General features: G+C 46.8%; 49 protein-coding genes, 1 tRNA gene and 1 pseudogene. 17 read left to right on the top strand and 34 right to left on the bottom strand.

Translation table 11 applies throughout. The features are described from left to right. Positions 1-54: 54 nt before the first annotated feature. Both ACF8EG_RS00025 and fabR read right to left on the bottom strand, forming a co-directional pair. Complete coding sequence (locus tag ACF8EG_RS00025) at positions 55-420, bottom strand: YijD family membrane protein (RefSeq protein WP_005460363.1); 366 nt, start codon at positions 418-420, stop codon at positions 55-57. After that, a complete protein-coding gene (gene fabR / locus ACF8EG_RS00030; RefSeq protein WP_005480868.1) occupies positions 420-1,061 on the bottom strand; it encodes an HTH-type transcriptional repressor FabR in 642 nt (213 codons plus the stop codon). Before fabR ends, ACF8EG_RS00025 begins: the two co-directional genes overlap by 1 nt. 262 nt (positions 1,062-1,323) lie before the next feature. Here fabR and sthA point away from each other — a divergent pair, with 262 nt between their 5' ends. Further along, positions 1,324-2,754 carry a Si-specific NAD(P)(+) transhydrogenase gene (sthA, locus tag ACF8EG_RS00035; RefSeq protein ID WP_079858980.1) on the top strand — a complete coding sequence of 477 codons (1,431 nt, stop codon included), beginning with the start codon at positions 1,324-1,326 and terminating at the stop codon, positions 2,752-2,754. Between the two features lie 102 nt (positions 2,755-2,856). Here sthA and dinF read toward each other — a convergent pair whose 3' ends face one another. The 3 genes from dinF to lexA form a co-directional block, all read right to left on the bottom strand. After that, positions 2,857-4,200, bottom strand: coding sequence for an MATE family efflux transporter DinF (gene dinF / locus ACF8EG_RS00040; protein WP_069488170.1), 1,344 nt, complete (start codon positions 4,198-4,200; stop codon positions 2,857-2,859). A gap of 55 nt (positions 4,201-4,255) precedes the next feature. Next, the gene (locus ACF8EG_RS00045; RefSeq protein WP_005480879.1) at positions 4,256-5,050 is read right to left on the bottom strand and encodes a class I SAM-dependent methyltransferase; all 795 of its coding nucleotides are present in this window, start codon (positions 5,048-5,050) and stop codon (positions 4,256-4,258) included. A 193-nt stretch (positions 5,051-5,243) separates the two neighbouring features. Next, on the bottom strand, positions 5,244-5,864 hold the full coding sequence (lexA, locus tag ACF8EG_RS00050; protein ID WP_005480871.1) for a transcriptional repressor LexA: 621 nt from the start codon (positions 5,862-5,864) through the stop codon (positions 5,244-5,246). Between the two features lie 367 nt (positions 5,865-6,231). Between lexA and plsB the strand changes: the two genes are divergently transcribed. Then, entirely contained in the window at positions 6,232-8,658 is a 2,427-nt protein-coding gene (plsB, locus tag ACF8EG_RS00055; RefSeq protein WP_005460370.1) for a glycerol-3-phosphate 1-O-acyltransferase PlsB, read from the top strand. Positions 8,659-8,715: 57 nt separating this feature from the next. Here plsB and ubiA read toward each other — a convergent pair whose 3' ends face one another. Beyond that, complete coding sequence (gene ubiA, locus ACF8EG_RS00060; protein WP_005460372.1) at positions 8,716-9,570, bottom strand: 4-hydroxybenzoate octaprenyltransferase; 855 nt, start codon at positions 9,568-9,570, stop codon at positions 8,716-8,718. After that, positions 9,571-10,110 carry a chorismate lyase gene (locus ACF8EG_RS00065; protein ID WP_021448417.1) on the bottom strand — a complete coding sequence of 180 codons (540 nt, stop codon included), beginning with the start codon at positions 10,108-10,110 and terminating at the stop codon, positions 9,571-9,573. Positions 10,111-10,263: 153 nt separating this feature from the next. Here ACF8EG_RS00065 and ACF8EG_RS00070 point away from each other — a divergent pair, with 153 nt between their 5' ends. Continuing rightward, positions 10,264-10,674 (top strand): flagellar basal body-associated protein FliL, encoded by a 411-nt coding sequence (locus ACF8EG_RS00070; protein WP_005460376.1) that lies wholly within the window; start codon positions 10,264-10,266, stop codon positions 10,672-10,674. 59 nt (positions 10,675-10,733) lie between these two features. On the opposite strand, the gene glpG is transcribed toward ACF8EG_RS00070, so the two are convergent. The 6 genes from glpG to ftsY form a co-directional block, all read right to left on the bottom strand. Continuing rightward, on the bottom strand, positions 10,734-11,576 hold the full coding sequence (gene glpG / locus ACF8EG_RS00075; RefSeq protein ID WP_005496414.1) for a rhomboid family intramembrane serine protease GlpG: 843 nt from the start codon (positions 11,574-11,576) through the stop codon (positions 10,734-10,736). Continuing rightward, complete coding sequence (gene glpE / locus ACF8EG_RS00080) at positions 11,576-11,896, bottom strand: thiosulfate sulfurtransferase GlpE (RefSeq protein WP_005460380.1); 321 nt, start codon at positions 11,894-11,896, stop codon at positions 11,576-11,578. Before glpE ends, glpG begins: the two co-directional genes overlap by 1 nt. Positions 11,897-12,387: 491 nt before the next feature. After that, positions 12,388-13,248, bottom strand: a complete 861-nt coding sequence (gene rpoH / locus ACF8EG_RS00085; RefSeq protein WP_020839826.1) for an RNA polymerase sigma factor RpoH — start codon at positions 13,246-13,248, stop codon at positions 12,388-12,390. Between the two features lie 175 nt (positions 13,249-13,423). Next, positions 13,424-14,392: a permease-like cell division protein FtsX gene (ftsX, locus tag ACF8EG_RS00090; RefSeq protein WP_031781736.1), complete on the bottom strand. Its 969-nt coding sequence runs from the start codon at positions 14,390-14,392 to the stop codon at positions 13,424-13,426. Further along, entirely contained in the window at positions 14,382-15,056 is a 675-nt protein-coding gene (gene ftsE, locus ACF8EG_RS00095; RefSeq protein WP_005481953.1) for a cell division ATP-binding protein FtsE, read from the bottom strand. The genes ftsX and ftsE overlap by 11 nt, the downstream gene beginning before the upstream one ends. 22 nt (positions 15,057-15,078) lie before the next feature. After that, on the bottom strand, positions 15,079-16,296 hold the full coding sequence (ftsY, locus tag ACF8EG_RS00100; RefSeq protein ID WP_069507202.1) for a signal recognition particle-docking protein FtsY: 1,218 nt from the start codon (positions 16,294-16,296) through the stop codon (positions 15,079-15,081). Between the two features lie 223 nt (positions 16,297-16,519). Between ftsY and rsmD the strand changes: the two genes are divergently transcribed. Both rsmD and ACF8EG_RS00110 read left to right on the top strand, forming a co-directional pair. Further along, entirely contained in the window at positions 16,520-17,119 is a 600-nt protein-coding gene (gene rsmD, locus ACF8EG_RS00105; RefSeq protein WP_005455148.1) for a 16S rRNA (guanine(966)-N(2))-methyltransferase RsmD, read from the top strand. Between the two features lie 25 nt (positions 17,120-17,144). After that, entirely contained in the window at positions 17,145-17,411 is a 267-nt protein-coding gene (locus tag ACF8EG_RS00110) for a DUF1145 domain-containing protein (RefSeq protein ID WP_005496405.1), read from the top strand. A 53-nt stretch (positions 17,412-17,464) separates the two neighbouring features. Here ACF8EG_RS00110 and ACF8EG_RS00115 read toward each other — a convergent pair whose 3' ends face one another. From ACF8EG_RS00115 to ACF8EG_RS00125, 3 genes are all read right to left on the bottom strand, one after another. Further along, on the bottom strand, positions 17,465-18,049 hold the full coding sequence (locus ACF8EG_RS00115; RefSeq protein WP_005455144.1) for a YhgN family NAAT transporter: 585 nt from the start codon (positions 18,047-18,049) through the stop codon (positions 17,465-17,467). Between the two features lie 119 nt (positions 18,050-18,168). After that, positions 18,169-18,390, bottom strand: a complete 222-nt coding sequence (locus ACF8EG_RS00120; protein WP_025795794.1) for a YecH family metal-binding protein — start codon at positions 18,388-18,390, stop codon at positions 18,169-18,171. Between the two features lie 69 nt (positions 18,391-18,459). Further along, positions 18,460-19,080, bottom strand: coding sequence for a lysoplasmalogenase (locus ACF8EG_RS00125; protein ID WP_005481960.1), 621 nt, complete (start codon positions 19,078-19,080; stop codon positions 18,460-18,462). 734 nt (positions 19,081-19,814) lie between these two features. Between ACF8EG_RS00125 and ACF8EG_RS00130 the strand changes: the two genes are divergently transcribed. After that, a complete protein-coding gene (locus tag ACF8EG_RS00130; protein ID WP_005458791.1) occupies positions 19,815-19,994 on the top strand; it encodes a hypothetical protein in 180 nt (59 codons plus the stop codon). A gap of 62 nt (positions 19,995-20,056) precedes the next feature. Here the strand turns inward: ACF8EG_RS00130 and ACF8EG_RS00135 are convergent, their stop codons facing one another. Beyond that, positions 20,057-20,425, bottom strand: a complete 369-nt coding sequence (locus tag ACF8EG_RS00135; protein ID WP_005489749.1) for a hypothetical protein — start codon at positions 20,423-20,425, stop codon at positions 20,057-20,059. Positions 20,426-20,666: 241 nt separating this feature from the next. On the opposite strand from ACF8EG_RS00135, the gene ACF8EG_RS00140 reads away from it, so the two are divergent. After that, positions 20,667-20,996, top strand: a complete 330-nt coding sequence (locus ACF8EG_RS00140) for a DUF2500 domain-containing protein (protein WP_206926145.1) — start codon at positions 20,667-20,669, stop codon at positions 20,994-20,996. A 1-nt stretch (position 20,997) separates the two neighbouring features. Here the strand turns inward: ACF8EG_RS00140 and ACF8EG_RS00145 are convergent, their stop codons facing one another. Then, entirely contained in the window at positions 20,998-22,011 is a 1,014-nt protein-coding gene (locus tag ACF8EG_RS00145; protein WP_069507204.1) for an acyltransferase, read from the bottom strand. A 251-nt stretch (positions 22,012-22,262) separates the two neighbouring features. On the opposite strand from ACF8EG_RS00145, the gene ACF8EG_RS00150 reads away from it, so the two are divergent. Continuing rightward, a complete protein-coding gene (locus tag ACF8EG_RS00150; protein ID WP_020839828.1) occupies positions 22,263-22,643 on the top strand; it encodes a cystatin domain-containing protein in 381 nt (126 codons plus the stop codon). Between the two features lie 80 nt (positions 22,644-22,723). On the opposite strand, the gene arsJ is transcribed toward ACF8EG_RS00150, so the two are convergent. From arsJ to rhtB, 6 genes are all read right to left on the bottom strand, one after another. Then, positions 22,724-23,941, bottom strand: a complete 1,218-nt coding sequence (gene arsJ / locus ACF8EG_RS00155) for an organoarsenical effux MFS transporter ArsJ (RefSeq protein ID WP_069507206.1) — start codon at positions 23,939-23,941, stop codon at positions 22,724-22,726. Positions 23,942-24,197: 256 nt separating this feature from the next. Then, positions 24,198-24,692, bottom strand: a complete 495-nt coding sequence (locus ACF8EG_RS00160; protein ID WP_005485516.1) for a cyclin-dependent kinase inhibitor 3 family protein — start codon at positions 24,690-24,692, stop codon at positions 24,198-24,200. Positions 24,693-24,704: 12 nt separating this feature from the next. Then, entirely contained in the window at positions 24,705-25,706 is a 1,002-nt protein-coding gene (locus ACF8EG_RS00165) for an ArsJ-associated glyceraldehyde-3-phosphate dehydrogenase (protein WP_069507208.1), read from the bottom strand. Between the two features lie 42 nt (positions 25,707-25,748). After that, positions 25,749-26,084, bottom strand: coding sequence for a metalloregulator ArsR/SmtB family transcription factor (locus tag ACF8EG_RS00170; RefSeq protein WP_005478993.1), 336 nt, complete (start codon positions 26,082-26,084; stop codon positions 25,749-25,751). Positions 26,085-26,190: 106 nt separating this feature from the next. Then, complete coding sequence (locus ACF8EG_RS00175; protein WP_069507209.1) at positions 26,191-27,414, bottom strand: EAL and HDOD domain-containing protein; 1,224 nt, start codon at positions 27,412-27,414, stop codon at positions 26,191-26,193. Positions 27,415-27,438: 24 nt separating this feature from the next. After that, positions 27,439-28,056, bottom strand: a complete 618-nt coding sequence (gene rhtB / locus ACF8EG_RS00180) for a homoserine/homoserine lactone efflux protein (RefSeq protein WP_005459098.1) — start codon at positions 28,054-28,056, stop codon at positions 27,439-27,441. Between the two features lie 65 nt (positions 28,057-28,121). On the opposite strand from rhtB, the gene ACF8EG_RS00185 reads away from it, so the two are divergent. Together ACF8EG_RS00185 and ACF8EG_RS00190 are read left to right on the top strand one after the other, a co-directional pair. Further along, complete coding sequence (locus ACF8EG_RS00185; RefSeq protein WP_005459120.1) at positions 28,122-29,132, top strand: alpha/beta fold hydrolase; 1,011 nt, start codon at positions 28,122-28,124, stop codon at positions 29,130-29,132. A 245-nt stretch (positions 29,133-29,377) separates the two neighbouring features. Beyond that, complete coding sequence (locus ACF8EG_RS00190; RefSeq protein ID WP_069507212.1) at positions 29,378-30,202, top strand: Cof-type HAD-IIB family hydrolase; 825 nt, start codon at positions 29,378-29,380, stop codon at positions 30,200-30,202. A 51-nt stretch (positions 30,203-30,253) separates the two neighbouring features. Here the strand turns inward: ACF8EG_RS00190 and ACF8EG_RS00195 are convergent, their stop codons facing one another. After that, positions 30,254-30,724 (bottom strand): EVE domain-containing protein, encoded by a 471-nt coding sequence (locus ACF8EG_RS00195; protein WP_031778504.1) that lies wholly within the window; start codon positions 30,722-30,724, stop codon positions 30,254-30,256. Between the two features lie 47 nt (positions 30,725-30,771). On the opposite strand from ACF8EG_RS00195, the gene ACF8EG_RS00200 reads away from it, so the two are divergent. Continuing rightward, on the top strand, positions 30,772-32,322 hold the full coding sequence (locus ACF8EG_RS00200) for a COG3650 family protein (RefSeq protein ID WP_069507213.1): 1,551 nt from the start codon (positions 30,772-30,774) through the stop codon (positions 32,320-32,322). Continuing rightward, on the top strand, positions 32,322-32,936 hold the full coding sequence (locus ACF8EG_RS00205) for a tRNA-uridine aminocarboxypropyltransferase (protein WP_020839833.1): 615 nt from the start codon (positions 32,322-32,324) through the stop codon (positions 32,934-32,936). Before ACF8EG_RS00200 ends, ACF8EG_RS00205 begins: the two co-directional genes overlap by 1 nt. Before the next feature lie 72 nt (positions 32,937-33,008). Here the strand turns inward: ACF8EG_RS00205 and ACF8EG_RS00210 are convergent, their stop codons facing one another. The 7 genes and pseudogenes from ACF8EG_RS00210 to ACF8EG_RS00240 all read right to left on the bottom strand — a co-directional run bounded on the left by ACF8EG_RS00210 (position 33,009) and on the right by ACF8EG_RS00240 (position 40,349). After that, positions 33,009-35,495 carry an EAL domain-containing protein gene (locus ACF8EG_RS00210; protein ID WP_069507215.1) on the bottom strand — a complete coding sequence of 829 codons (2,487 nt, stop codon included), beginning with the start codon at positions 35,493-35,495 and terminating at the stop codon, positions 33,009-33,011. A 139-nt stretch (positions 35,496-35,634) separates the two neighbouring features. Further along, positions 35,635-36,351 carry a 5-amino-6-(5-phospho-D-ribitylamino)uracil phosphatase YigB gene (gene yigB, locus ACF8EG_RS00215; protein ID WP_029833378.1) on the bottom strand — a complete coding sequence of 239 codons (717 nt, stop codon included), beginning with the start codon at positions 36,349-36,351 and terminating at the stop codon, positions 35,635-35,637. A gap of 8 nt (positions 36,352-36,359) precedes the next feature. Next, positions 36,360-37,292 (bottom strand): tyrosine recombinase XerC, encoded by a 933-nt coding sequence (gene xerC, locus ACF8EG_RS00220; protein WP_005459099.1) that lies wholly within the window; start codon positions 37,290-37,292, stop codon positions 36,360-36,362. Continuing rightward, positions 37,258-37,989, bottom strand: a complete 732-nt coding sequence (locus ACF8EG_RS00225; RefSeq protein ID WP_025442364.1) for a DUF484 family protein — start codon at positions 37,987-37,989, stop codon at positions 37,258-37,260. Before ACF8EG_RS00225 ends, xerC begins: the two co-directional genes overlap by 35 nt. Next, complete coding sequence (gene dapF / locus ACF8EG_RS00230; RefSeq protein ID WP_005459097.1) at positions 37,983-38,813, bottom strand: diaminopimelate epimerase; 831 nt, start codon at positions 38,811-38,813, stop codon at positions 37,983-37,985. Before dapF ends, ACF8EG_RS00225 begins: the two co-directional genes overlap by 7 nt. A gap of 10 nt (positions 38,814-38,823) precedes the next feature. Beyond that, positions 38,824-40,077, bottom strand: a complete 1,254-nt coding sequence (lysA, locus tag ACF8EG_RS00235) for a diaminopimelate decarboxylase (RefSeq protein WP_005459130.1) — start codon at positions 40,075-40,077, stop codon at positions 38,824-38,826. A 60-nt stretch (positions 40,078-40,137) separates the two neighbouring features. Further along, positions 40,138-40,349 (bottom strand): annotated as a pseudogene (locus ACF8EG_RS00240) (lipoprotein). Between ACF8EG_RS00240 and cyaY the strand changes: the two are divergent. Next, positions 40,329-40,643 (top strand): iron donor protein CyaY, encoded by a 315-nt coding sequence (cyaY, locus tag ACF8EG_RS00245; RefSeq protein WP_069507217.1) that lies wholly within the window; start codon positions 40,329-40,331, stop codon positions 40,641-40,643. The pseudogene ACF8EG_RS00240 and the gene cyaY overlap by 21 nt on opposite strands. 68 nt (positions 40,644-40,711) lie before the next feature. On the opposite strand, the gene ACF8EG_RS00250 is transcribed toward cyaY, so the two are convergent. Beyond that, positions 40,712-43,240 carry a class I adenylate cyclase gene (locus ACF8EG_RS00250; protein WP_045545917.1) on the bottom strand — a complete coding sequence of 843 codons (2,529 nt, stop codon included), beginning with the start codon at positions 43,238-43,240 and terminating at the stop codon, positions 40,712-40,714. A gap of 347 nt (positions 43,241-43,587) precedes the next feature. Here ACF8EG_RS00250 and hemC point away from each other — a divergent pair, with 347 nt between their 5' ends. From hemC to ACF8EG_RS00270, 4 genes are read left to right on the top strand one after another with little or no spacing between them, the layout of a single operon-like run. Continuing rightward, positions 43,588-44,526, top strand: a complete 939-nt coding sequence (hemC, locus tag ACF8EG_RS00255; protein ID WP_045545918.1) for a hydroxymethylbilane synthase — start codon at positions 43,588-43,590, stop codon at positions 44,524-44,526. Positions 44,527-44,528: 2 nt separating this feature from the next. Next, positions 44,529-45,257: a uroporphyrinogen-III synthase gene (locus ACF8EG_RS00260; RefSeq protein WP_005496371.1), complete on the top strand. Its 729-nt coding sequence runs from the start codon at positions 44,529-44,531 to the stop codon at positions 45,255-45,257. Positions 45,258-45,274: 17 nt separating this feature from the next. Further along, entirely contained in the window at positions 45,275-46,486 is a 1,212-nt protein-coding gene (locus tag ACF8EG_RS00265; protein WP_069507219.1) for a uroporphyrinogen-III C-methyltransferase, read from the top strand. Continuing rightward, positions 46,486-47,667 (top strand): heme biosynthesis protein HemY, encoded by a 1,182-nt coding sequence (locus ACF8EG_RS00270; protein WP_069507221.1) that lies wholly within the window; start codon positions 46,486-46,488, stop codon positions 47,665-47,667. The genes ACF8EG_RS00265 and ACF8EG_RS00270 overlap by 1 nt, the downstream gene beginning before the upstream one ends. 710 nt (positions 47,668-48,377) lie before the next feature. Here ACF8EG_RS00270 and ACF8EG_RS00275 read toward each other — a convergent pair. Beyond that, positions 48,378-48,454, bottom strand: a tRNA-Asp gene (locus ACF8EG_RS00275). Between the last annotated feature and the right edge of the window lie 22 nt (positions 48,455-48,476).

The following is a 48,476-nucleotide window of genomic DNA, read 5'->3' on the forward strand; positions in this document are numbered from 1 at the left end:
AAGACATAAAAAAAGCGAGCTCAATAGCTCGCTTTTTTGTTGGAATTTTTTCAATTATTCAGCAGAAGTTTTCTTTTCCATGAAACCCAGCTTTTTACCAATCCATGCCAATAGGATCATCGACACCATGATTGCGAAGAAATTTGAGCCTGCTTCTGGGTATTGCGCTTTGATAAACGCAGAGTGACCAAAGGCACCAACAAAGAAACACGCTAAGCCCACTAACGGAATATCTTCCGATACCGGGTTGTTTAAGTACTCTTGGTAAAGAGCTTGTACAGCCAGTACGAGTGCAATCAGTGGGAAGATTGAGAAAGACACTTCACTCATGGTCAACCATGACAATAAAGCATCACCACACATACCTGCAACCAGTGCCAAAATCAGCGTTTTCTTTTCAGATTTATTTCCATTCGACATTATTCTATCCCGCCTTTTAATCGGTTACGTTCACGTTCTTTGCGATACCAATAGGCCCCTTTGGCTATCATTCGCAATTGCATGATCAATCGCTCGGCGAGTTCATCGCGCTCACGTCGATCTAAATCTAAAGCTTCAGCACCCGAACTAAAGACCAAAGTCACCGACGCCTCTGCTTGAGTATACGCCTCTTCTCTGGTCATACCGGTGCTCATTAAATACTCGGTTAATTCTGCCGCAAAATGCTGAATTTCTCGAGCGACGGCAGTACGAAATTCAGAAGAAGTGCCAGAGCGCTCACGCAATAATAAGCGGAATACGTTAGGGCTACTTTCAATGAATTCCATAAAGGTTTCAACCGAAGTTCGAATCACACTGCCTTCTTTGACAATACGTTGACGTGCCTGACGCATCAGTTGACGTAATAGTAAACCTCCTTCATCAACCATTGTTAAGCCTAGCTCATCCATGTCTTTGAAGTGACGATAAAAAGAAGTGGGTGCAATTCCTGCCTCTCGGGCAACTTCTCGCAAGCTGAGACTGGAAAAGCTGCGATCCGCACTTAATTGACTAAATGCCGCATCGATCAGCGATCGACGTGTCTTCTCTTTTTGTTGCGCGCGGATTCCCATCGATTTCATTCTTAACTTGCTCTTTTCTGTAGGGTACAAGAGCTTCAATATAACGCAATTCACCCCTACGGAGAAAGATATGTTGCCTCACCCAAGGTAAGCGGCGAGAACGTTACTATTGGCATGCATCTAATTGCAATGTTCTCGAGTCAATTTATAGACATACAACATACCAATTCATCCTTTTGTTCGATTCTGCGTGATCACTTCCACTCTCTCGCAGCCATTACGTGTACGTATAGAGCAAATGAGTTAAAATCGCGCTAAAGCAATGTTAAGCAAATATAACAAGGAAGGCATCATGGCGCATGTTAATCACTATGACGTGATCGTAATTGGTAGTGGCCCTGGCGGAGAAGGGGCTGCAATGGGGTTAACCAAAGCGGGACTAAATGTTGCCATCGTCGAGAAAGAAAGCAGTGTGGGCGGCGGCTGTACGCACTGGGGAACCATTCCATCGAAAGCGCTGCGCCATGCAGTAAGCCGTATCATCGAATTCAATAGCAACCCGCTATTTTGCAGAAACAACACCAGCCTTCATGCAACATTTTCTGACATTTTAGGCCATGCAAAAACGGTCATCGATAAACAAACTCGCCTTCGTCAGGGGTTTTACGACCGCAATGACTGCACGCTGCTGTTCGGTACTGCACGTTTTATCGATACGCACTCTATCGCGGTAATGCAAAATGACGGTACGGAAGAAACCTACTCGGCCGATAAATTTGTCATCGCGACGGGCTCTCGTCCTTACCGACCAAGCGATGTCGACTTCTTGCATGAACGAATCTACGACAGTGACTCTATCCTGAGCCTGAAACACGACCCTCGTCATATCATCATTTATGGTGCAGGCGTTATCGGTTGTGAGTACGCCTCTATCTTCCGCGGACTTGGTGTGAAAACCGACCTAATCAATACCCGGGATCGTTTGTTGGAGTTCTTGGATAACGAAGTGTCTGATGCACTGTCTTACCACTTCTGGAACAGCGGCGTTGTCATTCGTAACGACGAAACCTACGAGAAAATCGAAGGCACAGAAGATGGCGTCATTATTCACCTGCAGTCAGGCAAGAAAATGCGTGCCGATTGTTTGCTGTATGCGAACGGCAGAACCGGTAACACCGACAAACTCAGTTTGGATGTCGTCGGTCTAGAATCGGATTCTCGCGGCCAGCTTAAAGTGAACCGCAACTACCAAACAACGGTTGAGCATATTTACGCAGTGGGTGATGTGATTGGCTACCCTAGCCTTGCGAGCGCAGCCTATGACCAAGGTCGCTTTGTCGCACAAGCGATCACTAAAGGTCAGGCTGAAAACTATCTGATTGAAGACATCCCGACTGGCATCTACACCATTCCGGAAATCAGCTCTGTTGGTAAAACAGAACAAGAACTGACGGCGGCGAAAGTACCTTACGAAGTCGGTCGCTCTTCATTCAAACATCTGGCTCGGGCGCAAATTGCAGGCAAAGATGTTGGCAGTTTGAAGATTTTGTTCCATCGTGAAACCAAGGAAATTCTCGGTATTCACTGCTTTGGTGAACGTGCGGCGGAAATCATCCACATCGGCCAAGCCATCATGGAGCAAAAAGGCCAAGCCAATACGATTGAATACTTCGTGAATACCACCTTCAACTACCCGACCATGGCCGAAGCCTATCGTGTAGCCGCATTGAATGGATTGAACCGATTGTTCTAGTCCCCATTCTACACAGGGATAATGAGTTAAATTAGTATTTGGATTGCCATGATCCAAAAGCCAAAACAGCAGGTTTTCGACCTGCTGTTTTTATTTACGCGATTAGGCGAGGAACGTTCCTTTACGCCATTGATAGAAGAATATCGCTCCGAGACCAATCCCTCGCATCGCCATAAAGCTGGTCATCGCCAACCAAAGCGCATGGTTTTCCCACCCAGCAAAAAGAGAAAAGACCACAAAGAAGCAGCACGTTGCGACAAACATACTGTTCCGCATGTCCTTGCCTTTAGTGGCACCAACAAAAATGCCATCAAATAAGAAACACCACATAGACGCCAACGGCATCACCACCAGCCAAGGTAGATAGATCGCTGCTTGCTGCTGCACAATCTCAATAGAAGTGATCATGGCGATCAAATTCGATCCCGCCAAACCAAATACCGCAGTAAGTCCCAAACAGATGATCAGACTCCAAAAGAATGTCCCTACCAGAGAGGCACTGAGCTGAGCTCGGTCTTTCGCGCCAATCGCTTTCCCCACCATCGCTTCCATCGCGTAGGCAAAACCATCCATACCGTAGGAAATCATCATCAAGAAGCTCATCAACACGGCATTCGCCGCGACAACCTCATCCCCAAAACTCGCGCCTTGAAACGTCATAAAGCTAAACGCGGCTTGCAAGCACAATGAACGCAGAAAGATATCGCGATTGAGTTTCACAAATCGCCCTAGCCCATGTTGAGTGTCAGCAAGTAACTGCTTGGGTAATGGCAGCTGACGTACTTGCCATGCCTTCCACACGCAGACCAAGCCAAACGCCATGCCTGAGTAATCAGCAAGCACGGAGGCAAGCGCCGCACCTTCAACTTTCCAACCCAAGCCCATCACAAACAATAAATCGAGCGCGATGTTAGTGACATTGGTGATGATCACCATCCACATCGGTGCTTTGGAGTTTTGCGTGCCGAGCAACCAGCCCAACAGCACAAAATTCATCAGCGCCGCTGGCGCACTCCATACTCGGATAGAGAAATATTGCATGCCGTAGTGTTTCACTTCGGCACTGGCATCACTCCAACCAAAGATCAAATCAGCAATCGGGTTATGGGCAATAAGGAAGACTAACGCAAACAGCAAAGCCATAAGTGAGCCTTGCATAAACACCAAGGCAAGTTGCTTTCGGTCTTCACCGCCATAGGACTGCGCCGCCAACCCAGTAGTCGACATACGCAAAAAACCAAGCAGCCAGAACGTTACGCTGATCATAGTGCTGCCCAGCGCAACGCCGCCCAAATACCAAGCGTGGTCTAAATGACCAATCACCGCCGCATCGACCAAACCGAGCAATGGAACAGTAATGTTCGACAACACCATCGGGATCGCGAGCGCTAACACCTGACGATGCACTTGAGGATTCGATAAAGGAGAGAAAATAGAGTTTGTCACAGGCACCTCGTTGTTTAGATCGACGAGTGTACCTGAGTGCTTAATGACTAGCCAATTACCACTTGATGTGAACAAGCACTGGCGTGAGACGGTGCTTTAGCATTGGAATTTTATTGAGCCAGCGTTGCCAAGCTTTCCATCGTGAACAGAATCGGTCGAATGGCGAGAACGCTTTCACCCATTGTGCCCACGGCAGCCATCTCAGAACTTGTTCCGCCGGTGCCTCAAATCCGTGGGCATAGTAATCCGAACCAAGCTTTTGCCCCCACTTGCTTTCTGTTAAGTCTCCAGCGAGTACCATACAAACCTCAGCTGAGACAAAATGGCGACCTAAGTTTTGAATAAACCGCGCAACATGTCGCTCAGAGCAATCCAACAATGCCATTTCGCACAGAATCAATACGGGTGATTTATCTGGAATGGTCAGAGATTCGAGCCACGACATGTCTTCCACACTCCCACTGCGATGTTCGTAGCGTTCGTTTTTATGGAATAGACGCTGACGCCAAACTAGATTCTCCGTAACATCCAATTCAATCCAGTGACAGCGGCCGTTATCCAAACGGTAAAAACGGGTATCGAGTCCAGCACCAACATTGATGATCCAAGCGTCCGGATTTTGCTGCAAAAACTGCGTTACCTGTTGGTCGCACAGTTGAGTCAACGTCACGTGTAGCAGCTGCTTTTGCGCGATATCACCACTTAAACAATCAGGTGCCATCTTGCAGCTTAGACAAGCTTTCGCTGCAATGGGGTCATACACCAAACCATTGTCGACCATGCTTTCACGGCTGCGTAATAGCAAAGGCTTCAATAGATGATTAGGAACTTGATGTTTTGACTTAGACATGGGCATTTCCTGCGCCAGTGAGAAAGAGTGGACACTGGAAAGGATGATAATGAATATCAATTACATTATCAAGCACAGAGAGAGCCGACAAGAATATGAGAAATAAACTGCGAGCAGGAAATCAAAGCGGATGAGAAAAAAGTGCTAAGACAAATAGGCAACAGCCCAGAGAAACTGGGCTGTTGCGATAAACTTACATCCAATCGGTATTGCGAATAATACCAACGGCTAAGCCTTCAATAGTCAGATGCTGAGACGTTAAGTCCACTTGAATCGGTGCAAACTCTTCATTCTCTGCATGCAATAAAACGGTTGAACCTTTACGCTCCAAGCGCTTGACGGTCACATCGTCATCAACACGAGCAACGACAACCTGACCATCGCGAACATCTTGTGTTTTGTGCACAGCAAGCAAATCACCGTCCATAATACCGATGTCTTTCATACTTTCGCCATTTACGCGAAGTAAGAAATCCGCTTGCGGCTTGAACATCGCAGGGTCAACTTGGTAGTGCGCTTCTACGTGCTCTTGAGCCAGAATCGGCTCACCCGCAGCGACTTGACCAATCAGAGGCAAGCCCTGTTCGTCATTGGCCGCATCTTCAAGCAGGATTCGGATCCCACGCGATGCGCCCGGAATAATTTCAATGGCTTGCTTACGAGCAAGCGCTTTTAGGTGTTCCTCTGCGGCATTCGCAGAGCGGAAGCCAAGCTCACGCGCAATCTCTGCACGAGTTGGTGGCATTCCAGTGTCATCGATTTTGCTTTTAATCAAATCGAAGACTTGTTGTTGGCGTGGCGTTAACGGCTTCATGTCTCACCTGTCTTTTTATACAGTTAACTGTGAGTATATCCAGTAAATGGTCAAATGGAAACCCAATTGGTTGTTTTTTAATTTATTTGCTGCGCTTTCTGAACTTGCCCACAAACTGTGGCGCAAAACGCGTTTAAAACACCGTACCTGAAGTTAATCAAAGTAAAGCAACAACTTAGGAGTTCGACTAATTTCCACTCAATAAAATTAAAAGGTTTGACCAGTTTCTGGTATCCTTGCTGCGCTTAAAATTTATTGCCTAGGCTTATTTCTATTGCCGTACTCATTTCTTTGCCAAGAAGTTGAACCACGCGGACACAGAACTAAGGTTGGGCCTGTTTGAATACCTATTGAGGCTGTGAACTTTATGTCTTCTGGACAATCATTTTCACGTTCATTACTAAAACTACCTTTATCGGTAATGGTAAAGGGCACCACAATCCCATCGAATCCGATTGACGATCTCAACATCGACCTAACTAAGCCGATTGTGTATGCCTTGCCGTTCCGTTCGAACGTGGATTTGCTGACACTGCAAAAACAAGCCATGAGCCTTGGGCTACCAGACCCGCTCAGTCCGCTGGAAATCAATGGCAAAACGCTTAATCGTTTCGTCTTTATTGCCTCACGTCCAACCGTGATGGGTAATGACAACGACATCCCGACAGATTCTGTTTCTCTATTTACTGAGCTGCTGGAACTGCACAAGCTTGATAGCGAGCTTGATGTGCAAATGATCCCAGCGACCGTACTTTGGGGACGCAAACCAGGTAAAGAAGAGAGCCATCGACCGTACCTGCAACCAATGAATGGGCCACAAAAAGCGAAAGCGGTAATGGCAGCAGGTCGTGACTGTTTGGTGCGCTTTAGCCCGGTGGTTTCACTGCGTTATATGGCGGATTCTCACGGTACAGACAGTGCTATTGCGCATAAATTGGCGCGCGTGGCACGTATCCACTTTTCTCGTCAAAAATTGGCGGCATCAGGTCCAAACCTACCGCAACGCCAAGTGCTATTTGCTCGCCTGTTAAAGTCACCTGCAATTGAACAAGCGATTGAAGACGAGGCAAAAAGCAAAGACATTTCGATTGAGAAAGCGCGCAAAGAAGCCCATGACATCATGGATGAAATCGCAGCCGACTTCTCATACGGTCTGGTGAAGAACGGCGATCGCATCCTGAGCTGGCTGTGGACCAAACTGTATCAAGGCCTGCACATCAACAACGCTTCGACAGTACGTCGCTTGGCGCAAGATGGCCATGAGATCGTTTACGTGCCGTGTCACCGTAGTCACATGGACTACCTACTGCTGTCTTACGTTCTGTACCATGAAGGTATGGTGCCACCGCACATTGCTGCGGGTATCAACCTGAACTTCTTCCCTGCGGGTCCGATTTTCCGTCGTGGTGGTGCGTTCTTTATTCGTCGTAGCTTTAAAGGCAACAAACTGTACTCCACGATTTTCCGTGAGTATCTAGCCGAGCTGTTTGCAAAAGGTTACTCGGTAGAGTACTTCAGCGAAGGTGGTCGCTCACGTACCGGCCGCTTACTGCAAGCGAAAACGGGTATGTTGGCCATGACGATTCAAGCGATGCTGCGTGGTCTAAACCGTCCGGTAACGCTGGTACCGGTTTACATCGGTTACGAGCACGTAATGGAAGTTGGCACTTACGCCAAAGAGCTGCGCGGTAAACGTAAAGAGAAAGAAAACGCAGGTCTTGTTCTGCGCACTCTACGTAAACTGCGTAACTTTGGTTTGGGCTACGTGAACTTCGGTGAGCCAATTCAGCTCAACCAATACCTTAACGAGCACGCGCCAGAGTGGACAAAAGACATCGATAGCATGGGCGGTAGCAAACCACAGTGGATGAACCCTGTGGTCAATGAGCTAGCGAACAAGATGATGACGCACATTAACGATGCGGCAGCGGCAAACGCCTTAACGCTTTGTGCAACAGCATTGTTGGCTTCTCGTCAACGTGCACTGTCTCGTGATTCTCTGATCAATCAGATTGAGTGCTACTTGAAGCTACTGAAGAACAACCCATACTCAAGCACTTCAACCATCCCAACGGAAAGTGCTGAAGAGTTGGTTGATCACGCTATCTCGTTAGATAAGTTTGTGATTGAAACAGACAGCATGGGCGACATCATTTCTCTTGATCGTAGTCAATCGATTCTGATGACTTACTATCGCAACAACATCATTCACTTGTTTGCGCTGCCATCATTGATTGCCCAGATGATTATTCGTCAGCGCAATCTCACCGTGGAGAAAATCCAAGAGAACGTCGCGCAAATCTACCCATTCTTGAAGAAAGAGCTGTTCCTAAGCTACCAAGAGGAAGATTTAAACGACCTTGTGGTGAAAACGTTGAATGAGTTTGCCGAACAGAAAATGATCTGTCTTGATGGCAACAAATTGGAAATCAACCAATCAAACAACCAACCGCTGGTTCTACTTGGTCGCACGATTACTGAGACGCTGCAGCGTTACTCCATCGCCATGAACCTATTGGTTGCGTACCCTGAATTGGGTAAATCGGATCTGGAACAGAAGAGCCAAGACATCGCGCAACGTTTAGGTCGCCTGCACGGTATCAACGCGCCGGAGTTCTTCGACAAAGGTGTGTTTACCGCCATGTTCAATACGCTCAAACAGCAAGAGTACCTCGATAGCGACGGTAACTGCGATAAGAAGAAAACGCAGAAATTTGCCAAGCTACTGTTTACGCTGCTGTACCCAGAAGTGAAGTTGACCATCGAAGAAAGTATCCACCAACTTCAGGCATAACAAACACAAAAAAACAAAAGGCATCCAATTGGATGCCTTTTTTGATCTTCGGATTGATTACCAGAACGCGACTAATAAACCTATCGCTATCACCATGCCAACGTAGTTGTTGTTAAGGAAAGCTCTGAAACACAAATCGCGCTCGCGGTGGCGGATCAAATGCTGCTGATAAACAAACAATGATGCGGCAATCAGCACCGTCCAGTAGTAACTTTGGCCTAATTGATAAAACTGCCCTAGCCCCACCAACATCGCCAACGTCACTAACTGTAACACTCCAATAATTAACTTGTCGTGGCGACCGAACAGAATCGCTGTCGATTTGATACCGATTTTTAAATCGTCATCGCGATCCACCATTGCATACTGAGTGTCGTAGGCAATCGTCCACAATGCATTAATCACAAACACAAACCAAACCATCACTGGTAGCTCACCGGTTTGTGCCGCCCACGCCATAGGAATCGCCCAGCTAAACGCTAATCCCAAAAACAGCTGCGGGATATGCGTGTAACGCTTCATAAAAGGGTAAATAAAGGCTAAGACAAGGCCCGCAAAAGAGAGCTGAATCGTTAAGGGGTTCATGGTCAACACAAGTAAGAATGAGCTCACGGCCAGAACCAAAAATAAGCCAATCGCCTCTTTCGCCGTGACCTTACCCGAAGGCAATGGACGCTGTTTAGTACGCTTCACATGACCATCGACTTTGCGGTCTGCAAAATCGTTAATGACGCAGCCTGCACTACGCATTAAAAATACACCCAACACAAATACAATGAGCACATCCCAACTCGGTATGCCTTGGGCTGCAATGACCAGAGCCCAAACCGTTGGCCACAACAATAATAGTGAACCAATTGGGCGATCCATTCGCATCAGCTGCCAATATGCTTTGGCTTTTTCTGCGGACATTTACCCTCTCTCCTTGGCGTAAATAGGTGAATTCGATAAGAATAACTCAGCGACTAACATAGGTTTGTGATTCATCCACAACCTTGAGCGTCGTGCGAGAAAACGGCCTTGAGGCAAGTGAACCCAACCCATTTGGAGCGAGTCGCGCTCGACATTATCGGCGCTAAAGACGGTGAGCCCTAGTGGGATATCGCCTTGCTGCGCTAAGTCGTATTGCTGATCGACCAACGTAGTACGTGGGATCAAAGTACGACCAACAACCCAAGGGCAGTCGTCTCCACACAGGACGACCTCTCTTAGGAGGCAATCTTGCTCAGACAGTAACTGACTTTCATCCGATTTCAGTGTCTTCGCTGTGACGATATGATTTTGCAGCAGCTCTACCGTCAATTCCTGACAGTGCTGCTTTAAACGACGTGACAAAGACCCTTGTTCTTCCAGCCAATGCTTGGCAAATTCGTTTGGAAATTCAAATTCTTCGGGCTTTTGCCACTCTACTTCCAATAAAGAAGCAAGATAGAGTGATGTTGGCTGATTCATACTAGTATTCAATTGGAGGCTTTATGCGTACAATAAAGCAACAACTTACCGTCTTATTGAAACCGTAAGTTCCGTTATTTGTTATAGACGGTCTATTGTATCAAGACTGAAGCGATTCGAATATCGCGATCCAGAGAAAGAAAAGTTAGAAATATGTACAAACGTTATGTAGCCCAAATTATTTTTGCGTTAACAATCCTGATCTCCGCACCAAGTTGGGCTGAAACGGAAGAGACTGGACCAAAATTAGCGTACTTCACCCTAGAGCCAGATTTAACCACTAACTTTTACACCAAAGGTAAAAAATTAGGCTATGTACAAGTGCGTATCGACATCATGGTGATGAGCCAACAAGACCTAGCGATTGTTGAGCACCATCAACCCTTGATTCGCGATGCGGTCATCGAACTCCTAGGCAAACAAACCGAAGATACGATCAAGTCGCTTTCTGGCCGAGAAGACCTACGCAAAACGTTGGTAAAAGAGCTAAACGAAACCTTACTGCCAGAGACAGGGAAAACCGTCATTGCTGATTTGCTGTTTACCAAATACCTCTATCAGTAAGGAACGCTGCTTTAGATACAAAAAGACCGCTTTCGAGCGGTCTTTTTTTGTTTTTGCTATCACGCTTGTTGTTGGTATTTCTGCTTGCCCGAGTCGAACAGCGCAATCGCCATCCCGGCTAACAAGCCAGCTAAGTGAGCCGTATTGGCAATGGCCATAAACGGTTGCACAAAACCAAGTACCAACCACACCAACATAAAACCAATGATGGATTTCGGCAGCGTTAAACCTAAATGAGGTAAACGGTAACCCAAAACCCACAAATAGCCGAGTAGCGCGTACACAACACCAGATAACCCGCCGAAGTTCGCACCTTCAACATAGAACTGGCCAGCACCAGAGAGTGCCGCAGATACCACAAAGATTTGCAGTAACTTGCCAGAACCAAGTCGACGTTCAATATCGCCACCAAGTTGCCACCACCACAACAAGTTAAAGATGATGTGTGTTACCGAGAAATGCAGCAATGCATGACTCACCCAACGCCACAATTGCCATTGCTGGCCTTCAAACGCGGGAAAGTGCAACAGAGCAAATACCCCATTTCCAAAGCCTAACATCTGCAAACCATAAATCACGGCGCATACGGTCATGATCAATAAGGTCACTGGACCGGCTTTGGCTTTGATCATTCCCATGATGCTTGGGCTAGCGTAATGAAATTGGCTCTTACGAGTATCGGCAACGTCCCAGGAAGCGGCGCTGTATTTGCTAGCGGATGGATTCGCCAAAAATTGCTTCAGTTCGGCCTCTGCCTCAACTTCATGCTGGCTGTCCGTAAGCCAAAGTGCAAATTGTCCTTCACCTTCGGGCATCATCTCAATATCTATCTGACGAGAGGCCATATAATCGATAAAGGCTTGCGCCATGCGTGGATTATTTAACGTTACCAATCTCTTCATTAACTTCTCACTATCGGTAGTTGTGCTCGCTGCCAGGCTTCAAAGCCACCGTCTACACTGTACACCTGTTCGAAACCTTGGTTAACTAAATATTGCGCTGCGCCTTGGCTGCTAATTCCGTGATAACACATCACGAGGATCGGCTGTTCAAACTCTACATCTTCCATAAACGCCACAATCGTATCGTTGGTTAGATGATAAGCCGACTCAGCATGTGCCACGGCAAACGATTGAGGATCACGAATATCTACAAGCTTTGCCTCGCCCTGCTCAAGCAAAGCCTGTGCACCTTGTACATCGATATGCTGAAACTGGTCCATTTACTTTCTCATTCTGTCGTTATGAATATACCCAAATAACCTTGGCACCCGAACTAAAAACTCAGCTGCTCGGTGTATTAAGTCGGAAAAAGTCATTTGGGTATACTGCCGCCATTGTAACCTATCCAGTGGCAAACTTAGACACAAGGATAATCAGGGCTTTTAAAACTGTACACATTCCAACCATTTGTGGATAAAGCTGTGAATTGCGTTGATAAAGTACATTTGGATCTTTTGATCCACAAGATGTAGTGATGATCCTGATCTAGCTGTGTGTATATTTATAACTATCCCCAAGCGACAAAACCGCTATCACCCTTATTTTGTCTGGGTTTCGAACAGTTGATAAATAATTACCTCACAGAGTTATACACAGGCAGCACAGAAAATTTAGATCGCAAACGCTATCTATTTTCGATCGAAAATAAAAAAGCCGAGATCACATGATCTCGGCTTTCTATGAAAAACTTACTTTATATTAGAGGCTGAAGTTAGAACTCACCAACGGCCAATTTCAGCTTCTTCATCGCATTCTTTTCTAACTGACGAATACGCTCTGCAGAAACGCCAAACTCATCAGCCAAGTCTTGCAATGTTGCTTTCTCATCGTCTAACCAACGAGAGCGCACAATGCGTTGGCTACGCTCATCTAGGCTTGCTAGTGCGTGACCAAGACGATTATTGGTGTGCATTTCCCAGTTTGCAGCTTCGATGTTGTCAGCCACGTCCGACGATTTGTCTTCTAGGTACAGCATCGGTGCAGTGTATGAGCTAGTCACACTGTCATCATCGTCAGTTGGCATATCGAACGTTGAATCGACCGCCGCAAGACGTGATTCCATCTCACGAACTTCGGAAGGTTCTACGCCCAACTCACGAGCTACGGTTTCGACTTCGCCATTGTTAAACCAACCTAAGCGTTTTTTCGATTTGCGTAGATTGAAGAACAATTTACGCTGCGCTTTAGTTGTTGCAATTTTAACGATACGCCAGTTACGTAGTACGTACTCATGGATCTCTGCTTTGATCCAGTGAACAGCAAAAGACACCAAACGTACGCCCACTTCTGGGTTAAAACGTTTAACGGCTTTCATTAGACCGATATTGCCCTCTTGTACTAGATCTGCCATTGGCAAACCGTAGCCTGAGTAACCTCGAGCAACGTGAACAACGAATCTTAGGTGTGACAGGATCAGGCCTTTCGCAGCCTCAATCTCACCTTTGTAGTGTAATCGTTCTGCCAGTTCACGCTCTTCGTCTGCTGTCAGCATTGGGTAGCTGTTTACAGAGCGAATATAGCTATCAAGGCTATCTTGCGTGACTAGAGCCATCGGATACGCTTCTTTTGTCATTCAATTCCTCATCAATCTCTGATCTGGAGCATTACATTGCAATTTAGCTTCGATATCTTGAACTCAAAATGAACAAGTTTCAAGAAGGGCGAGCAATTATCCATAAACAATTGGTCTAAACAAGAGGTAAAAATTAGCTTGTGCTAATAAATTCCAAGTATAAGACCTTCATCACTTAAACTGGTTCAATTTCTTTTAAGTGGCGCTGCGCTGAAATGCGCGCGGCAATACAACCTAAAAGGCTACCGGTGATAATCAGCAGCAAAGATTCATCCCAACTTAGGCCAATCAAACGGAATTGGCTGTCGTACAACGCGGCAAGATCTTCTACGGCGCTGTTCATCACAATGGTCACTAACGCCGTAACAAACCAAGCAATGACACCACCTAGTACACCAAACCACATACCTGTGTATAGGTACGGACGCAAAATGAAGCCGTCGGTCGCACCGATAAGCTTCATGGTTTGAATCTCTTCTTTATTCGCCAGTACATTAAAACGTAATGTGTTACCAACGATTAAAAATACCGCACCCAACATCAGGATTGTCAGAGTCACGACAATAATGCCTGCTAGTGTTTTGATGGCATTTAAGCGCGCAAGCCAGTCTTCATCTAGCCTAACATCGGTCACATCTTGTTGTTGACCTACTTCTTTTGCTAGGGCTTGAATGTCTGTTTTGATATCAGATTCTGGCGTAATCACCAACACGCCTGGTAATGCATAACCGCTTAGCAAGCTCAGTGCTTGGTCAAAACCCGCGTACTGGCTTAAATCGGCCAAACCTTGCTGTGGAGAAATATATTCCACTTCTTTTACAAGAGGCCAAGTTTCAATTTGATCTTTGAGAACCATCACACGCGCATCCGGCATGCCTTCCACTAAGTAAGCACTAACTTGCGAGGGAGATGCCACATCTTCGGCAGCGCCTGCCACGTTTTTGCCCAATAGATACAAACAAGCTGGCATGGCAAGTGCCATGGAGATGACCGCTAGAGTCAGAATGTTGCCTAGTGGTCGTTGCCATAAGGCGCTAAAAGAGGATTTTGCTTGTTTTGCATGGACAGAGAAAAAACCATCGGTATTTGCACGCTTGGCACTGCGGCCTTTCCCTTTCTTTTGGGAGTGCTTGTTACCTGCCATAGTCTTCTACCTCACTTAGGAAGCCTTGGTTCAATTCAAAATGACGATATTGTGGGCGAGTGTTTACTAACCCAACATCGTGCGTGGCAAGTAGGATGGTCACGCCCGCACGGTTAAATTCTTCGAATAAACGCAACACACGGTTGGATAATTCTGGGTCAAGGTTACCCGTTGGCTCATCTGCCACTAATAACGTTGGTCGGTTTACCACTGCACGGGCAATACCAACGCGTTGTTGTTCACCACCAGAAAGCTGGCTCGGCAAACAACGGGCTTTATCGAGTAAGCCCGTTTTGTCTAACGCCGCAGAAACGCGACGCTTAATTTCAGTTTCGGAAATCGATTCAATACGCATCGGCAGTGCGACGTTGTCGTACACACTGCGATCCATTAATAGACGGTGGTCTTGAAAGACAATCCCAATATTGCGGCGCAAAAATGGAATGTCTTTGCTTGGAATGCGCGTGATGTCGTGACCATTGAAATGGATTTTGCCATCGGTCGGACGCTCTATTGCACATATCAATTTCAACAAGGTACTTTTACCGGCGCCGGAGTGCCCGCCTAAAAACGCCATTTCTCCGCGCCTCAGGTGAAAATCGACTTTTTGTAGTGCTTGTCGACCACCTCGGTAAGCTTTACTCACTTGTTGAAATTTGATCACCGTTGATTTCCTCTAACTTCAATTACTCTTCACGGCTAAACAAAGCGTCGATAAACTCTTGAGTTTCAAAAGGACGCAAGTCTTCAATGCCTTCGCCAACACCAATGTAGCGAATTGGAATACCAAACTGATCAGCGATAGCGAAAATAACGCCGCCCTTCGCTGTACCATCCAGCTTAGTCAATGTAATCCCGGTTAGAGGAGCTACATCACTGAAAAGTTTCGCTTGGCTAATCGCATTTTGACCAGTACCCGCATCCAGCGTCAGCATGATTTCATGTGGTGCAGAATCATCAATTTTCTTCATCACACGTACAATCTTACGGAGCTCTTCCATTAGGTTGGCTTTGTTTTGTAGACGACCCGCCGTATCGGCGATAACCACATCGACGCCACGCGCTTTTGCCGCTTCAATCGCATCGTAGATAACCGATGCGCTATCTGCGCCAGTATGCTGCGCGATCACAGGAACATTGTTACGCTCGCCCCACACTTGCAGCTGCTCAACCGCGGCCGCTCGGAAAGTATCGCCAGCTGCTAACATCACTTTCTTGCCTTGGCTTTGGAACTGCTTCGCAAGTTTACCGATGGTGGTGGTTTTACCCACACCATTCACACCAACCATCAAGATGACATAAGGTGTTTTGCTACTGTCGATATCTAGAGGCTGTTCTACTTTAGATAGAATCTCCGCCATTTCTTCTTTCAGCAGACCATAAAGGGCTTCGCCATCTTTCAGATCACCTCGAGAGGCTTTTTCTGTCAGGTTGTTGATGATTTTTGTGGTGGTGTCCATGCCCACATCGGCAATGAGCAGTTGCTCTTCTAGCTCTTCAAATAGGTCGTCATCGATTTTTTTACCGCTGAACAGACCAAAGAAACCAGCACCAATGTTTGCTTTCGTACGGCTAAGGCTGCGTTTAAGGCGAGCGAAGAAGCTTTCTGTCGGCTTTTCTTGCTCTTGAATACGAGGCGCAACCGGTACTTGTGGCTCTTCTGCTTCTGCTTCTGCTTCTGCTTCTGCTTCTGCTTCTGCTGGGGCAGCCTCAGCTTTTTCTGGCTCTTGTTCAAGCTCTTGAGTTTGTTGCGCTTGCTCAGCAATCTCTTCGGTTTGCTGCTCTTCAGAAGGCGCTTCCACTGCTTCTTCTGTTACTGTTTCTTCAGTTTTTGGCTTTGGGCTTTGTTCTTCGTCACCAAAACCTAGCCACGAAAGTAATCCGCGCTTCTTTTTTTCCGTCATCTGGGGCTATCCTAGATTGTCTTTTTATCTATTAATGACTCTTTTTTGACAAGATTATTATCTGTCTAAAAAAGGCTAATGACAAAGTTGTGAAAACTTTCCAATTAGGTGATTCTAATCTTATTAGTGTTACACTCTGTCATCTTGAATTTTCTGGGCTGTATCCAAGCTCAAAGCTTGGGCGATTGGGTATAGTATCACTTTATTAGCGGTCAAAAAATCTATGGTAAGACGTCGCCAGCAAAACACATCACAAAAAAAGCCAACAACGGGCTTTGTTCGCATTATTAGTGGTTTATGGAGAGGCAGAAAACTCCCTGTCCATGACGCTGAAGGTTTGCGTCCAACCACTGACCGCGTGAAAGAAACCCTGTTTAACTGGTTAGCACAAGATGTGCCGCAAGCAAAATGCCTCGATTTATTTGCTGGCTCTGGTGGTTTAGGTTTTGAATCGGCTTCACGCCAAGCAGAACTCGTGACCATGATTGAGCTCAACCCGCAAGCTTTTCAGCAGTTACAAAAAAACGTCGCGTCGTTGAAAGCCACTAATATCCAAGTGGTGAACACCGATGCCTTGAGCTTTCTGAAACAACCAGGCACACCACATCACGTGGTTTTCATCGATCCACCTTTCCGTAAGGGATTATTGGATGAAACCGTGACCTTGTTAGAGCAAAACGGTTGGCTTGCAGAAGACGCAATGATTTATATTGAAACGGAAAAAGAGCTGAGCATTGCTGGGCTTCCGGAAAATTGGCACCTGCACAGAGAAAAAACCGCAGGCCAAGTCAGTTACCGTCTGTATGAACGTACCTCAGCCTAACGCCTCGATTTAAAAGGACACTAAAATGAAAGCACTACTTATCCTAGCTAAAGCGGCGATTGCCTTTGTTTGGCTGGTTTTGATTCTGAATATTGTGATGCCATTTCCAGGTAATGCTGCGATTGCGTTGTACATCATGACAGCCTTCTTGTTCATCATGCACGGTTTGCAAATGGCAATCTTCATTGGTGCATTTGGCGATAAGATTCAGATGAGCAGTTGGGAAAAGTATTCCATCTTGATTTTTGGTATTTTTGCCCTGCTCGACATTCGTCGTAAACACATGATGTAAACATCGTTATAAAGAAAAGCCGCTCACTGGAGCGGCTTTTTGTTGTCTTTGATTTATCCCAAATAGCTTTTCACACCATCTAGGAACATCTGGGTGGAAATCATCACCAATAACAAGCCCATCAAGCGTTCCACCGCTTTCAGGCCGCGTTCGCCCAACAGACGATTGAAAAAGCCATAGAACATCAAAATAAAGAAGGTCGCGCCCCACGCAATCACCACTGACGCTGAGAGTTCGACCAGTTTGTCGGGATGCTGGGAAGAAAGCAGAAGCAACGCAGCAATCACTGATGGGCCAGCAATCATTGGAATTGCCATTGGCACAATAAACGGCTCTTCACCCGCCGCTAACCCGGTGATGCTCCCTGCACTTGGGAAAATCATCTTAATTGCGATGATAAATAAGATGATGCCGCCAGATATACTCAAGGTTTCCGGCTGTACGTGCAAAAAGCTCAGGATGCTTTGTCCGGCGAACAAGAACAACATCAAAATCAATAAGGCAAAAATCAGCTCGCGGATGAGCACCTTACGACGACGTTTGGGATCGATGTGTTTAAGAATGGACAACACAATGGGCAAATTGCCAAGAGGGTCCATGATAAGAAACAGCATGGTCGCTGCAGAAAGAATATCCATGTTCTGGCCTCGACGAAAAAAATGGCGACCAGTGTATAGTAAGGAGATTGTGCGAGTATACGGCTAAGGGCGAAATCAGATAATTCGCCCCCGATTACCGAAACAACCTCAGACACCGCTTAATGGTTGCAAATACGCGCCATGTTGACGACGAACTTGCCTTCGAGTTCGCGAACCTTATCGCGCTGTAATAAAAAGGTTAGCAATGCATCTAAGTCTAGATCATTCAACTTACAGGTATGAAAACGTACGTCTGCGCCAAAATGTTGTGCGAGCTCGTCGCGGCTCATTGGGGTTTCACGTAGTAGGTTTAGTAAGTTGTGAGCATGAATGCCACTCATCATTAACTCCAGTTAGCAAATAGAACCCGACCAGTGTACTGAAATCGTCGAGCACTGCTTTGACTTACGTTAGTAAATGATAGAAGCAACAATGAGTGCATGAGCAAGAAAGTAGCTACCACTTACCCAAACATACGCGCGCTTCATTGGTTTACGGAATCCGTGTATGGCGTAAGCGAGCGCGGAATACGTCATGATGACGGTGCCACTAAAGCCAATGGCATTCGCGTAGCTAGGCGTTTGTAGCCAAACCTCACCCGCCGCCCAAGCGAGCTGCACTAGCATTATGCCCATAGTCACAACGGGAAAAACGAGCGAATCTAACTGCGGTAAAAGAAGGAAAAACGCCACGATACTGGCGGCAAGCAACAAAGCCAACAACCACCACACGATATCGCCATTGAGCTGAACCCAAAAAGATTTGCTGTAGCACACTTGCGCTGCGAGATAGGCAGCAAAATAGATCAGCTTGCGAGTTTTAAACGAATGCAGCGTATCGGCGAACATAGAAACCACCAACCCACCAGCAATCCAGTAGCTGTGATCGGCCGACGGCCCTTGGGTTAGCACCAAAATAAGAAGAAGTAATAGCGTAAAGATTTTAAACACTAAGGATTGTGTCGGGTTCGCTTGCTTTGCACCCAACACGGAATACATACCTGATAACCCTATCGCCAGCCAACTCCACATGCCGTACATACCTTTTACTTAAACTCGCCGCTAGTCTAGGTAGACCAGTTTTGATGTAAAGACACAATCTACGAAAGTTGGATCTCGCTAGCGATTCGAAACATTTTGTAACCCTCTCTAGCGCTAGTAAAAATGATGTGGATTGGAATTCGTGGTTAGTGTTCACACGATTTCATAGTGTGTGTAAAAAAGCCAACTTGTGTGTATGGCCATCAACACGGACAAACATCCACCACAAAAAGTCTGGTTACCCCTATTCATCCTGATATGGGAAAGAATGCCATGATAAGCCCATCTAAACATCACTCTCCAAGTAGATTTGTTTGTATTAAAAATATCATTAAAACAACGTAACTCAATGATAAATAAAAACACATTAACGTTAATGAGGGAAAAAACACTATTAGCCGCTCCACGCCTCACCAATCATACTTCCTTGCCAGATTTTCTCATCAGATAAGAAATTCTTGCACCATCCTAGAGCCTTCATTAACCACCGCCATAGCACAACACTCACTTTTCTCAACTTTTGAGAAATACAGACAAAATACCAAATCAACCACCAAGCTGAGACAAAAAACAATATAACAGCCACTTATTAACCATTTATAACACATTAAAATCAACAACTTAAAATACAAAAGCATAATTAAGACCCAAGACGAACACTTTAAATACAGCCCAAAAAACACTGTTTTATTGGTCAATTTAAAGTAAAAACAGCCAAGTTAAGTATGAGTTTTGAAAAGTTTTCTACAGATACGTTGATCAACAGCCAAAAACAGTGCTATATTTACTCCATCGAGTTCATCAAAGATTTAAGAGGTAGTGTTATGATTTCATCTTCTCAAAAACAAGGGCTGGTTATGATTGCAGTGGTTGTGGGTTTAATGACACTGCCAATGATGTACTAAGTCACTGATTAAAAATAAAAAAGGACGCTTTCGCGTCCTTTTTTATTTCTCAATTTTTAGGTTTACTGTATGTGCTCTGACAAGATGTCCCAATGCATGTAGTAAAAACCGAGTGCAGCGAGTGTGATTAGCGCCATTAGCAAAATAGCGGTTCGCCAAATAAAACGGGAACTTCTTGGCGTTAACTCTTTTTCACAGTCATCACACGCTGCCATGAAACCTTTTCGATCATCCAGCTTATAGTTGTCCTCATGCACGACTTTATTACGCACAGTGGCGATAAAACGTAATTTCGCGATCACATCATGAGGTAAGCGCTCTTCACAACTGCTGATAAGTTGGTGCAACCCTTTCCCTTCTGCGTGATATTGAGTACGCAAAAGCTTTTCGATCGTTCGGGTACGCATGACTACTTTTTCGATATCTGACATCGTAACCCTCCTTTACTGACCTTCCCTTCGTTAGTCATTTCATTCTTCTATAAATTTAGAGCTTTTTCGAGCGGTTAAGTGCAATTTTCCTTTCAAATTGTGCCCTTGCACGCATATAAACTGTGAAGTCCGCCGAATAAAATCTACACCCCTTTTATTAGATCACGAATAGTTTATCTCAACTCATAGTTTAATCAGGGAGTTCTGTAGAATAAGGCCCAATGAAACATTGGAGGTTATCATGCCAATCTCACTTATCTTGGCCACTTTTGCCCTCATCGCTCTTGGCGCATGGGTGTTCTTTCGTTTCTACAGCAAACATTACGTTGGTGAAGATGCGCCAGAACAAAGTGTTCAAGTCACGATTTTAGACAAACAAGCGATCGAGGTGCCGGATGCGCAGCCGGGACAGGACGACCAAGAATATTGGATTTATGTGCAACGTGGCCCAATCGGCCCGAAACGAGAATTCCAAATTGGTGTGCACTATTACCACGCGCTTAATCCAGGTGATAAAGGCACCCTGACCTACTGCGGCGACAAATTCCTACATTTCGCAATCAAACGCTAACTTACGGCAGTAACCAACGAGTCTTGGCTGATTTCGAGAACAAATAACTCATCGCCAAGGCTCCCGCCCCACTTAACACAATCCACACAGGGATCACCCATGCCGGATGACCGGTATACCAACCGAACTCTTTCATCGGCCATAAGAAGATTGGGTGAAGTAAGTAAATGCCCAAGCTGTGCTGGCTGATAAAACTCACCACTTTCTGCACGTTCTTCGGCAACCCTTCCCCAAAATACCGACACAGCATAAAAATCATCGATGCCGCCAAAATCACGTTCAATGTTTTGTATGACAACCAACGCCCCACGGTGTATTTCTCTGCTTCTAAACTGTTAGTCACCACCATGGTGAATGTCACGGCTAACGCCACCAATCCAAACCCAGTGAACAACGTCACCATAGAACGATTTAGTGGCACTTTTTGAAATAGTACATAACCCAAAGGCAGATAGCCCATATAGAGCCACATTTGGTTATTCCATGGTCCATCAATCTTGAACAGGAATAACGTGCTAGTGAACATCCAAAAAGCCAGATAGGTATAGAGGACATTGTCATCGACATTACGTGCCATCCATTGGAATAGAGGAATCACGAAATATAGTGGAATAAAGTAATAGAAGAAGCCTAAATGGTAATAGGTGGCATGAAACGGACTATTACTCAGCACTTCTTTGACGGTTTCAAAATCGAATCCTTGTGCCGACCAACCCGACAGATACGCGTAGAACGTCGACCAAATTAGAAAAGGCACCAACACCTTCCCCAAACGCCGCTTCACGTAATACTTGCCATCAAAAGGACGTGTATCACTGAGCATCAGAGCGCCCGTAATCAAAATAAATACCGGCACCGCCCATCGGGTCACGCTGTTCACTCCAACGGCGGTGAGCCATTGGTCCATTGGGATCACGCCCAACTCGTTTCGATAAGGCGCCAAGACATGAATAGCGATCACAGCCACTGCGGCGACGCAGCGCAATAAATCAAAAAACAGAACCCTTTCTCTCATATCCTTTCCCACCTTGGATCGCTTATCGTTTATAGCATAGGGCAATTTTCACTCAATTAAATAGTTAACAATCTGTTTTTGCTTATTTTTAACCCAACAATGACCTGTTAATTGTATTTAACCGATAAATACTGCTGAACAGAATCAATTGAAACAAAACGATATGTGACCAACACTTTCTCGAATATGAAACAGATATAATGAACAGAACCCCCTAGGATACTGAGCACATTACAAAGAAAGGTCTTGTTATGAAGAAAACATTATTGGCGTCACTCGTATGTGTAGTGGCTTTAGCTGGATGTAATCAAAAGGAAGAGACCGAGGCACCAGCCCAATCGCAACCGGAAGCGAACCCAATCTGTAACTTAGAAAAACTTCCCGGTGGATGGTCGCAAAGTGACATGACCGATGAAGCGCAACCATTGCTTGATGTGGTACTCGCGCAAATGAACACTTCCGCTAAGTTAAAGCAAATCCTCAGTGTTCGCACTCAGGTGGTAAGCGGCATGAATTACGCGATTGAATTTGAAATGGATAATGGCGAAATCTGGAATACGATTGTCTACCGCTCGTTAGACGACGAAATCAAAATGACGCAACCTGCAAAGCTTGGACGCTTCTGCTCATAATATGCAGACATAAAAAATGGCTCCCGATTGGAGCCATTTTTATTCACGATGTTCTGTTCAGCCCATCACATTCATCAGAACTAAGCCGTGGCGATATTAGCTTTGGGTAACTTAATCGAAATCAACGTTGTCAACGCCAAGAAAGCGAAAGAGACCCACAAACACGCCGCTAGTCCAGCTTCTTGGTAAATCCACCCCGACAATACCGTGCCAATCAAACGTCCCATGGCGTTGGCCATGTAGTAAAAACCGACATCCAACGAGACGCCGTCCCCTTTGGCATAGCTCACAATCAGATACGAATGCAGCGAAGAGTTAATGGCAAAGACCGCACCAAAAATCATCAGCCCAACCACAATCACGATTTCCGGCTGCCAACCAATTTGTACTCCGTAAGCAATCCCGCCCGTGATTAAGGCAAGAACCCCCGCCCACACTAATGCCGCACTTCCATCAGGCACGCGACCCTGCGCTTTACCCGTAATGCGCGGCGCAAAACCTTGCACAAAGCCATACGCGATCACCCATGATGCTAAAAAGCCACCAACCCACAAGTGATCCCAGCCAAATACGCTGCCGAGATAAACCGGCAAAGCCACCACAAACCAGACATCCCGCGCACCAAACAGGAACATGCGCGCTGCGGACAAGATGTTGACCGATTCAGACTTAGAAAAGATGTGGCTAAACTTAGGCTTATTTTTCGCTTTGCCCATATCGGTTTCTAGCCAGATCATGCTGCAAATGAACACTACCGCGAGCACACTCGCCATAATAAACATCGAGTTTTGGAAACCCACCCAAGACAACAACAAGCCACCGACAAAGAAACCCGCCCCTTTGAGTGCGTTCTTCGACCCCGTCAAAATCGCCACCCATTTGTAAAGTGCGCCTTGCTGCTCATCTGGTACTAGCGTCTTAATCGCACTCTTTGCACTCATCTTGTTGAGATCTTTAGCGATGCCAGACAAAGCTTGCGCAGCCATCACCCAAGGAATCGTCAGCCAAGCGTTGGGCACTGCCAACATTAACAACGCAAACACTTGCATCGCTAGGCCAATATTCATGGTTTTGTTCAGGCCTAACCGGGCCCCTAACCAACCACCAATCAGATTGGTCACCACGCCAAAAAATTCATAGAAAAGAAAGAGCGAGGCAATGGCTAACGTTGAATAACCCAAGTCGTGAAAATAGAGCACCACCAGCATACGCAGCGCTCCGTCGGTTACGGTAAAGTTCCAATAGTTAAACGTCACTAACATGTACTGACGAATACGTTTGCTCAATTGAGAAATCATATTGACCTCTTATGTACAGCGATAGACGCATTTAGATCATCATGTTCTAAATACTGATTAACCTGCACACCAACCATAAGGCGATACAACCTTAGTTCGAGTTTACAAACACGCTGGCATTTATAATTGAAAATTAATAATCAATAAAAACAAAAGGTTAACCTGTCACCTTCCGTTTTATCGCTGAGCTATATTCCATTATAAAAACCAGACAATAGCTTTTGGATCATGATGTTCCAAAAGCTATTTAAGCTGATCACGCGTCTTTTGCCACCCGTTCGATGTACTCAAGCTGCACTGGTTTGGTAAACGCGCCTGGGCGCAGTGCCTGAACTTCTCGCACGATATCGTCCAGCGTCCATTCTTTTTCTAGCAGTAAGTGAGCTGCGAACAAACCAGTGCGACCCGAGCCGCCCATGCAGTGCATCGCGACTTTGCCATCTTGAGCAAGAATCGCATGCAGTTCAGGGCTAGCTTGTTGCCACTTCATCGCGAAATCCTCACTGGGTGCGCAATCATCTTCAATCTCGATCTGGAACCATTTCATACCCAGTTGTTGGGTAACTTCACCCAAATCCGCGACGTCTTTCGATGCTAGCTCAGCATTGTCCAATGCCGTAACCACGGCTTGAACACCCTGCTCTTTTAATTGCTGTAAAGACGTTTGCAAATCGACGCCTTTCGTACCCGGGCACGGTGTTAAGACTAATGCACCAGAGTCCAAATCTAGTTGCCATGTAGGATGAGACATTGTGAACTCCTATTAAGCCAAACCAACGTTACGAACCAATTCTGCGGTACGCGTTGCGTAACCCATTTCATTGTCGTACCACGCGTAAATCTTCACCATGCGAGAACCAACGACCATTGTTGAGAGTGCATCAACGATGGTTGAGCGTTGATCGCCTTTGTAATCGATCGACACCAACGGACGCTCTTCAAAGCCAAGAATGCCTTTTAGCTCACCTTCCGACGCTTCTTTCAGCAAAGCATTCACTTCTTCTGCGGTGGTATCGCGTTTCACATCGAAGATGATGTCTGTCAGTGACGCATTCGCCAACGGTACACGCACTGCGTGGCCGTTAATCTTGCCTTTTAAATCAGGGAAAATTTCCACAATCGCAGTCGCACTGCCCGTGGTGGTCGGGATAAGACTCATGCCACACGCACGAGCACGACGCAGATCTTTGTGCGGTGCATCCAAAATGGTTTGCGTATTGGTCAAATCATGAATCGTCGTGAAAGAGGATTGCTCAATGCCCAATTTCTCATGAATGACTTTTACTACTGGTGCGATGCAGTTAGTCGTGCACGAAGCCGCTGTCACGATACGATGTTTGTCAGGATCGAAAATGTGGTCGTTCACGCCAACAACGATGTTCGCAATGCCTTCTTCTTTCACTGGTGCGCTAACCACCACTCGCTTCACGCCCTGATCGAGATATTGGTCAAGGTACGAAGTTTTGCGGTGCACGCCTGTCGCTTCAATCACGACATCACAACCAGACCAATTCACTGCATCGATGTCGCGATGCTGTGTCGTCGCGATGCGCTTGCCATTGATGACGAGTTCATTTCCCTCAACCTGCACTTCATGGTGCCAACGGCCTTGAACAGAGTCGAACTCCAATAAGTGGCCCAACGTTACTGCATCGCCCGCAACATCATTGATTTGCACAAATTCCAATTCTGGCCAATCGAATGCCGCGCGCAGCGCCAAACGTCCAATGCGCCCAAACCCGTTAATCCCTACTTTAATCGTCATAGTCTTACCCTTTAATCTTCAACCTTGAATCTTTGTTCGCTGTTAACAGCAAGCCTCACGACTTTTATCGTGCAAGCGTGTAATGTCGTCTTGGTATTCTTGCTTCAAGCAATTCGATGCCACTAAGTCTTCAATCAACTTGCGCATCCATCCTGGCAATTGCTGCGATAACTCGTAGTACACCCATTGTCCCTGACGTTTATCGACTAAAATGCCACTCGATCTTAACTGAGCAAGATGACGAGAAACTTTCGGCTGACTCTCTTGCAATGCAAACGCCAAATCACCTACGCAAATTTCTCCTTCGCGGGCCACCAGCATTAAGCAGCGCACACGAGTCTCGTCAGATAAAAGCTTGAAAAACTGATGTGGAAGCATAGTTAACATACCTATATATGGATATGTGTATATGTTTATTTAATTGTACCAAGGCGTCAAGAGCCACGCCCTTGCCTTCATAAAAGTTTCATACTAATAGAGAGAATTAGACCGTGACGACGCTTTGGCTCCAGCGAACCGCTTCGCTTAACGAGGCTTTGACTTCATCGAATGACAAACCCAACTGACCCGAGAGCTTTTCGACGCCATGCCAATCAGCTCGCTCGTAGCATTCTTCTAGCGAGATCAGCACACCGTACTCACCCTTACGATGCAGTAACGCTTGCTGCACAGAATCACTCAACGGTAGTTGCTTCACCAAAGCTTCGATCGATAAGTCGAGCATGGCATCTAAGATCGACAATAAGCCGACCATAAAGCCTTGCTCATTGAGATGAGAAAAAGGTTGGTAACGCGACATCAGTTCACAGAACTGGGCACGTTGCAAAGAGAGGTTGTACAACTCACGCGGTTTGTTGCTTGAGATGTAAGACGCCACCACCAAAGAGACAAATTGTTTCAGCTTGTCTTGACCAAGGTAAACCAGCGCCTGACGGAACGAACTGATTTCCACCTCTAATGTAGTGATCTGAGTATTCACAAAACGCAGTAACTTGTACGACAAGGCCACATCTTGCGTAATGATGCTTTCAATGCGGTCAAAATCCGGCTCTGGCGCGCAGACTTCCCGAAACAGTTGTAACGCTAACACCTGCTCCGGACTGACGTATTTGGTTTGCGACACCAATGGCTTGCTAAAAAAGTAGCCTTGAAAGAATTTAAAACCCGCCGCTTTGGCTTGCTCAAACTCTTCTGCGGTTTCGACGCGTTCCGCTAAAAAGTGATATTTGACGCGCTTAGCAAGGTGGTTTTTAACCAGTTCACACGCTTTTTCTACCCCCATCGCCATGATATCGAGTTTAACGATGTGCACATAAGGTAAGAAGCGACGCCACTCCGGCGTTAAGGTGAAATCATCCAGCGCGATCAAATAACCTTCTCGATATAACTCGCGAATTGCATCGAGAAGATCATCGGTAGGTTGGCAAGTCTCTAAGACTTCTACGACGATTTTGTTTTTTGGCAAGCTGCGAGGCAAACGGCGTACCAAGCTCTGATGAGGAAAGTTGATGAAGCATCGCGAAGACGCAATCACCGGGTTAGTACCCAGTGATAGAAAGTTCTCGACGATTAATCGGTATGTCGCTCGGTTTGATTCGATATGAGCGGGATAGGCGTTGCTTTCTCCATCTCTAAATAACAATTCATAACCCAGCGTCTGTCTTTTACGGTTAAAAATCGGCTGACGAGCGACATACGTTGTATTCATGCGATAGAACTACCTATAAATGGCTTAGGATTTTGCAGCCGCTAATAATGCGCCACACCCCATAAACATTGAACCGAATACTTTGTTAATTTTACCCATGATCTTGTCTGAACGGATAAAGCGTCCCATCTGCGCCGCTAACGTGGTGTAACCCAACATTACGCACGCATCAATTACCACTGTCGTCACCCCTAGCGCCAACAATTGCGTCAGTTGGTCTTTTGCAGGGTCGATAAACTGTGGGAACAACGCCACCAAAAAGACGATCGATTTAGGGTTAGTCAGGTTAATTAAAACGGCTTTATACAATAATGCGCTACCTGACATCTCTTTGTGACTCTCATTGGCAATCAAGCCTGAAGTGTCACGCCATTTCTGAATACCCAACCATACAAGGTAAGCCGCGCCTACCCATTTAATGATAGTAAACGCAGTTGCCGATTGCGCCACCAGCGCACCGATGCCAGCGCCAACCAAGGCGATGTGAATCGCGAGTCCGATTTGCAGACCAACAATCGCGCCAAGCGATTTACGCGTGCCGTAACTCAAGCCATTGCTGATTGAGTTAACCGTGCCAGAACCCGGAGCCAAACTAAAAACGATTGCAGTTACCACATAGGCCAACCAAACGTGGGTATCCATTGCATTTCCTCACTAATTCTTCGATGATACATCGCGTCTACAATGTATCTTCAGGTAATCGACTAATGGCTACTAACCATTCACCTTTGACTTATACTCAAGAGACTTTATTTGAGCAAGCAATTGGTGGTCCGATCGCAGCACTTTGGCAAACTCGCCAAGAGGGCTTTGTTAAAGGGACAGAGAAAAAGAAAATCTACTGGTGCAAACTCACCAACCCTGAACACAAAAAAGCCGTGCTGATCGTCAATGGCCGCATCGAATCTTCCTGGAAGTACCAAGAGCTGTTTTACGATCTCTACCGCCAAGGTTACGATGTGTATTCCTTTGACCACCGAGGACAAGGTTTATCAGATCGCCTATTATCTGACTCTGATATGGGTCACGTCTATGACTTTACTGACTATATTGATGATATGGACGTGGTGATCAAACAACACGACCTTAAACAATATCAGCAGTGCTTTATCATCGCGCACTCCATGGGCGGTGCTATCGCGACACGCTATCTGCAAACCCACCCAGAGCACCCATTCACTGGTTTGATTTTAAGCGCACCCATGTTTGGTATTAACTTGCCGTGGTACTTATCGCCTATCGCTATCCCTGTGACGCAAATTCTTTCTGCCGTGTCACCACTGCCGCGTTATGCGCCGGGCCACAAGCCGTACTTTCCCAAGCCTTTTGAGGACAATCCTCTCAGCCAAAGCGCAGGCCGCTACCAGTGGTTTCGCAATCTCTATACAGAAAAACCGGAACTGCAAGTCGGCGGACCAAGCACGCGCTGGGTATGGCAAGGACTCATGGCAGCGAAACAGTGCTTTTTGTTAACTCGCCAAGTAAAAGTGCCTGTGCTACTGGTTCAAGCAGGCAATGATCGTATCGTCAGCAATCTCGCACAAAAACGCTTTATCGAGAAGCTGCGTAAAACCAATCCTCATGCGGCATTGCTTTCTATTGAAGGCGCACAGCATGAAATCTTGTTCGAAACAGACCAGTACCGCAATCAAGCGCTCGATGCGATCTTCCGCTTTATGGATGACCCTACTTCGTCGTCAGACGAAAAAATGCAATAAGAGTTGTAGGCGACCACTTCACCGCAATGATTAAAGAGGAAATGTCTCTCAAACGATTTACCCTCTTTTTCATCCTTATTTTGGCGTACACTGCTTGCGTCTGTTTCGCCCACCTCGCACGTTTAACGAGGAAAGCAGGCAGCATTAAGTTCCCCCGCATTCGGAGCAGTATGATCTAGTCAGTCTACTGTACTCCGTTTGCAATCAACCTGTTCCACTCTATCCAAACCGTTTACGAGGGCTTCATGAGCACATCGCTACCTTGCAAAGAGATCACTAAAATCGTTGCCTCAGATCTGGATGGCACGTTACTGGCACCAAACCATCAGCTAAGTGCTTACTCAAAAGAGACGCTAAAAGCGCTGCATGAAAAGGGTTACACCTTTGCCTTTGCAACGGGTCGCCACCACGTAGACGTTGCAAGCATTCGTCGCCAAGTGGGCATTCCGGCTTACATGATCACCTCAAACGGTGCGCGTGTTCATGACCAAAACGATCAACTGATGTACAGTGAAAACGTACCTGCAGATTTGGTTCAAGGCGTGATCGACACGATCAAACATGATCACGAGATACTTATCCACATGTATCAAAACGACAGTTGGCTGATGAACAAAGACGACGAAACACTGCGTGATTTCCATGACGAATTCACATACGTCTTATTCGATGAAGACCAAGCGCCAACCGACGGCATTGCGAAAATTTTCTTCACCCATCCAGCGCAAGATCATGAACGTTTGGTGGTGTTTGAAAACAAACTGCGTGAGCAGTTTGGCGATAAATTGAATATCGCGTTCTCTACTCCTTGGTGCTTAGAAGTAATGAGTGCGGGCGTTTCGAAAGGCCACGCGCTACAAGCAGTCGCGGAAACTCTGGGTTTAACGCTCGAAAACTGCATTGCATTTGGCGACGGCATGAATGATGTCGAAATGCTATCAATGGCAGGCAAAGGCTTAGTAATGGGCACATCGCACGAGAAAGTGATGAAAGCGCTGCCAAACAATGAAGTGATTGGCAGCAACGCAGACGATGCCGTGGCGCATTACCTGCAAGATCACCTGCTCTAACCCTTGGGTTAACAACAAAATCACGAAGGGCTGCAATTTGCAGCCCTTTTTTTATCTCTGGCTTGGTAACTTCTCTTTGCCAAGAATCGCTTCCCACTCATCTTCGGTCACAGGCATGATCGAAAGACGATTTCCGCGTTTCACCAGCGGCATGTTCTCAAGTTCAGGCATCGCTTTCATGACCGACAGAGGGATCACCCGCGCGGTTTTACGCACAAACTCAATATCGACCATGATCCAACGAGGGTTATCTGGGTCCGATTTTGGGTCGTAATAATCACTTTCTGGGTCGAACTGAAAATGGTCGGGATAGGCTTCTCGCACGACTTTGGCAATCCCCGCCACGCCAACATTTTTACAGGAAGAATGGTAAATCAGGATGAAATCGCCCACCTTTACTTGGTCACGCATCATATTGCGCGCCTGATAATTACGAACTCCCTCCCAACATGAAACCTTTTGGGTTCTAAGCGTGTCAATAGAAAAGGTATCTGGTTCTGTTTTAAATAACCAATATGCCATAATGCCATCCGATGCCGATTGAGTAACAATAATGAGGAAGATATAACATGAAGGCTTTGAAAAACCCAGTGGCACTCGCCACTCTGCTGGTTCTGCAAGCATGTAGTTCGCAACCGCCACAATCTGGCGCGGAAACACCAACCTCTCCACCAGCATCATTAGATAAGCCTGAAACTATTCAACCTCAAACTTTTATGTTGCGCGGCAAAGTAATCATCGGCCATGAAAGCCAGTACATCATGCCTTGCGGCAGCGACAAACAATATTGGTTGCAACTGTCACCACAACAAATTCAACGCGCCATTAAGCTCGGTAGCGAACCGTACCAAACCATGTATGGTGAAGTCATCGGCCATCTTAATCCTCCGGGCATTGATGGTTTCTCTGCAGATTTCGACGCCAACTTTGTGGTTGAGCAAGTGAACTTCCTCACCACCGAAAACCCAAATCGTTGCAGCCAACCACAAAAACCGACGCGTGTATTTGGCAACGAGCCGTCTTGGTCAGCCAATTTTGAAGCCAATGCGCTTAAGTTCCAACAGATGGGTAAGACCACCGAAATGCTGTCTATTCAAAGCAGTCAACTGCAGCCGCGCCAACGCACTTATAGGCTTGATGATGGTGAACTGCGCATGACGGAAAACCTCTGTTCAGACACCATGAGCGACTCTTTATATGGCTGGAAAGCAACACTCAAACACAATGGAGACACTTACCAAGGGTGTGGCATGGCAGCGAACGTTGATGCAACGCTTGGCTGGGCAAATACCTATGTAGCCACCTCAACGCAATCACAAGGTTTTGAGGTGCAAATGACCTTAAACCCTGACCACAGCGCCACGACGAAATACAGCTACTCAAACGGTCAAGACCCATTAGTGGAACGCGGCTTCTGGCAACAGTTGAGCCCGTCGCAAGTTCAAGTTGTGATGACCCACCACCAGCAACAACGTTTGATGTCTGAGCGACTCTTTACGCGCGAAGGCAACCAACTCAAAGCCACCAAAGAAAAAGTGGGCAGCATGGTGTACCCGATCGCTGATGGTGGCTTAGTACTTTACCCAGCAACCGTTCGTGACGCAGGCGTTCAACAACCGGCGGCGAAGCGTGCAGACCAACCTATCGGCAGTGCTGACGTCCCATCCAGTGCCGATTTCGATTCCAAAGTCGATGCTGCGGTACGTAACTACTTCTTCATCCATCAAACCGACCCAAGCAATAACCAATACCGCTGGCTAACGTACGATCTCAATGGTGATGGTAATGAAGAACTGCTGGTTCAATTGGATTGGTGCGGCTCAGGCGGTTGTACGCTCTTGGTGTTCGAAAACCATGAAAAAGAATGGCGCTTCAACAGTCGAATTACACTGGTAAGAAGCCCAATGATGCTCGGCCAACAAACGTCGCACGGTTGGCGCGACCTGATTTTCGATGTTAGTGGCGGCGGCGCAACACCAGCAAAACATGTCATGCAATACACTGGCGTAAGCTACCCTCTGAACCCGAGCATGGCACCAACAGCCACACCAGGACAAATCAGTGGTGTTCGTCTGTTCTCGGATGGTATTAGCCCTGTGCGTGAAGGGGTTCGACTGTAATGTCACAACCGTGCCCCCATTGCGGCTTTCAGTTCAACTGTATTTGCTCGCTGGTGCCGAAACTCACCAGCAAGCACGAAATACTGCTATTGATGCACCCAAATGAGCTAACTCGTGACACCAATACGGGCCAGCTGTTACAGCATTGCCAACTCAACGTCGAGCAAGCAATCTGGGATCGCAAACAACCACCAGCAGAGTTGCTCACTCGCTTGGCTGATCCTTCGCTGTACCCGGTAATTCTATTCCCAAGTGAAGAAAGCGTCACACTCGAACATGTGGAAATGCAAAGCCAGCAACAAGCCAAAATGCCGCTGTACATTATTTTGGATGCCACTTGGCAAGAAGCACGCAAGATGATCAATAAGAGTCGCTGGTTAGAAGGTATCCCTACCATGGGACTTTCCGTACTCGCCGATTCTCAATATCAACTGCGACGTAATCAGCAACAAGGCAACTTGTGCACCTTTGAGGTTGCTGCCCACTTATTAGGTCAACTTGGTGAACAAGATAACCAACAGCAAATGCATACGTTCTTTGCTCACTACCTTGCGCTGTTCCAAGCCGAGAAAAGTGGCCATGCTCTCAAGCCGTCACCACGCTCTCTCGAATAAACCCAATCGACGAAACAAAAAACGCAGCCAAGGCTGCGTTTTTTTATTGGCATTGTTTCACGTGAAACACGACTAAAACAGACGCGTAGGTTCACCTAAGTAGTAGCCTTGCAGATAATCGACGCCCATATCCTGCGCGATTTTGCACACCTCTCGATTGTGCACAAACTCTGCGACCGTTTCTGCATTAAACACCTGGCACAAACGCACCAACTGAGAAGCTATTTTGCGCTGCTTTAAATCCTTATCGATGTCTCTAATCAAGCTGCCATCCAGCTTTATCACTTCCGGCTCTAACTTTAAGATCTCATCAATATTGGAGTATCCAGAACCAAAATCGTCCACGATAATGCGCGCACCCAGTTTTCTGAAATGGCTGCACACTTCTATCATACGACCGTAATCTTTAATCTGTTCAGACTCCAGTACTTCCAGCCCTATTCGCGTCGGCTCATTCAACTGGCTAATTTCATGCTCCAGCAACATCAACGTTTTGTCGCTCAACAAATCTTGCGGAGACAGGTTAATCGAGAAATATCCTTTCTTATCTCGCATGTAATGCAGCGTCGAGCGGATCATGTGACGACTCAATCTGGTGTACAAATGCGTGTCTGAGATGATCGGTAAAAATCGCCCTGGAGCAATCACTGTTCCGTCTTCTTCTAAAATCCGCACCAGACATTCTTGGCTGGCAGGAAGATGACTGTAAGCGTGCACAATCGGTTGGCTATACGTAATAATGTTCTGCTTGAGAATCGCGCGGCTGACACAACTCAACCACCCTAGTTGCTCTTTACGTACATCTTCACTGACTTCGATGTCTTTAGCGTTGCAAATATGCGTGTTGCTGCGAACGCCAGAACGACGCGCTTCTATGCCTTTTAATAAGAGCTCATCAGGAGAAGCCGAAGGAAAATCACGACGGCTAACCAAGCCACCACACAAGGAAATAGACAGGTAATCAATTTCGCGCAGGCCGAGCGGCTCAAAGTTAGTTTGCTCAACCGCATCAGCAAAACGAGTAAAATGCTGTTTTATCGTCTCGCTACTTTGTTCAGCCTTAAACACAAAAGCCCACTCACCTACACCGATGCTGTACAGTTGCAGCGCCGCTGGCATGCCTAAGCGCTTTCTCAATCGATTGGTAAAATGCATCGAAAGATCTTTGAGCAGCTGGTCTCCGACTCGATACCCATACTTTTCATTGATGTGGCTGAAATTAAGCAGCTTCAGCGTTAACAAATGCTCGTCACAATCGATGTGACTTAAGCGCTCTTGCAGCGCCACGCGATTTTGCAGCCCAGTGCGACTGTCACGACGGTAGCTTTCTTGTAGCTTGCGAGTTTGACGATCAAGTTGATAACCCATGTGAGCGTTCATATGGTTCAAATCACCAATCGCATTGCGTATTAAGCTAAACAGCGGTGAAATCGAAGCGCTCACTTGTGGTTTAGGCAAATTCAGCGATTGCACCTCATCTCCTTCGCGCATCGCAAGGTACGTCAAACTGTGGTGAAGAATTTCTGGCTGGCCAATGTCACCATGTATTTCACCCATGCAGTAGCTGCCGAAAGTCGCGGCAATATCCATAAACGCCTGCACTTCATCGCTGCTATCAATAAAATCCAGCCGTGAGGCGCAGTTGTAAATCATCACTACTTCTGGCTGATGCATAGCAAGTTCCACCACCCCATGACGCACTTGTTCTAACGTCAGAGAGGGATGGTTATAGCAAAACTGAACCTCATCACCGAGGCACCACGGCCTATCGAAACTCATGCTTCCATCGGCGTGAAGTTCTGTGACGGTACAAACTTCCTTGCGCCCCAACGTTTCTCGATACAACGGGAAACTGAGTAATTGGTTAATCGTCACGTCGTGCCCGTCGGCAAGATAATGCTTATAAACATCGAGGGCTTTACGCTCTCCTAAGCAATACAAGCGCGTGCCTTTCGCATGCGTCACTTTGTGCGGCATGCCGATTGGGTTCCACTCGGAATACGCGTCTGTCCAAGTTTTCAAAGTATCACTGTGCAAAGCCACTGCCACTACGGCGTTGTCGTATGTCTGGTTTTGATAGAGCACCCAACAGCCGTCTTCTATGGTTTGCGCTAATCCACCAGACACTCGCACGTTTTCGGTCGCAAAAGTTTGATACAAAGGATAATCACGACGTTCGATTTGCACGGCAAAACTGATGATGACTTGAGAGTTGCTTTGTAACTGCAGCGAACGTTTGAGCTCGCCACCGTCTATATCGGGAGAGAAAGAATACGCTTGGACGGCAGACGTTAGTGTGGTTTGGTCAAACTCAATCAGGTTGATGAGGCAGCCAGAGGTAAAAATGTCGCCATCCAAAATTACATTGCGAGTACTGTGGCCGATGACATGAGCATTGGGCAACATCGACAAAACCGCTTTGGCGAGTGCAGCCGCACATTCTCGCGATTGCGTAGACAAAATTTGCACCAAATACTGTTTATCTGGGTGCAACTGAGAAGTGACTAAAAAGTCATTAAGCTGACTTACATCGTGGACCCGTTTGGAAAAAGCTCGCATGTACCCTACTACTGCCGTAACACTGTTTTCACCACGATGAGTGGCGTCGTTATTTTTACTTTAGGCTTAGTAATTTACGTTTCTTTTTGATGCTTTTCTAGGCACAAAATGACTTTAGAATGGATTAATGCGAAAGCAATTAAAAAAGTGTGAGTAACGGCTGCAAACTATTGATTTCAATGTCAGGCAACGTACGTGTTCTTGAATGATTAATGACATTTTTATTCATATCATTAAACCAACATGCAGCAAAACCCGCTAACTTTGCACCATATACATCCGTCGTGAGGTGGTCACCAACATGCAGAATGTTTTCGGCAGGTAAATCGAGGAACTGCTGCGCTTTGACAAACAAATCAGCAGCAGGCTTGGCGAGACCGTCAGGGCCCGCTTTTAATACGCATTGGAAGTATGGCGTCAAACCGATTTTATCTAAGTCGACGTTACCATTGGTGATCGCCACCAGAGGAATGTGTTCTCCCAGCTCCGCCAATACATCGAGACTTTGCTGCGGCACGTCAAACTGACTGCGCCATTCCAACGCCAGTTGCACGCCCTCTTCCGCTGCGACTTGAGCTTGCGCTTCATCGTAGCCAACGGATAGAAAAGCATGCTTTAACTGCACTAGGCGCCAAAGCGTCACATCGCTTTTGAGATCAGGACTTTGCTGGAGCACCTGTTTTTTTACCTGCAACCAATCGGCCTTTTCCATGTGCGCCACTGCAGGATGCGTTTGTTGCAACCAGGTCAGTAACTCGCGCTCCATACGGACAATCACTGGATGGTTGTCATACAGCGTGTCATCCAGATCGAATGTCATGGCCTTAATCGGCTCGATACGGCGGTAAAATTTCATGCTTTGGCTCACTCCCCGTTCTTTTTGCGGGCGCGTGGGTGGGCTTGGTCATACGCTTGCGCTAGATGCTGGAAATCCAAGTGTGTGTAGATTTGGGTCGTCGATATGTTCTCGTGACCTAAAAGCTCTTGCACCGCACGTAAGTTGTTGCTCGACTCCAGCATGTGCGTGGCAAATGAGTGGCGCAACTTATGTGGGCTAATGTGACTGGCTACAGACTGTTTTTGTCCCCACTCGGCCATGCGTTTTTGCACGCTACGGTGCGAAATACGGGTTCCGAGTTTAGACACAAACAATGCAGGTTCACCTGGCGCTGCTAAGTCACCACGAACGCGCAGCCACTTACCAACCCATTCCGTTGCCATCCCCGAAAAAGGCACTTTACGCTCTTTGTCACCTTTACCGATAACACGAAGCTCACCACTGCGCAGCTGCACATCTCGCACATCCACACTGACCAACTCGGCTAAACGCAGGCCGGCACCGTACATCAGCTCCATCATTGCGCGATCGCGGATCGCCAATGGGTCATCTTCATTCACTTCGAGCAGTTGATTCACTTCATCCACATCGAGGTTTTTTGGCAGTGGGCGCTTTTTACGAGGTGCAGACACCCCTTTGGCTGGGTTGGCTGACATCTCACCACGCAAAATCAAGAAATCGAAAAAGCTACGCAGCGAAGACAAGCGCGTAGCTAAGCTGCTGGCCTTCATGCCTTCTCGCATGCCTTTACCCGCAAGTTGTCGAACCCAGCCAGCATCAACTTGAGACCAATCTTTCAATCCCATTTCGGCAAGATGCTGCGCCATGGTTTCCAACTGTTGCTTGTAATTGCGTTGAGTGTGCAAGCTGAGCCCCTTTTCGCTTCGCAAGAATTCGTAGAAGCGTTCAAGAGGCTTTTGAAGACTATTTGGCAGAGGAGTGTTGGGTGTTGTCGTCATCGTAACTTTGCCATACCAATGTTTGAGCAAGATGTGCCACTACTAAGGATAGGTGACGCAAAAACAAGGTATCCATATCTGGTTGGAAATGACCGCCATCTTCGCTAGAAAACGCAAGCACGCCAAGCGTCTGCTTCTTCACCAGCGGCAGTACCACATAGGAACCCATTTCTGGCACATCCATATTGCCAAACAACGCTTCACGATCCACTTTACGCAAGCGGCCCAAATAAGCCTCTTTGCCATTGAGGTGGTTGGTCGCAAAACGCTGGTAATGTTCTTTGCTAAGTTGCGTCGATGCATCACATTGGCTAAACAAGCGAACATACGCACGCAGTCCGAGATCTTTGGCTTTTAGCTCTATCGCGCTAATAACTTGCTTGAAGTCACCGCACTTTAGAATCGAGCCCTGCAAATCCATGAACTCGTAGAAGGTACGATCGTTGTTTGCCGCAAGCGACATTAACGTGGTGATCTCTTCTTCAAGCTCTTCAATACGCTGACGCTGGCGATTCATTTGAATATGCACCAACGAAACCGTACCTAAATCCGAATGTGGAAAAGACAGACGATCCACCAGCTCAGGGCGCTCAACAAAAAAGTCAGGGTGATCTTTTAGGTATTCAGCCACCACTTCTGCCGTTAATGCGTCAGCTTCAACTTGAGACAAACCGTTTCCTTTTTCTTTGACTAGCACGACAGTTGACCATCAAATACGTGAGTTGCCGGGCCGGTCATAAAGAGTGGTTTACCTGGGCCTTGCCAAGAAATATGCAGCTCACCACCAGGTAGCGATACTTTCACACTCTCATCCAAAAGTCCTTGCAAAATACCCACAGCCACCGCGCCACATGCGCCGCTACCACAAGCTTGTGTTTCACCTGCGCCGCGCTCGTAAACTCGAAGACGAATATGGTCACGACTCACCACTTGCATAAAGCCAGCGTTCACACGTTCAGGGAAGCGTTCGTGTGATTCAAGCAGCGGACCTAGAGTGTCCACATCTGCGGTATCCACGTCATCCACTACTGTCACCACATGCGGGTTACCCATGCTGACAGCGCCACAAAACAGCGTCTTGTCACCCGCGCGCATGATGTAGGTTTTTTCTTTCTGCTTCGCTTTGAACGGAATTTTGTTCGGTTCAAACTCTGGCACACCCATGTTGACCGTCACTTCACCGTCGTCTTCCACATCAAGAATCATCTTACCTTTCTTGGTGCTCACGCTGATGCTGTATTTATTGGTCAACCCTTTCAAACGAACAAAACGCGCGAAACAGCGCGCGCCGTTGCCGCATTGCTCCACTTCACTGCCATCGGCATTAAAAATGCGATAGTGGAAGTCGGTTTCAGGATCATAAGGTGCTTCTACCACAAGCAATTGGTCAAAACCGACGCCAGTGTGACGATCCGCCAAACGACGGATCAAGTCTTGCGAGAAAAACACGTTCTGGGTAATGCAGTCGACGACCATGAAGTCGTTGCCCAAACCGTGCATTTTGGAAAAGTGGAAATGCATTTGTTGTGTGTTACTCCGGTAGAATCTGTTCCAGCTGCCACAAACTGGTCAGCTCTTCACGCTGGCGAACAAGGTGGCTTTGATTACCATCCACCATTACTTCTGCCGCTCGGGTACGAGTATTGTAGTTCGAAGACATCACAAAACCATAGGCACCTGCTGAACGAACCGCGAGTAGATCACCTTCTTGCAAAACGAGCGCGCGATCTTTACCCAAGAAGTCACCAGTTTCACAAATCGGGCCAACCAAATCGTAAGTTTGTGGCTCACCATTGCGAGGGGAAACAGGCACAATATCTTGCCAAGCTTGGTACAGTGCTGGACGCATCAAGTCATTCATCGCCGCATCAATGATGGCAAAGTTTTTATGCTCAGTGTGTTTTAGGAACTCCACACGGGTGAGCAAAATACCGGCGTTTGCTGCAATCGCACGGCCTGGTTCAAAAATCAGTTCTAGGTCTTGATGATTTTCAAGGCGCCCCAACAACGCTTTCGCGTAATCAGACGGCTGAGGCGGTAATTCATCACGATATACCACGCCTAAGCCACCACCAACGTCGAGGTGACGAATGTTGATGCCTTGTGCTTTCAAGTCATCAATCAAAGCCAGCAAACGGTCGGTTGCATCAATAAATGGGTCAATGCTCGTTAACTGAGAACCAATATGGCAGTCGATACCTTGCACATTCAGATTAGGTAGGCTCTGGGCGAATTGATACACTTCTGGCGCGCGGTCAAACGCAATGCCAAATTTGTTGTCACGAAGACCAGTCGAAATATAAGGGTGAGTTTTCGCGTCAACATCTGGGTTAATACGTAGCGAAATAGGCGCAATCACACCAAGCTCGCCCGCCACTTTATTCAAGCGTTCGAGTTCCGGCTCAGATTCAACGTTGAAGCACTTGATGCCAAGCTCTAGTGCGCGCTTCATTTCTGCTGGCGTTTTACCCACCCCAGAAAACACGACTTTCTTCGCATCACCGCCCGCAGCAATCACACGCTCTAGTTCACCACCAGATACGATATCAAAACCCGAACCCAAACGAGCCAGCGCGTTCAATACGCCCAAGTTTGAGTTGGCTTTTACTGCGTAGCACACAAGATGAGGATGTTGACCCACAGCACTATCAAACGCCTTCCAGTGGCGCTCTAGCGTGGCTCGAGAATATACGTAAAGAGGAGTGCCATATTGCTCGGCAAGAGCTTGAAGTGGGACGTCTTCGGCCCAAAGTTGGCCATCATCCTGATAGTTGAAGTAATCCAAAATTCGCTTCCCTTATTTAATTCGACTGCTGAACCCTAATTTCACCCTAAGGTGCGGTTATTATTGTGATTGCTCGTTTTGTTGTGCGTCATCTGGGATGTAAAGCGAGCCAGATTGGCCACACCCTGCCAGCATCGCGGCAGCCATCACAAACAACACAGTTACTAATTTTTTCATTTGGCATATCGTGATTATTGAATCAATGCCCCCTATAATCGCACCACACTCAGGAAAAGCAATAGGATAGACGGATGAACGATACTGAATTTCATCAACTGGTGGATGCGCAGATGCAAATCATCGAAGAATCCATCGATGATTCAGGCGCAGACATTGATTACGAGGTGTCTGGCAACGTAATGACATTAGAGTTTGAAGACCGCAGCCAGATCATCATCAACCGCCAAGAGCCAATGCATGAGATTTGGTTGGCCTCAAAATCGGGTGGTTTCCACTTCAAGTTAGTGGAAGACAAATGGACCTGCTCAAAAACGGGTATGGAACTGTTTGAAATGGTGAAGCAAGAGTGTGAAAAACACGCTGGCGAAGAGATTGAGTGGGCGTAAATCCTCTCAATGAACACCAAAACAAAAAGAGCACCTCGGTGCTCTTTTTGTTTATGGATATGGTTGCGTTACGCGTTTACCGCTTTAGTAGGACGGTGCGGTGAGCACCCATCATTGCGATAAGGAATGATGTAAGCGTTACCCTCTTCAGGATGAATGATCTGATAGTACTGCGGTAAGTTGAAGTTAATAAACTTAGACGCCACGCGGCTGTCGTCTTTAACCGAAGTGTAGAAGCTGTTGACCGAGGCGATCATCTCATCTTTTGAGCCACTGAACTGGTGATACACTTCCACTTGGTTCGACTCATCCAATACATAGATGTTGAAACCGTCTTCGTTATCTTCAAAGAAGAATTGCACCAAACCTTCACTTGCAAAACCATCCACCGCTTCTGGTAATTGGTATTCTTGCTCACGGTCAAGCATTAACAGCGGCGAGCCTTTTAGCTTATTGGTAGAAATGCTGCGGTAGAAATCGATGGAGTTTTCTAACTTCTGCACCGACACACCACGGCGTTCAAAGAACAATCCGTAGGTTTGGTTACCAAGACGCATCGCTTTAAAGCGGCGGCGTTTTTCTTGCTCCACCGGCTTCAAACGCAAGTCGATGCATTCCGCAAGAAGCTGATACACCATATTACGCATCACTCCACGCATGTTTTTCGCGTAGCAGAACACATCAACCGATTCTGGTGGCAACGCATCTTGGTGCATTTTGCCCAAAATGGTTTTTAGCGCATCCAACATCGCCGTTTCGCCTTTGAAATGCAGTGTACGCACTTCATGCCAGGAGTTGCGGTAAACCAAATCGACACTGCCGACTAAGTTCTTATGCTCAGGGCCAAAGCTGAAGATATCGGTGTTTTTCACATCCACCTTCAGTGAACGCCCGGACAGCTCTGACGTAGGGTCATTTTCGAAGTTGATGAACATCGCCAACTGGCTGATTTCACACGGGCTCGCTAACGCTTGCATCGTCGGACGACGTTTACGCAGTGCAAAGGTATTTCGTAAGTCACTCACCATTTGGTAGAACTTATCGATATCTAGCTGTGCTTCACGCACCACGGCATGCAAACGCGTAGATTCAGTGATGAGGCCATTAAAGAAAGCCCACGAGACCAGTTTGCTCAAGTACTCGTGATGCTCAAGACATGGCTGACCAAGAATGCGATGTGCGATCAATGGTTGCTTGTAGAGATACCAACCCGACTTGTTCACCCCACCTTCTTTAACTTCGATGAAGCTTAAATCTGGTTCATGTAAATCAGGGGAAATTTGTGGGTTCAGCAACGTCACTTTGCCCGGCAACACTTCAAACGCAGCGTACAACTTACGCGCAAGAATGCTGATGTCTTGCGGGCTGATCGCGGATGTGATGTCGTTGCGACGCGCAAACTGAATCAAGTTACGGTAGCTCTGCATCAACGCATCAAGCAACGCATGATGCACGACTTTCACCTGTTCAACTTTCCAGTTGCGGCGGTCATCGAGCTCGGCAACCACGCTGGAATCCCAATTCCATTTCGCAATCATGTCGCTCAGCGCTTCACGACGCCAAGCCACCGAACCGACATCGGGTTCACGCGATAGCTTTTCATGGGTTTTGAGATAGAAACAACGACGCACCAAATCCAAACGTGTATCGTCTTGGATTCGTTCTAAATAGCGCGTAACTTTTTCCAACATTAAGTAGTATGCGTCCATGCCATAGAGATCTGGCTCATGGGCAAAGAATCGACGCTTGGTATCAATACTTAACAGTTGTGTGTGCGGGTATTCCCACGAGTAAGCTTCTAGCAGAATGGCTTTTAATACCGATTTGTATGGCGAATCGATACTTTTGTACAGTTGCCACAAGTTCGAACCAAAGTATTCTTCGGCAGGAATGCGGTTCAACTTACCAAAATCGATCCACTCGCTACAGTCGATGTAGCCATCGCTGCACAATTGAGAAACGTACTCGTCGTAACACTCTTCCATTTCTGGTGGCACAATTTGCCATAACAAGCGCTGACCAGCGATACGCACCGCACTGCGATAGAACTCATCAAGCAAAAGCAAGTGCTGTGAGGAACCGCAGTTGTCACCCGTCATCTCTTCAGAATGGTTACTTCTAAAACGCTCTTCGTCCATCAAGAAGAAGTTCGCTTCCACCCCTTGGCTTTGCGCCCAATCGGTGATCAGCAAACATTTGTTGGTGAGCAGTTCACGTTCGTCGCAATCCATCTCTGGCGAAATACATACCCAAATGTCTAAATCGCTGGAAGTGCTTTGACCAATCGATGACGTACTACCCATGGTATATAAGCCCAAGATCGCTGGCTTTTCTGCCGTCTTGAGTGGCTGGCCAATGGCGAGTTGTATGTCGTCGATGAATTGCTGTTGGATAGGATTGAGTTCAAGCCCGTGTACGCCGAATGGAACGTCAGCGTCGTAGTAGCCCGGAATGACTGGGTGATTGTAGTTCAGTAAGGCAGGAATCAAGTGGAAAACTTGCTGGCTTTGCGAATCCATAAGCGCCAGCGCGCGATCGATACGCTGCTGGTTCAAATTGTCTAATCGCTGAATGATGGTATAGGTGTAAGCCTGCAAGGGTAATTCCTTGGTTGAACAATCACGGACATCTGCTGATGTTTTAAACCAAAACGGCCTAAAAACGTGATCAATTTAACACTTTCATTGGAGTTGGTAAAGTTTTCCACCCGTAATTCGCACCGGACGTAAAACCATACTTTAGTCACAAAAATGAAGACGCGGTAGTGTCGCTTGTAATCGCCTCTAACTAATAATAGTCCTTAGTCTAATTGAGAATCCAGTCACACTATTTTCACAACCTTATGTAAATCCTTCCTTAGCCCCACGAGATAACTAACTAACAGTAAGCATTTCTTTATGAGAATGGTAGGATAAAGCCAAATCCAAACAGCATTGAGAAGATCATGACCCAATCCACACCAATTCGCATTGCAACTCGAAAAAGCCCACTTGCACTATGGCAAGCTCATTTTGTTAAAGACGCTCTTCAAGCCGCTCATCCTGGCTTGGAAGTCGAGTTGGTAACCATGGTGACCAAAGGTGACGTGATTTTGGATACACCGCTGGCTAAAGTTGGTGGCAAAGGCTTGTTCGTTAAAGAACTTGAAGTTGCCATGCTTGAAGGCCGCGCCGATCTAGCCGTGCACTCAATGAAAGACGTACCTGTCGACTTCCCTGAAGGCCTTGGCCTCGTGACCATTTGCGAGCGCGAAGACCCTCGCGACGCCTTCGTTTCTAATACCTATAGCAACATTGATGAACTCCCTCAAGGTGCGGTCGTCGGTACTTGCAGTTTGCGTCGCCAATGCCAACTGAAAGAATACCGCCCAGACATCATTATCAAAGAACTGCGTGGCAACGTGGGGACTCGACTTGGCAAACTGGATGCGGGTGAGTACGACGCTATCATTCTTGCAGCCGCAGGTCTAAAGCGCTTGAAATTGGAAGACCGAATTCGCAGCTTTATCGAACCAGAACAATCACTGCCAGCGGTTGGCCAAGGCGCAGTCGGTATTGAATGCCGCGCAGACGACGAACGCTTACTCAAACTTCTGGAGCCACTCAACCATAAAGACACCGCCGATCGCGTGTTGTGCGAACGTGCCATGAACCTAACTCTTGAAGGTGGCTGTCAGGTGCCTATCGGTAGCTACGCGCTACTTAAAGGTGATGAAATTTGGCTTCGCGCGCTCGTCGGAGAACCAGATGGCAGCGAAATTGTGCGTGGCGAAGTGCGTGGTCACCGTAAAGATGGAGAAGCGCTCGGTATCCAGTTGGCTAACGAGCTACTTGATAACGGTGCCCGCGACATTCTAACCAAGCTGTACGCAGACCACGATTAATCATGGCAGTGTTGGTCACTCGGCCGGGAGAGCAAGGCAGCGCGCTTTGCTCTCTGCTCGAAAGGCACGGCATTTCCGCACACCACCATCCGCTGATCGACATTGTTGCCGATCTCACGGACACGCACCTCACGACTCATCTCCATCAAGCTCAAATAGTTATCGCCGTTAGCCGACACGCCGTGCAATGCGCCCAGCAAATCCTAACCAGCAATGGCGCATCATGGCCGAAACAAGCGGTATACCTTGCCGTTGGTCAAAAAACAGCACACTATTTAAGCAAATGCACCCAACAGAAAGTACACTATCCCGAAGTCAGTGATAGTGAACACTTATTGCGACTTCCAGCGTTACAGAATGTAGAACAGCAGCAGGTTCTTATCCTTCGTGGTAACGGAGGAAGAGAACTGATCAAAGATGCATTGGTGAGACGCGGAGCAAAAGTTCACTATAGTGAGACTTACAAGAGAGAATTCATCCCATTCGATCCAGTAAGCTGTGTCTCACTATGGAAAACCCTACAAATTGACCAGATCGTCGTCACCAGTGGTGAACAACTGGATTATTTGTGCAGCCAATTGACGTCAGAGCAATTGACTTGGCTTAATCAACAAGAGTTGTATATCCCCAGCCAGCGCATCGCTGACATTGCAATTCAAAGGGGGTTCACTCGGGTGAGGTGCACAGGAAGCGCATCCAACCAAGAATTACTGGCTGCTCTCCAGCCCTAGCTACACAGGATATAGGCATGACAAGTAAAAATAACGACCAAAAAAATAACGATAAAAACCTTTCCGAAGAAACCTCATCGGCACCGCTAGCTGAAAAAGACGCACCGAAAAAGGATGCTGAATCTAAAAAGGAAGCCTCTAAACCGGTTGAGCCTGCAAAACCAGCAGAGCCAACAAAGGTTGAATTTGAAGAGAAGCAAGGCAAACGTGGCGTCAAGCTCGGCACCGTAGCGATCATTCTTTCAATCATCTTCGGTGGCGGTCTCGCTTATAAACTTCATGAGCAACAAGCCGATTACCAAACCCAAATCGCTCAGCTACAAAACCAACTAGAAAAAGCGCAAGCTTCGATGAAGCAAGAGCTAAACCAAGTTAAAGAAGAAACCATCGAGAAAGCGACCACAGTAACGCACAAAGCAGAAGTGGTGCTTGGTCAACAACAAAAGAGCATTGAAAGTTTACAACTCGCCGTCGCAGATGTGAAAGGCCGACGTCCAAACGACTGGCTATTGGCAGAAGCGGATTACCTTGTGAAGTTGGCTGGTCGTAAACTGTTCTTAGAGCATGACGCAGAAAGCGCAACTCAACTAATGGAAAGCGCAGACCAACGTATTGCCGCGCTAAACGATCCAAGCTTAGTTAAACTGCGTAAAGCGATGGCAAACGACATTACCAAACTGCGCACTGTCCCATTGATTGACCGTGACGGTCTTGTTCTGCGTTTAACCGCTCTACAGCAGCAAGTAGATAAGTTGCCTCTAGCAAATGCACTACTGCCGGAAGCCCAAGTCGTTGCTCAACATGAAGTATCAGAAGACATTTCAAACTGGCAAGATAATTTGATGACCTCTCTGAAAGACTTCTCTGAGAACTTTATTACTTTCCGTACTCGCGATGGCAACGTCATCCCATTATTGTCTCCAGAGCAGCATTTCTATTTAAAAGAAAACATCAAGGCCAAACTGGAAACAGCAATCAAAGCGGTTTACCAAGAGCAAGGCGAAATCTACACCACTTCGTTAACGACAGCTGACAAGTGGGCGATGGCTTTCTTCAATCAAGACGACAATGCGGTGAAAGAATTCAACAAAGCACTCAACCAATTAAGCCAACAAAATATTCAAGTTGAGTACCCTGCAAAACTGGAAAGCCAATCTCAGCTATCGGATGTGATTCGTGAGCGACTACGTCGTGAAGTCACAACAATGACAGGTACGGGGGATAAATAATGATTCGCCTTATTTTCCTATTTGTCGTTCTAGGTGCAGGTCTATTTGCCGGTACTCAGTTTTCTGGTCAACAAGGATATGTACTGATCTCAATAGCAAACAAGACCATCGAAATGAGCGTAACCACTTTGGTGATCTTCGTTATCGCTGCGCTAGCTGGTCTTTTCCTCCTTGAATACCTGATTAAAAAGTTGGTTTACGCAAGCTCAAGCACTTGGAACTACTTCAGCGTACGTAAAATGCGTCGTTCTCGTCGCTACACCAATGAAGGCATTATCAAGCTCCTTGAAGGTGATTGGAAAGGTGCTGAAAAGAAAGTCACTCGTTGGGCAAATCACCACGATATGCCACTACTTTGCTACCTCGTTGCTTCTGAAGCAGCCCAAGGTCAAGGTGATAAAGCAAGACGCGATCATTATCTTGCATTAGCTAGCCAACAGGAGAATGCTCATCTCGCTGTCGAACTGACTCGAGCCAAGCAATTTATTCGTGATAATGAGTTCGAAGCCGCTTTCGATACCCTGCAATCGCTAAAAGGCCAATACCCAAATAACTCGATTGTCTTGAACTTACTCAAAACAACTTACATGCAGCTTACATTGTGGCAGCCATTGATTGACCTAATGCCACAACTGGCGAAAGCAAAGCTAGTAACGGAAGAAGAGCAAGCAGAACTGATTCAGAAAGCACAATGTGGTTTACTGCATGAAGTCGCGCAACAACAAGGTAGCGAAGGGCTAATTTCTCATTGGAACAGTCTGGCTCGTAAAGTGAAGCAAGACACGCATCTTATTGCTTGTTTTGCACGTGAGCTTATCGCTCGTAAAGCCGATACCGAAGCCTTTACCGTACTAAAAGAAGCACTGAAAAAGCAGCCTGAACCAGAACTTTACCAACTACTGCCAGACTTAAACCTACCAGATATCCATCCTGTAGTAGTCTTCCTAGAAGGTGTAGTAAAGAAAGAAGCTGACAACGCAGCGGCACACAGCGCTCTAGCACACTTCTACTTCCGCCAAGAGAAATGGCAACAAGCTCAGGAGCATTTTGAAATAGCTCTAAAACTTCGCTCAGACGTATCTGACTATGCTTTCCTAGCAGACACACTAGAGAAGCAAAATCTAACCAAAGCAGCTCATGAAGTCTCTCGTAAAGCTCTGATGCTAGTTCAGCACGACTAACCAGTAACAACACTATCAAGCCGACAGTTTACTGTCGGCTTTTTTATTGCCTACCGTTTGACCCTTATCGTTTTTTGGCTTTTCTCCACCCGCGCCAATGAGCACCACTCAACAGACAAGTAATACCAATCTAAGTAAAAACATGATCCAATTGAGGCTGTCCAACAACAGAACTGATTCGCTATGGACAGCCTCAATAATATCGACTTTAAAAAACTCGCAAGTCAGCAAAAATCCATTCAGATGAAAATGAGACCACTGGCCCTTGCTCATTTCAAAAATGGACACTCACGCACACAAATTGCCAGGTTTCTCAAGGTAAGCCGAACCAGTGTCAATAAGTAGGTTCAAACCTTTCTTGAAGAAGGGCAGGAAGGACGACAAGAAAAGCCAATGACTTTAAAAATGTCAGTATCATCAAACTTTCGCCCTATTCTCCAGAGCTAAACCCTATCGGACAAGTATGGCTTTGGTTGAGGCAACGCGATTTATCCACCAATCTTTTACTGATTACGACAGTATCATCTCCAAAGTCTGTGATGCATGGAATCGGTTTTTGGATAGCTCAAAAAGAGTCACCAAAATGCATTCGTAAAAATGGATAGACCTAACCAGTTAATTTTCAAGGTTGGTATGACTTCTCTTGGAAGGGAAAATGACAGCCTAAAACGACAAAAGCCCTGCTATTTCTAGCAGGGCTTTCAAATAAGTGGCGGAGCGGACGGGACTCGAACCCGCGACCCCCGGCGTGACAGGCCGGTATTCTAACCAACTGAACTACCGCTCCGCACTGGTTAGACCTAAGTCTA

The organism is Vibrio sp. YQ_11 (assembly GCF_043103065.1).
GTDB classification, from domain to species: Bacteria; Pseudomonadota; Gammaproteobacteria; order Enterobacterales; family Vibrionaceae; genus Vibrio; species Vibrio parahaemolyticus.

Excerpts from the sequence above, each read along its gene's own strand:
- hemC (WP_045545918.1), top strand. The coding sequence starts at position 43,588 with ATGACCCAATCCACACCAATTCGCATTGCAACTCGAAAAAGCCCACTT.
- yigB (WP_029833378.1), bottom strand. The coding sequence starts at position 36,351 with ATGAAATTTTACCGCCGTATCGAGCCGATTAAGGCCATGACATTCGAT.
- rpoH (WP_020839826.1), bottom strand. The coding sequence starts at position 13,248 with ATGACAAAAGAAGCGTATCCGATGGCTCTAGTCACGCAAGATAGCCTT.
- ACF8EG_RS00070 (WP_005460376.1), top strand. The coding sequence starts at position 10,264 with ATGTACAAACGTTATGTAGCCCAAATTATTTTTGCGTTAACAATCCTG.
- ACF8EG_RS00110 (WP_005496405.1), top strand. The coding sequence starts at position 17,145 with ATGAAAGCACTACTTATCCTAGCTAAAGCGGCGATTGCCTTTGTTTGG.
- ubiA (WP_005460372.1), bottom strand. The coding sequence starts at position 9,570 with ATGTCCGCAGAAAAAGCCAAAGCATATTGGCAGCTGATGCGAATGGAT.
- ftsY (WP_069507202.1), bottom strand. The coding sequence starts at position 16,296 with ATGACGGAAAAAAAGAAGCGCGGATTACTTTCGTGGCTAGGTTTTGGT.
- ACF8EG_RS00165 (WP_069507208.1), bottom strand. The coding sequence starts at position 25,706 with ATGACGATTAAAGTAGGGATTAACGGGTTTGGGCGCATTGGACGTTTG.
- dapF (WP_005459097.1), bottom strand. The coding sequence starts at position 38,813 with ATGCATTTCCACTTTTCCAAAATGCACGGTTTGGGCAACGACTTCATG.
- ACF8EG_RS00265 (WP_069507219.1), top strand. The coding sequence starts at position 45,275 with ATGACAAGTAAAAATAACGACCAAAAAAATAACGATAAAAACCTTTCC.
- ACF8EG_RS00125 (WP_005481960.1), bottom strand. The coding sequence starts at position 19,080 with ATGTGGAGTTGGCTGGCGATAGGGTTATCAGGTATGTATTCCGTGTTG.
- cyaY (WP_069507217.1), top strand. The coding sequence starts at position 40,329 with ATGAACGATACTGAATTTCATCAACTGGTGGATGCGCAGATGCAAATC.
- ACF8EG_RS00140 (WP_206926145.1), top strand. The coding sequence starts at position 20,667 with ATGCCAATCTCACTTATCTTGGCCACTTTTGCCCTCATCGCTCTTGGC.
- sthA (WP_079858980.1), top strand. The coding sequence starts at position 1,324 with ATGTTAAGCAAATATAACAAGGAAGGCATCATGGCGCATGTTAATCAC.
- ACF8EG_RS00045 (WP_005480879.1), bottom strand. The coding sequence starts at position 5,050 with ATGTCTAAGTCAAAACATCAAGTTCCTAATCATCTATTGAAGCCTTTG.
- rhtB (WP_005459098.1), bottom strand. The coding sequence starts at position 28,056 with ATGGATACCCACGTTTGGTTGGCCTATGTGGTAACTGCAATCGTTTTT.
- ACF8EG_RS00270 (WP_069507221.1), top strand. The coding sequence starts at position 46,486 with ATGATTCGCCTTATTTTCCTATTTGTCGTTCTAGGTGCAGGTCTATTT.
- ACF8EG_RS00210 (WP_069507215.1), bottom strand. The coding sequence starts at position 35,495 with ATGCGAGCTTTTTCCAAACGGGTCCACGATGTAAGTCAGCTTAATGAC.
- ACF8EG_RS00160 (WP_005485516.1), bottom strand. The coding sequence starts at position 24,692 with ATGTCTCATCCTACATGGCAACTAGATTTGGACTCTGGTGCATTAGTC.
- ACF8EG_RS00260 (WP_005496371.1), top strand. The coding sequence starts at position 44,529 with ATGGCAGTGTTGGTCACTCGGCCGGGAGAGCAAGGCAGCGCGCTTTGC.
- ACF8EG_RS00120 (WP_025795794.1), bottom strand. The coding sequence starts at position 18,390 with ATGAGTGGCATTCATGCTCACAACTTACTAAACCTACTACGTGAAACC.
- rsmD (WP_005455148.1), top strand. The coding sequence starts at position 16,520 with ATGGTAAGACGTCGCCAGCAAAACACATCACAAAAAAAGCCAACAACG.
- ftsX (WP_031781736.1), bottom strand. The coding sequence starts at position 14,392 with ATGGCAGGTAACAAGCACTCCCAAAAGAAAGGGAAAGGCCGCAGTGCC.
- ACF8EG_RS00205 (WP_020839833.1), top strand. The coding sequence starts at position 32,322 with ATGTCACAACCGTGCCCCCATTGCGGCTTTCAGTTCAACTGTATTTGC.
- ACF8EG_RS00135 (WP_005489749.1), bottom strand. The coding sequence starts at position 20,425 with ATGTCAGATATCGAAAAAGTAGTCATGCGTACCCGAACGATCGAAAAG.
- plsB (WP_005460370.1), top strand. The coding sequence starts at position 6,232 with ATGTCTTCTGGACAATCATTTTCACGTTCATTACTAAAACTACCTTTA.
- ACF8EG_RS00130 (WP_005458791.1), top strand. The coding sequence starts at position 19,815 with ATGAGTTTTGAAAAGTTTTCTACAGATACGTTGATCAACAGCCAAAAA.
- ACF8EG_RS00190 (WP_069507212.1), top strand. The coding sequence starts at position 29,378 with ATGAGCACATCGCTACCTTGCAAAGAGATCACTAAAATCGTTGCCTCA.
- ACF8EG_RS00175 (WP_069507209.1), bottom strand. The coding sequence starts at position 27,414 with ATGAATACAACGTATGTCGCTCGTCAGCCGATTTTTAACCGTAAAAGA.
- xerC (WP_005459099.1), bottom strand. The coding sequence starts at position 37,292 with ATGACGACAACACCCAACACTCCTCTGCCAAATAGTCTTCAAAAGCCT.
- ACF8EG_RS00200 (WP_069507213.1), top strand. The coding sequence starts at position 30,772 with ATGAAGGCTTTGAAAAACCCAGTGGCACTCGCCACTCTGCTGGTTCTG.
- ACF8EG_RS00145 (WP_069507204.1), bottom strand. The coding sequence starts at position 22,011 with ATGAGAGAAAGGGTTCTGTTTTTTGATTTATTGCGCTGCGTCGCCGCA.
- arsJ (WP_069507206.1), bottom strand. The coding sequence starts at position 23,941 with ATGATTTCTCAATTGAGCAAACGTATTCGTCAGTACATGTTAGTGACG.
- ACF8EG_RS00150 (WP_020839828.1), top strand. The coding sequence starts at position 22,263 with ATGAAGAAAACATTATTGGCGTCACTCGTATGTGTAGTGGCTTTAGCT.
- ACF8EG_RS00115 (WP_005455144.1), bottom strand. The coding sequence starts at position 18,049 with ATGGATATTCTTTCTGCAGCGACCATGCTGTTTCTTATCATGGACCCT.
- ACF8EG_RS00170 (WP_005478993.1), bottom strand. The coding sequence starts at position 26,084 with ATGCTTCCACATCAGTTTTTCAAGCTTTTATCTGACGAGACTCGTGTG.
- ACF8EG_RS00025 (WP_005460363.1), bottom strand. The coding sequence starts at position 420 with ATGTCGAATGGAAATAAATCTGAAAAGAAAACGCTGATTTTGGCACTG.
- glpG (WP_005496414.1), bottom strand. The coding sequence starts at position 11,576 with ATGAAGAGATTGGTAACGTTAAATAATCCACGCATGGCGCAAGCCTTT.
- fabR (WP_005480868.1), bottom strand. The coding sequence starts at position 1,061 with ATGAAATCGATGGGAATCCGCGCGCAACAAAAAGAGAAGACACGTCGA.
- lexA (WP_005480871.1), bottom strand. The coding sequence starts at position 5,864 with ATGAAGCCGTTAACGCCACGCCAACAACAAGTCTTCGATTTGATTAAA.
- ACF8EG_RS00065 (WP_021448417.1), bottom strand. The coding sequence starts at position 10,110 with ATGAATCAGCCAACATCACTCTATCTTGCTTCTTTATTGGAAGTAGAG.
- ACF8EG_RS00185 (WP_005459120.1), top strand. The coding sequence starts at position 28,122 with ATGGCTACTAACCATTCACCTTTGACTTATACTCAAGAGACTTTATTT.
- glpE (WP_005460380.1), bottom strand. The coding sequence starts at position 11,896 with ATGGACCAGTTTCAGCATATCGATGTACAAGGTGCACAGGCTTTGCTT.
- ACF8EG_RS00195 (WP_031778504.1), bottom strand. The coding sequence starts at position 30,724 with ATGGCATATTGGTTATTTAAAACAGAACCAGATACCTTTTCTATTGAC.